The 48,849-nt window shown below is 54.3% G+C and carries 47 protein-coding genes and 1 other RNA gene; 22 read left to right on the forward strand and 26 right to left on the reverse strand.

Annotated elements, in window-relative coordinates; all coding sequences use genetic code 11:
* Nucleotides 1-71: 71 nt before the first annotated feature.
* Nucleotides 72-212, reverse strand: a complete 141-nt coding sequence (gene ykgO / locus RT120_RS19925) for a type B 50S ribosomal protein L36 (protein WP_312985371.1) — start codon at nucleotides 210-212, stop codon at nucleotides 72-74.
* Between the two features lie 2 nt (nucleotides 213-214).
* Entirely contained in the window at nucleotides 215-475 is a 261-nt protein-coding gene (locus tag RT120_RS19930; RefSeq protein ID WP_312985373.1) for a type B 50S ribosomal protein L31, read from the reverse strand.
* 257 nt (nucleotides 476-732) lie between these two features.
* On the opposite strand from RT120_RS19930, the gene RT120_RS19935 reads away from it, so the two are divergent.
* Nucleotides 733-2,283 carry an EAL domain-containing protein gene (locus RT120_RS19935; protein ID WP_312985375.1) on the forward strand — a complete coding sequence of 517 codons (1,551 nt, stop codon included), beginning with the start codon at nucleotides 733-735 and terminating at the stop codon, nucleotides 2,281-2,283.
* 52 nt (nucleotides 2,284-2,335) lie between these two features.
* On the opposite strand, the gene RT120_RS19940 is transcribed toward RT120_RS19935, so the two are convergent.
* The 4 genes from RT120_RS19940 to ffs form a co-directional block, all read right to left on the reverse strand.
* Nucleotides 2,336-2,689, reverse strand: coding sequence for a DUF1428 family protein (locus RT120_RS19940; protein WP_312985377.1), 354 nt, complete (start codon nucleotides 2,687-2,689; stop codon nucleotides 2,336-2,338).
* 210 nt (nucleotides 2,690-2,899) lie between these two features.
* Nucleotides 2,900-3,118, reverse strand: coding sequence for a hypothetical protein (locus RT120_RS19945; RefSeq protein WP_312985379.1), 219 nt, complete (start codon nucleotides 3,116-3,118; stop codon nucleotides 2,900-2,902).
* Nucleotides 3,115-3,366 carry a hypothetical protein gene (locus RT120_RS19950; RefSeq protein ID WP_312985381.1) on the reverse strand — a complete coding sequence of 84 codons (252 nt, stop codon included), beginning with the start codon at nucleotides 3,364-3,366 and terminating at the stop codon, nucleotides 3,115-3,117. The genes RT120_RS19945 and RT120_RS19950 overlap by 4 nt, the downstream gene beginning before the upstream one ends.
* A gap of 233 nt (nucleotides 3,367-3,599) precedes the next feature.
* Nucleotides 3,600-3,696, reverse strand: an RNA gene (gene ffs / locus RT120_RS19955) — signal recognition particle sRNA small type.
* 160 nt (nucleotides 3,697-3,856) lie between these two features.
* Between ffs and RT120_RS19960 the strand changes: the two genes are divergently transcribed.
* On the forward strand, nucleotides 3,857-4,177 hold the full coding sequence (locus RT120_RS19960; RefSeq protein WP_312985383.1) for an MGMT family protein: 321 nt from the start codon (nucleotides 3,857-3,859) through the stop codon (nucleotides 4,175-4,177).
* Nucleotides 4,178-4,208: 31 nt separating this feature from the next.
* Here RT120_RS19960 and RT120_RS19965 read toward each other — a convergent pair whose 3' ends face one another.
* Nucleotides 4,209-4,781 carry a YbaY family lipoprotein gene (locus tag RT120_RS19965; RefSeq protein ID WP_312985385.1) on the reverse strand — a complete coding sequence of 191 codons (573 nt, stop codon included), beginning with the start codon at nucleotides 4,779-4,781 and terminating at the stop codon, nucleotides 4,209-4,211.
* A 298-nt stretch (nucleotides 4,782-5,079) separates the two neighbouring features.
* Between RT120_RS19965 and tesB the strand changes: the two genes are divergently transcribed.
* A complete protein-coding gene (gene tesB / locus RT120_RS19970) occupies nucleotides 5,080-5,940 on the forward strand; it encodes an acyl-CoA thioesterase II (RefSeq protein ID WP_312985387.1) in 861 nt (286 codons plus the stop codon).
* A 61-nt stretch (nucleotides 5,941-6,001) separates the two neighbouring features.
* Here the strand turns inward: tesB and amtB are convergent, their stop codons facing one another.
* The 5 genes from amtB to RT120_RS19995 all read right to left on the reverse strand — a co-directional run bounded on the left by amtB (nucleotide 6,002) and on the right by RT120_RS19995 (nucleotide 11,973).
* Nucleotides 6,002-7,288, reverse strand: a complete 1,287-nt coding sequence (gene amtB / locus RT120_RS19975) for an ammonium transporter AmtB (protein ID WP_312985465.1) — start codon at nucleotides 7,286-7,288, stop codon at nucleotides 6,002-6,004.
* Nucleotides 7,289-7,316: 28 nt separating this feature from the next.
* Nucleotides 7,317-7,655: a P-II family nitrogen regulator gene (glnK, locus tag RT120_RS19980; RefSeq protein ID WP_312985389.1), complete on the reverse strand. Its 339-nt coding sequence runs from the start codon at nucleotides 7,653-7,655 to the stop codon at nucleotides 7,317-7,319.
* Nucleotides 7,656-7,908: 253 nt separating this feature from the next.
* Complete coding sequence (locus RT120_RS19985; RefSeq protein WP_312985391.1) at nucleotides 7,909-9,687, reverse strand: SmdB family multidrug efflux ABC transporter permease/ATP-binding protein; 1,779 nt, start codon at nucleotides 9,685-9,687, stop codon at nucleotides 7,909-7,911.
* Entirely contained in the window at nucleotides 9,680-11,449 is a 1,770-nt protein-coding gene (locus tag RT120_RS19990) for a SmdA family multidrug ABC transporter permease/ATP-binding protein (protein ID WP_312985393.1), read from the reverse strand. The genes RT120_RS19985 and RT120_RS19990 overlap by 8 nt, the downstream gene beginning before the upstream one ends.
* A 62-nt stretch (nucleotides 11,450-11,511) precedes the next feature.
* Nucleotides 11,512-11,973, reverse strand: coding sequence for an Lrp/AsnC family transcriptional regulator (locus RT120_RS19995; RefSeq protein WP_312985395.1), 462 nt, complete (start codon nucleotides 11,971-11,973; stop codon nucleotides 11,512-11,514).
* A 115-nt stretch (nucleotides 11,974-12,088) separates the two neighbouring features.
* Here RT120_RS19995 and RT120_RS20000 point away from each other — a divergent pair, with 115 nt between their 5' ends.
* Entirely contained in the window at nucleotides 12,089-13,135 is a 1,047-nt protein-coding gene (locus RT120_RS20000; protein WP_312985397.1) for a PLP-dependent cysteine synthase family protein, read from the forward strand.
* A 39-nt stretch (nucleotides 13,136-13,174) separates the two neighbouring features.
* On the opposite strand, the gene cof is transcribed toward RT120_RS20000, so the two are convergent.
* Entirely contained in the window at nucleotides 13,175-13,993 is an 819-nt protein-coding gene (gene cof, locus RT120_RS20005) for an HMP-PP phosphatase (protein ID WP_312985399.1), read from the reverse strand.
* Nucleotides 13,994-14,091: 98 nt separating this feature from the next.
* Between cof and RT120_RS20010 the strand changes: the two genes are divergently transcribed.
* Nucleotides 14,092-15,792, forward strand: coding sequence for an SgrR family transcriptional regulator (locus tag RT120_RS20010; RefSeq protein ID WP_312985401.1), 1,701 nt, complete (start codon nucleotides 14,092-14,094; stop codon nucleotides 15,790-15,792).
* A 70-nt stretch (nucleotides 15,793-15,862) separates the two neighbouring features.
* On the forward strand, nucleotides 15,863-16,558 hold the full coding sequence (gene queC, locus RT120_RS20015) for a 7-cyano-7-deazaguanine synthase QueC (RefSeq protein WP_312985403.1): 696 nt from the start codon (nucleotides 15,863-15,865) through the stop codon (nucleotides 16,556-16,558).
* A gap of 29 nt (nucleotides 16,559-16,587) precedes the next feature.
* On the opposite strand, the gene RT120_RS20020 is transcribed toward queC, so the two are convergent.
* From RT120_RS20020 to bolA, 9 genes are all read right to left on the reverse strand, one after another.
* The gene (locus RT120_RS20020; RefSeq protein ID WP_312985406.1) at nucleotides 16,588-16,992 is read right to left on the reverse strand and encodes a YbgC/FadM family acyl-CoA thioesterase; all 405 of its coding nucleotides are present in this window, start codon (nucleotides 16,990-16,992) and stop codon (nucleotides 16,588-16,590) included.
* Nucleotides 16,993-17,142: 150 nt separating this feature from the next.
* Nucleotides 17,143-17,514: a helix-hairpin-helix domain-containing protein gene (locus RT120_RS20025; RefSeq protein ID WP_312985408.1), complete on the reverse strand. Its 372-nt coding sequence runs from the start codon at nucleotides 17,512-17,514 to the stop codon at nucleotides 17,143-17,145.
* Nucleotides 17,515-17,660: 146 nt separating this feature from the next.
* Nucleotides 17,661-19,535, reverse strand: coding sequence for a peptidylprolyl isomerase (ppiD, locus tag RT120_RS20030; RefSeq protein ID WP_312985410.1), 1,875 nt, complete (start codon nucleotides 19,533-19,535; stop codon nucleotides 17,661-17,663).
* A 201-nt stretch (nucleotides 19,536-19,736) separates the two neighbouring features.
* Nucleotides 19,737-20,009, reverse strand: a complete 273-nt coding sequence (gene hupB, locus RT120_RS20035; RefSeq protein ID WP_312985413.1) for a nucleoid-associated protein HU-beta — start codon at nucleotides 20,007-20,009, stop codon at nucleotides 19,737-19,739.
* Between the two features lie 210 nt (nucleotides 20,010-20,219).
* Entirely contained in the window at nucleotides 20,220-22,574 is a 2,355-nt protein-coding gene (gene lon / locus RT120_RS20040; RefSeq protein WP_312985415.1) for an endopeptidase La, read from the reverse strand.
* 182 nt (nucleotides 22,575-22,756) lie between these two features.
* Nucleotides 22,757-24,031 carry an ATP-dependent protease ATP-binding subunit ClpX gene (clpX, locus tag RT120_RS20045; RefSeq protein ID WP_125294075.1) on the reverse strand — a complete coding sequence of 425 codons (1,275 nt, stop codon included), beginning with the start codon at nucleotides 24,029-24,031 and terminating at the stop codon, nucleotides 22,757-22,759.
* Between the two features lie 132 nt (nucleotides 24,032-24,163).
* Entirely contained in the window at nucleotides 24,164-24,787 is a 624-nt protein-coding gene (clpP, locus tag RT120_RS20050; protein ID WP_312985417.1) for an ATP-dependent Clp endopeptidase proteolytic subunit ClpP, read from the reverse strand.
* 315 nt (nucleotides 24,788-25,102) lie between these two features.
* The gene (gene tig, locus RT120_RS20055) at nucleotides 25,103-26,401 is read right to left on the reverse strand and encodes a trigger factor (protein WP_312985420.1); all 1,299 of its coding nucleotides are present in this window, start codon (nucleotides 26,399-26,401) and stop codon (nucleotides 25,103-25,105) included.
* Between the two features lie 347 nt (nucleotides 26,402-26,748).
* A complete protein-coding gene (bolA, locus tag RT120_RS20060) occupies nucleotides 26,749-27,066 on the reverse strand; it encodes a transcriptional regulator BolA (protein WP_312985423.1) in 318 nt (105 codons plus the stop codon).
* A 301-nt stretch (nucleotides 27,067-27,367) separates the two neighbouring features.
* Here bolA and RT120_RS20065 point away from each other — a divergent pair, with 301 nt between their 5' ends.
* The 8 genes from RT120_RS20065 to RT120_RS20100 all read left to right on the forward strand — a co-directional run bounded on the left by RT120_RS20065 (nucleotide 27,368) and on the right by RT120_RS20100 (nucleotide 36,250).
* Entirely contained in the window at nucleotides 27,368-27,946 is a 579-nt protein-coding gene (locus RT120_RS20065; protein WP_312985425.1) for a lipoprotein, read from the forward strand.
* Between the two features lie 42 nt (nucleotides 27,947-27,988).
* Nucleotides 27,989-29,464 carry a muropeptide MFS transporter AmpG gene (gene ampG, locus RT120_RS20070; protein ID WP_312985467.1) on the forward strand — a complete coding sequence of 492 codons (1,476 nt, stop codon included), beginning with the start codon at nucleotides 27,989-27,991 and terminating at the stop codon, nucleotides 29,462-29,464.
* Between the two features lie 491 nt (nucleotides 29,465-29,955).
* Nucleotides 29,956-30,894 carry a cytochrome o ubiquinol oxidase subunit II gene (gene cyoA, locus RT120_RS20075; RefSeq protein WP_312985427.1) on the forward strand — a complete coding sequence of 313 codons (939 nt, stop codon included), beginning with the start codon at nucleotides 29,956-29,958 and terminating at the stop codon, nucleotides 30,892-30,894.
* A gap of 19 nt (nucleotides 30,895-30,913) precedes the next feature.
* Nucleotides 30,914-32,905 (forward strand): cytochrome o ubiquinol oxidase subunit I, encoded by a 1,992-nt coding sequence (gene cyoB / locus RT120_RS20080; RefSeq protein WP_312985429.1) that lies wholly within the window; start codon nucleotides 30,914-30,916, stop codon nucleotides 32,903-32,905.
* The gene (locus RT120_RS20085; protein WP_312985431.1) at nucleotides 32,895-33,515 is read left to right on the forward strand and encodes a cytochrome o ubiquinol oxidase subunit III; all 621 of its coding nucleotides are present in this window, start codon (nucleotides 32,895-32,897) and stop codon (nucleotides 33,513-33,515) included. Before cyoB ends, RT120_RS20085 begins: the two co-directional genes overlap by 11 nt.
* Nucleotides 33,515-33,844 (forward strand): cytochrome o ubiquinol oxidase subunit IV, encoded by a 330-nt coding sequence (locus RT120_RS20090; protein ID WP_312985433.1) that lies wholly within the window; start codon nucleotides 33,515-33,517, stop codon nucleotides 33,842-33,844. The genes RT120_RS20085 and RT120_RS20090 overlap by 1 nt, the downstream gene beginning before the upstream one ends.
* Nucleotides 33,845-33,855: 11 nt before the next feature.
* Nucleotides 33,856-34,743, forward strand: coding sequence for a heme o synthase (cyoE, locus tag RT120_RS20095; RefSeq protein ID WP_125294065.1), 888 nt, complete (start codon nucleotides 33,856-33,858; stop codon nucleotides 34,741-34,743).
* Nucleotides 34,744-34,882: 139 nt separating this feature from the next.
* Complete coding sequence (locus RT120_RS20100; protein WP_312985437.1) at nucleotides 34,883-36,250, forward strand: MFS transporter; 1,368 nt, start codon at nucleotides 34,883-34,885, stop codon at nucleotides 36,248-36,250.
* A 25-nt stretch (nucleotides 36,251-36,275) separates the two neighbouring features.
* Here RT120_RS20100 and RT120_RS20105 read toward each other — a convergent pair whose 3' ends face one another.
* Entirely contained in the window at nucleotides 36,276-36,767 is a 492-nt protein-coding gene (locus RT120_RS20105) for a YajQ family cyclic di-GMP-binding protein (RefSeq protein WP_312985439.1), read from the reverse strand.
* A gap of 142 nt (nucleotides 36,768-36,909) precedes the next feature.
* Here RT120_RS20105 and panE point away from each other — a divergent pair, with 142 nt between their 5' ends.
* Together panE and yajL are read left to right on the forward strand one after the other, a co-directional pair.
* Nucleotides 36,910-37,824 (forward strand): 2-dehydropantoate 2-reductase, encoded by a 915-nt coding sequence (gene panE, locus RT120_RS20110; protein WP_312985441.1) that lies wholly within the window; start codon nucleotides 36,910-36,912, stop codon nucleotides 37,822-37,824.
* On the forward strand, nucleotides 37,784-38,374 hold the full coding sequence (yajL, locus tag RT120_RS20115) for a protein deglycase YajL (protein WP_312985444.1): 591 nt from the start codon (nucleotides 37,784-37,786) through the stop codon (nucleotides 38,372-38,374). Before panE ends, yajL begins: the two co-directional genes overlap by 41 nt.
* Nucleotides 38,375-38,386: 12 nt before the next feature.
* Here yajL and RT120_RS20120 read toward each other — a convergent pair whose 3' ends face one another.
* Genes RT120_RS20120 through RT120_RS20130 form a run of 3 tightly spaced genes read right to left on the reverse strand, consistent with a single transcriptional unit; the run spans nucleotide 38,387 to nucleotide 42,081 of the window.
* Nucleotides 38,387-39,187: a DmsC/YnfH family molybdoenzyme membrane anchor subunit gene (locus RT120_RS20120; RefSeq protein ID WP_312985446.1), complete on the reverse strand. Its 801-nt coding sequence runs from the start codon at nucleotides 39,185-39,187 to the stop codon at nucleotides 38,387-38,389.
* Nucleotides 39,188-39,196: 9 nt separating this feature from the next.
* A complete protein-coding gene (locus tag RT120_RS20125; RefSeq protein ID WP_312985448.1) occupies nucleotides 39,197-39,745 on the reverse strand; it encodes a 4Fe-4S dicluster domain-containing protein in 549 nt (182 codons plus the stop codon).
* Between the two features lie 2 nt (nucleotides 39,746-39,747).
* A complete protein-coding gene (locus RT120_RS20130) occupies nucleotides 39,748-42,081 on the reverse strand; it encodes a molybdopterin-dependent oxidoreductase (RefSeq protein WP_312985450.1) in 2,334 nt (777 codons plus the stop codon).
* A gap of 169 nt (nucleotides 42,082-42,250) precedes the next feature.
* Here RT120_RS20130 and RT120_RS20135 point away from each other — a divergent pair, with 169 nt between their 5' ends.
* The 6 genes from RT120_RS20135 to RT120_RS20160 all read left to right on the forward strand — a co-directional run.
* On the forward strand, nucleotides 42,251-42,943 hold the full coding sequence (locus tag RT120_RS20135) for an IclR family transcriptional regulator (protein WP_312985452.1): 693 nt from the start codon (nucleotides 42,251-42,253) through the stop codon (nucleotides 42,941-42,943).
* Nucleotides 42,944-43,053: 110 nt separating this feature from the next.
* Nucleotides 43,054-44,715: a Mur ligase gene (locus tag RT120_RS20140; RefSeq protein WP_312985454.1), complete on the forward strand. Its 1,662-nt coding sequence runs from the start codon at nucleotides 43,054-43,056 to the stop codon at nucleotides 44,713-44,715.
* Between the two features lie 7 nt (nucleotides 44,716-44,722).
* On the forward strand, nucleotides 44,723-45,424 hold the full coding sequence (gene lapG, locus RT120_RS20145) for a cysteine protease LapG (RefSeq protein ID WP_312985457.1): 702 nt from the start codon (nucleotides 44,723-44,725) through the stop codon (nucleotides 45,422-45,424).
* A 9-nt stretch (nucleotides 45,425-45,433) separates the two neighbouring features.
* Nucleotides 45,434-47,377 carry an EAL domain-containing protein gene (locus tag RT120_RS20150; protein ID WP_312985459.1) on the forward strand — a complete coding sequence of 648 codons (1,944 nt, stop codon included), beginning with the start codon at nucleotides 45,434-45,436 and terminating at the stop codon, nucleotides 47,375-47,377.
* A gap of 56 nt (nucleotides 47,378-47,433) precedes the next feature.
* Entirely contained in the window at nucleotides 47,434-47,775 is a 342-nt protein-coding gene (locus RT120_RS20155) for a tryptophan synthase subunit beta (RefSeq protein ID WP_312985461.1), read from the forward strand.
* Between the two features lie 320 nt (nucleotides 47,776-48,095).
* The coding region (locus RT120_RS20160) for a retention module-containing protein (RefSeq protein WP_312985463.1) at nucleotides 48,096-48,849 on the forward strand (754 nt) is incomplete at its 3' end.

Here is a 48,849-nt window from a genome sequence, read left to right on the forward strand (position 1 = left end):
TATCAGAATATGGTGCTGGTTTATTAGCGCTGAGTTTGTGGGGATCCCTCAGTGCAATGCAGGCTCCTGAGTTAGCGTTTCTTTTTTCGGCCCTGAACGGCTTTGAAACGCGGATTCGATTTACAAATCACATATAACCGGCCTTTGCGCTTCACGATCTGGCAATCGGGATGCCGTTGTTTCGCGCTTCTCAGTGAATTGACTACCTGCATGATCACTCCTTTTTATCTTTAAAAAACCGGCCAAAGCGTTGCTGAAAGCGGGCTGCGCTTCCTTCACTGGTAAAGGTTTTTTGTTTGCCGGTATAAAACGCGTGAGAGGCCGAGGAGACGTCGATGGTGACATACGGGTAAACCACGCCATCGCGCTCAATTTCACGATCGGTTTTAATGGTCGACCCCACCATAAAATATTCGTTGGCATTGGTATCGTGGAACACTACCGGGCGGTAGTGAGGATGAATATTCGCTTTCATAATCACCTTAATTGTTATGTTATAACATAATACAATCCTACGGCGTTATCCTTGTGGTTGCAAGCAATTCTCATCATCACGATTTGTCGCACAGTAAAGCGGGCCAGTTTAAGATTATGATTTAACGAGCCGGTTTCTGAATTTCCGGCAGCGTCAGGAATATCTGAGAAGGCACTCTCGCAAAAATGCCTGCCCCCGGTTAAGCTCGCCAGGCACATGAAATCAGCGTCTTTCGCAGCAACATGAAGGAATCCACGGTGGCAACAAAGCACATGGTCAGCCTGGTAATGGGCATTCTGGTTGTGGCGGTCTTGTTACCGATCCTGATGAGCATCTGGATTGCCCGCCATCAGGCTGAACAACGCTTCCATCAGGAGCTCTCTTCCTATACGCAACGTATTAATAAACTGGCGACCGTCGTGGTTGATGAAGCGAAAACGGCGCTCCAGGAGATTAACCACGTTGAAAGCCAGCGCTGCGACCTGCCCCATTTGCAGGCGATGCGCCGCGTGGCGTTTACGTACCGCTATATTCAGGAAGTGGTATTTCTGAAAGGTTTTCAGCCGCTCTGCTCCTCTCTGGAACAACAGAGCCGCACCTCGCCGTTTCCGGCCCCTGAAAAAACCAATGCAGAAGGATATAGCACCTGGTTTACGCCCAGTAACGATCTGGGCATCAATCATTACACCATCGCCATGCGCTATGGGGATCATATGGTGGTTATCGACCCGCGATCGTTTATCGATGTGATCCCTTTCGGCCCGTGGCCTATTGAGGCGGCGGTCATCGGTTTAACACGCAATCGCGTGATCGTCTCCAGCGCCCCCTTCCCTTCAGCCGTTTGGCAAACCATCCACGCGAAGGGATTAACCCAGTATGAAGATGCCAGTAACGCCTATTCCATTTATCGCAACACCCAGGCTAACTTCGCCGTAGTGGTTTGGGCTTCAAGCCATCCCGTGCAGGCGGCGAGCCGTCAGTTATTAATGCTGTGGTTGCCCGTAGGTATTCTGGTGAGTCTTTTTTTGGCCGTGCTGATGTTGCGCATCATGAAGAACCTGCAATCTCCCCGCTATCGGTTGCAGGAGGCGATCCATTCGCGGCAATTAACGGTGTGTTATCAGCCCATCGTGCGGTTGGACAACAGGAAGCTGGTTGGCGTGGAAGCGCTGGTTCGCTGGCCGCAGGCGGATGGCAGTGCTCTCACACCCGATATTTTCATCCCGCTAGCTGAACAAAATGGTCTCATAAGCGATATCACTCAGTTGGTTATCGAAAAAGTCTTTAGCGAACTGAGCGACAGATTGCGTCAACGGCCTGACTTTCATGTTTCGATCAACCTGGCCCCCGCCGATCTCACCAATGACCGGATCCTGTTGCTGCTGGCTGACTACTGCCAACGCGAGCAGGTTCGCCCGCAACAGATCGCCATAGAAATCACCGAACGCGGTTTCGCCGACCCAAAAATCACTGCGCCAGTTGTGAAACAGTTCCGCGCCGCCGGGCATCAGGTTTATATCGACGATTTTGGCACCGGCTACTCCAGCCTGAGCTATTTACAAAATCTGGACATTGATGTGCTGAAAATCGACAAAGCGTTTGTGGATTCGCTGGAGTACCACACCGTTGCGCCGCATATCATCAATATGGCGAAGCATCTGCACCTTGAACTGGTCGCTGAAGGGATTGAAACTGAAAAACAGGCCGAGTGGCTGAACGCGCACGGCGTACAGTACGGTCAGGGATGGTTATTCAGTAAGGCGCTTAGCGTGAAAGAGTTGTGGGCGTGGTGCCATAAAAACGGCTGAACGCAGGGTAACAAAGGCAGCACGGCAGTCCGCGCTGCCTGACTGCGGACGATTATTGATCCAGAATCGGCGAGAAGCCGCCGTAAATCATTCGTTTACCGTCAAAAGGCATTTCATTGCCAAATTCCTTCATTCGTGGATCTTCCATCATTTTTTTATTAGCGACATCGCGAGCGTCTTTTGACGGGTATTCAATCCAGCTAAAAACCACCTCTTCGTCATCCGTGGCTTTTACCGCCATCCGAAAATCCGTGAGCTGTCCGTCCGGGACGTCATCTGCCCAGCATTCAACGATGCGTAACGCGCCAAATTCTTTAAACAGCGGTGCCGCTTTTGCAGCCAACGCCTGATAAGCCGCTTTTTTATCGCGAGGGACTGCCACCACAAAACCATCAACATAGTTCATAACGCCTACCTCCACGTGACCAGACACATTGCCTGCGCTGAGAGTGCGTAGATAAGTGTAGCGGTTGGCCGCTTATCAGGGAGAAAAACAAAAAGACGAGCAGGCAGCTCGTCGTAACGTACCGTCCATGATACGGGAGGTGGAGAAACGCACCCACACGGCAAACCGATGTTCGCTTGCGGGGTTATTATTATGGGTATTCGTTAATCATTAAGCCTGGCGCGGGATTGGAAAACCCTTAACGGAAATAACAAAACAATCATCGTGTTTTTTTATTTTTGCACCTGCATCGCACCAGTCTGAGGCGATTTTAAAAAATTCATCACCCCCGATTTGCCAACCTAAACGCACATGTTTAACTAATCCCGAGCGTAAGAGTTCGCAGGCCTGAGAATAATTTTCTGCATTACAGATAGGTTCTTTGATCATTTTCTTTTCTTCAGCAGTTTGCGTAACGCTTTGATTTCTTTGTCTGTCAGCGCAGGCGTAACGTCTTCCTGGGTATGCTGACTGTCGATATCCTGCTCATCAACGTCAAGATTATCTTGTGCATCCAGCGCGTTAAGCAGCAGTTTTTCGGTGACGGAAGATAAGGTCTCGCTATTATCTTCAGCATAGTGACGAATACGTTCTTTTAATTCGCTATTAATTTTGACATTAAGAACTGCGGTGCTCATAGGAAATCCCTTACTCGAAAACTGAGTGACATCGTTTAATGATAAAGCGGCAGGGGGAAGCATCTTATTAGGTAGCAGAATAATGCAGAATTAATGTGACAAAAAAATGACGTATTTGTGACATTTAAATCACAAAATAAAAAAACGTGAAACGAAACGGATCGGGGCGTAATGAGGAACAAAGGTACCGGGGAGTCGCGGAGGAAAAATTCGGTAGCACAAATGGGTGGGGGCCCTGCCAGCTACATCCCGGCACACACGTCATCTGCTTTGGCTGCTTCCTTCCGGATCTGACCAGGTAAACAAAGTAGTGTTGCGGGAGAACCAACAGAGCCCCCATTGAGAGCGTTTTTCAACGCGCAGGGCATTATCATTGTTGTCCCGGTTAAATGCAAGCAAGCCGCAACCGGATGCCGGTTTCTTGCGCAATCACGCCTTTTCCAGGGGCCGAAGGTTGATTATGCTTAGGGCAAAGACCCGCGGAGCCAACATGGACAACCACGACAGTTTCCCACAACGCGTTTATCTTATCGTCGCTTCAATTCCCGAGGGGCACGTCACGACTTATGGCGATGTGGCGATGCTGGCTGGCTCGCCGCGTGCGGCCCGCCAGGTGGGCGGCGTATTAAAACGCTTACCGGAAGGCAGCCGTATTCCCTGGCATCGGGTGGTAAACCGCCACGGCGCGATTTCACTGACCGGACCGGATTTACAGCGTCAACGTCAGGCTTTGCTCAGCGAAGGCATTATGGTTTCGGGGGATGGGCATATTGATATGGCGCGCTACCGCTGGGATTATGACAGGCCATAAAAAACGCCTCTGAAGAGGCGTTATCGCAGGCTTAGTAGGTTGTCGGCGCGGGGACCGCGGACGATGGCGTTACCTGAGTCGGCGAGGTCGAGGGCACTGTCGTCGCCGCGCCGCCATGCTCAGACAGCGGGATCGCAGTTCCTTCAACCGGTACCAGCGTCAGATCGATTTTGGTCCCGCCCTGGTTAACAGCCGGTTTCACCGTATCGGTAACAAACATCAGTTTATCGTCCACGGTGATGGCGGCGCTCAGTAGAATACGCGCGTTTGGCTGGATTTGAGCCGGGTCAAACGGCAACACGAAGCTGAACGGCGGCTGTTTACCTTCAGTACGCACCGCTTTCTGAGCGATGACTTTGGACGGTGAATCGGCCACAGAGGCATCAGCCAGCGTAACGGTCAGCACCGAATGCGGCGGTAACGCCACTTTCTGGCGGATCCACACCGTACCGGAAACATTAGGTTGCTGAATTACAGGTTGAGCGTTAACAGCTGAGGCATTGGGGCTTGGCGCCGGGACGGCAATATCCGCGCTCTTTTGCTGTGCGCAACCTGCAAGAGCAACCGCAACCGCTAAACCACTTAACATGTGCACGAGTTTCATTAAAGTTCTCCTTATCTTCTATGCACCAGCGAAATGAAAGACCCGGTGGTCAGGCCTGACGCTCCACCAGAGTGAGTGGTTAAAACTCATCTAACGTGCTAAGCCTGGCACACTATGCCGGGAATCGCCTGAAAACGGGCCAGTATTCAGATAATTGAACCCCTCTGACCAGTTGCCAAACTGCGTTATACTCAGCGTTTAGGGTTGCGTATTCCGCATGTTATCAGCGTTTCAGGCCTGATACGGTACATCACCCATAAAGCATCACTGAATATTTATTCCCCGTTGAGGACCCTTTATGAGTCAGGCGCTTAGCAATTTACTGGCACTATTGAATCTGGAAAAAATTGAAGAAGGGCTGTTTCGCGGTCAGAGCGAAGATCTTGGGCTACGCCAGGTATTTGGCGGCCAGGTAGTCGGTCAGGCGTTATATGCGGCCAAAGAAACGGTGCCTTCCGAGCGGCTGGTTCACTCTTTTCACAGCTATTTTCTCCGCCCCGGCGACAGCCAAAAACCGATTATTTACGATGTCGAAGTGCTGCGTGACGGCAATAGCTTCAGCGCCCGCCGCGTTGCCGCCATTCAGAACGGCAAACCGATTTTTTATATGACGGCCTCGTTCCAGGCACCGGAAACGGGCTTTGAGCATCAAAAAACCATGCCCGCCGCACCGGGGCCGGAGAGTTTAAAATCGGAAACCGACATCGCCCGGGAGTTTGAAAACTTCCTGCCGCCCCAGGTACGGGAAAAATTCCTCTGCGACAAACCGCTGGAGATCCGACCGGTTGAGTTTCATAACCCACTAAAAGGCCATGTAGCGGAGCCGTCGCGTCTGGTATGGTTCCGGGCTAACGGCACCCTGCCCGCAGATTTGCGTGTGCATCAGTATCTACTGGGATACGCCTCTGATTTTAATTTCTTGCCGGTTGCACTCCAGCCGCATGGCGTCGGCTTCCTTGAGCCGGGTATGCAGGTGGCGACCATCGACCATTCCATGTGGTTCCATCGCCCTTTCGATCTTAACGACTGGTTGCTTTACAGCGTGGAAAGCACTTCGGCGTCCAGCGCGCGCGGCTTTGTGCGCGGCGAGTTTTACAATCAGGACGGCGTTCTTGTGGCCTCGACGGTGCAGGAAGGGGTAATGCGTAAGCGTAGCTAATCATGCCTAAAAAAATGGGCAGGTTCCTCACGGAGACCTGCCCATTTTTATTGTCTGAAAATTACGAGTTGTAGGCGTTCTCGCCGTGGCTGTTCACGTCCAGGCCTTCGCGTTCCTGATCTTCCGGTACGCGCAGGCCAACGGTCAGATCGGCCAGTTTATAGGCCACGAAGGCCACAACGCCGGACCATACCACCGTGACTGCGATGCTTTCGAGCTGCACCAGTACCTGGTGGCCCATGGTCACACCTTCTGCATAACCCACGCCGCCAAGAGAGGTTGAGGCAAAGATACCGGTCAGTATGCAACCTACGATGCCGCATACGCCGTGCACGCCGAACACATCGCAGGGGTCATCCACACGCAGCCAGCGTTTGAGCATGGTCACGCCCCACAGCCCTGCCAGACCCGCCGCGATACCGACGATTAACGCACCACCAACGCCGATGAAACCACAGGCTGGCGTAATGCCGACCAGTCCAGCAATCGCCCCTGAACACGCGCCCAGCAGCGAAGGTTTGCCGCGCACTGCCCACTCGCCAAACACCCAGGCCAGAATGGCCGCAGCGGTAGCCACCACGGTGTTTACAAACGCCAGGCCCGCGATTTCGTTGGCGGCGCTGGCGGAGCCCGCGTTAAAACCGAACCAGCCAAAGTACAGGATCGCCGTACCGGTAAATACCATCGGCAGGTTATGCGGTTTGAACGCTTCTTTGCCGAAGCCAACGCGTTTACCCACCAGATAGGCACCCACCAGGCCCGCCACTGCGGCGTTGATATGCACAACCGTACCGCCCGCGAAGTCCAGCGCGCCATGCGTACCCAGTAAACCACCGCCCCATACCATATGGGCTATCGGGACGTAAGAGAGCGTCAGCCACACCACCACGAAAATAACCACCGCGGAGAATCGGATACGTTCAGCAATAGCGCCGACGATCAGCCCCACGGTGATGCAGGCGAAAGAACCCTGGAACGCTACGTGAATGTACTGATAAAACGATCCCATCACGTCGGTGATAGCGATGCCTTTCAGCATGATCCAGTCGAAGTTGCCGAAGAAAGAGCCGCCGGTGCCGAACGCCAGGGAGTAGCCATAAACCACCCATAAGACGCAAACCAGCGCGAAAGAAACCGATACCTGTGTGAGCATCGACAATACGTTTTTAGAGCGGATCAGGCCGCCGTAAAACAACGCCAGACCCGGAATGGTCATAAAAAGTACCAGGGCGGTACAAATCATCATAAAGGCGTTATCGGCTTTATCGGCAACCGCCGGTGCGGCCATCGCCAGGCCAGGCAACAGCGCAAAAGCTGCAAGAGCCGATTTCATTGTGAATTTTTTCATCATTTTCAACCCTGTCAGGTTCGCCAGATTACAGTGCCGCTTCGTCGGCTTCGCCGGTACGAATACGAATGACGCGTTGCAGTTCTGCAACAAAGATTTTCCCGTCGCCGATTTTCCCCGTCCATGCAGACTTGCTGATCACCTCGATCACCTCTTCGAGCTGGTCATCCGCAATGGCGACATCAATTTTCACTTTCGGCAGAAAATTGACGCTGTATTCCGCGCCACGGTACAGCTCGGCATGCCCTTTCTGACGCCCAAAGCCTTTTACCTCAGTGACAGTAAGCCCCTGAATACCAATGGAAGAGAGCGCTTCACGCACGTCTTCAAGTTTGAATGGTTTGATTACCACGGTAACCAGTTTCATAAATCCCCTCCTGTCGAATTGGGTAACAGCCTGAGTGAGCACATATCCACTAAAGCAAGGGACGTGCCAGATTTATGAAAGCGAGGGAGAGCGGCATATAACGGGGGTTTTAACGGGAGGTAAGCAAAAATAAAAGTGTGACCGGGATTCAGAATGTTCTGTAATCAAAAAAAACGCACCATCCCAGTGCACGGTGCGTTACAGGTTTGCACCAGGGTCGTAAGCGAAAACCCAGGTGCGTTATTTTGGTGCGTCAGGCGCTTAACGTCTCTTCCTGCTCAGCGGCGGCCAGCTCTTCACCAGCCAGTTGCAGTTGATACATTTGCCAGTAACGCCCCTGTTCCGCCAGCAGTTGCTGATGGGTGCCGCGTTCCACCGCCAGGCCGCGATGCAGCACCAGAATGGTATCGGCATCCACAATGGTGGAGAGACGATGCGCGATAACCACCAGCGTGGTGTGCTCGCGGATGGCCGCCAATGCCTGCTGGATAGACTGCTCGGTCCCGGAGTCGATATTGGCCGTCGCTTCGTCAAGGATCAGGATTTGTGGCGTTTCGACGAGCACGCGCGCCAGCGCCAGTAGCTGCTTTTGCCCTACCGACAGGTTATTACCCTGTTCGCCAAGCCGGGTATATATGCCTTCGGGCATAGCGCGTGCCAGGTCAGCCAGTTGTACCGTTTCCAGCGCCTGCCATACCTGGGCTTCACTGATATCACGCCCCAGGGTGACGTTGGCGAAAAACGAGTCGGCCAGCACAACCGGATCCTGCTGAACCATGGCCACGCCTTTGCGTAATACGCTATGGCTGAGCGTAGACAGAGGACGGCCATCGAGGCGAATTTCTCCGCGCGTCAGCGGGTAATAGCCCATCAGCAGGTTCGCCAGGGTACTTTTACCGCTGCCAGTATGGCCGACCAGCGCGACAAAACTGCGCGGAGGGATATCCAGCGAGATGTCCTGCAACACCAGCCGGTCGCTGCGATAGGCAAACGAGACATCATCAATGGCAATGGCCCCGCTTTGCAGCGGACGCACATCGCTGCCGTAGGTCTGGCGCGGCCTGTCCATCAGTTCAAATACGCGCTCTCCCGCTACCACGGCCTGCTGAAGCATGGATTGCTGCGTGGTCAGTTCAATCAACGGTTCATTTAAGCGGCCCAGATAGCTAATAAACGCGTACAGCACCCCGACCTCGATCGTGCCCACCGAACTAAAGCCGAACAGCATCAGTAGCCCGCACAGCACCAGCGCTGAAAACAGACTCAGCAGCGGGCGCAACAGGAATCCATCAAGGCGCAGCGTTTGCATACGCGCCATATAGTGTGAACGGCTGGCTTCACCCATTCGCTCGCCGAAGCGCACCTGCTGGCGGAACTGTTGAATCACGCTCATGCCCATGATCACTTCGTTAAAGCCATCGTTGATATCCGCCAGGTAAGTACGCACCCGGCGCACAATCGGCGTGCTGAAGCGCTGGTAAATCACCATGACAATTAACACCGCCGGGAAGATCGCCATTGCGACCAGCGCCATACGCCAGTCGAGGCTAAACATCGCCACCAGCATCGCGCCAATCAGCGCTGCGCTGCGCAGCACCGTCGCGACCACGGTGACGTATAAATCACGGATCACTTCGGTATCGTTGGTCACTCGCGAAATAAGCTGCCCGACTGGCTGAACATCAAACTCGCTGAGCGGCTGGCGCAGCGCGGCATCCATAACATCGGAGCGAAGCTGCTGCACCACCCCGACGGCGGCCTGGTTGAACAATAACGATTGCCAGTAGTGCAGCCCTGCCGCCAGCAGTTGCAGCAGGATATAGGCAGCGGCAAGCCCGGCCACCAGCCCCAGCGGCAGACTGTTTTTCGCCACCATGTTGTCGATGAAATAGCTGATTAATGCCGGGCCGCTCACTTCCGCCGCAGCGGCAATCCACAGCATGACCACAGCCATTGAGAGCGGTTTACGCCACGGGCTGCCGTAGGCCAGCAGGCGTTTTAAGGTCGGCCACAGTTGAGCAGGCTTATCCATTCACGGCCTCCTCTTGTTCGGACTCATCGTCCAGCGCCGCTTCAATTTGCTGATAGCGATACATATCGCGATACCATCCAGGCTGCGCCGCCAGCGCATCGTGCTCACCGCGCTGGGCGATATGACCCTGTTGCAGCACCACAATTTCATCCGCCTCGGTGAGTGCCGACAGGCGGTGAGCGCTGATAATCACCGTTCGGCCCTCTCCCCAGTGATGCAGATTATGAAGGATTTGATGCTCGGTGCGTCCGTCGACCGCCGAGAGTGCGTCATCCAGGATCAGAATTTCGGCATTCAGCAGCAGCGCCCGGGCAATAGAGATTCGCTGTTTCTGCCCGCCGGACAGCATCACGCCCCGTTCGCCTACTTCGGTGTCATAGCCCTGGGGTAGACGCAGAATATCGTCATGCACGCAGGCGAGCTTCGCCACATACTCAATCTCCTGCTGAGTCGCGCCAGGATGGCCCAGAGCAATATTGCTTGCCACGCTGTCGGAGAATAAAAACGGCGTCTGGTTAACCACCGCCAGACGGCTGCGCCAGGAGTCGAGTTGCAGCGCGGTCAGGGGGAGATCGTGAAAACGGATTTCGCCCTGGCTAACATCAAAATGGCGTTGGATCAGCGACAGAACGGTGCTTTTCCCCGCGCCGGTCGGGCCGCAAATCCCCAGCATCTGGCCAGGCTTGAGCGTCAGGTTGATATGGTTAAGCGTTGGTTTTGACGCCTGCGGATAGCTGAATTCGCGGATCGCCACATTCAACACGCCCCGGCCTGCCGGTACTTCACTATCACCGTCATCCACCACGGGCGCTTCCGACAGCATGGCGCGAATACGGCTGTACGCCGCGCTTCCGCGCTCGACGATGTTGAACATCCAGGCCAGCGCCAGCATCGGCCAAATCATCAGGCCGAGATACATCATAAAGCTGGTGAGCTGCCCCAGGGTCAGCGAACCGTTGATCACCATCCAACTGCCGCCGCCGATGGCCAGCAGGTTCGCCATGCCAATCGCGATATAAATGGTCGGATCGAAGCGCGCGTCTACCCTTGCGACGCGTAAGTTTTTTTGCCCGGTGTCGCGGGCATCGTCGGCAAACAGCCCTGACTGGCGATCTTCAAGCCCGAAGGCTTTGATCATTCGGATACTGGTTAAGCTTTCCTGCGTGCGGTCATTGAGTGAAGAGAACGCCGCCTGCGCCGCTTTAAAGCGGCTATGGAGCTGGTCACCGTAACGCTTGATCACCAGCGCCATAACCGGCATCGGCAACAGCGCCATCAGCGTCAGTTGCCAACTGATTTGCGTACTCATCACGACCAGCACCACGCAACCCATTACCAGAGAATCCACCAGGGTCAACACCCCTTCCCCGGCGGCGAATACCACCCGGTCAACGTCGTTAGTGGCGCGCGCCATTAAGTCCCCGGTGCGGTGGCGCAGATAGAATTCCGGATGCTGGCGGCTCAACTGGCGATAAAAATCTTCGCGCAGCTCAACGGCCAGTTGATAGGATGCGCCAAACAGCAGTACGCGCCACACATAGCGCAGCAGATAGACAATCACCGCCACGGCCACCATCAGCCCCAGCCACTGAAATATCTGGCCGGCGGTGAAGTGGTTTTGGGTGACGCCATCCACAATTATGCCCACCACGCGCGGCGGGATCAGTTGCAGGATCGCGATGATAATCAGCAGGCACACCGCGCCGAGATAGCGTCGCCACTCCCGGGTGAAATACCAGCGTAATTGAGCAAATAATCGCACGTAATAATTTCCTGATTGGCTTGCTGTTCAGTCGATTGCAGGTGTTTGACGTGATGGTGGCGTTAACCGTCTAACGGCAAGGCAGTGGTATATTTTATCTGTTCCATGGCAAAACTGGAGGTGACATCCGATAAGCCGGGAACCCGGTTCACCAGGCGTTTGTAAAAATCATCGAAACGCTTCATATCCGCGACCTGAACGCGCATCAAATAATCGTATTCACCCGCCATCCGCCAGAAGCCGAGCACTTCGGGCATCTGTGAAACAACAGCGACAAACTGGCTATACCATTCGCTGCTGTGGTGCTGGGTTTTAATCAGCACAAACGCGGTAAGCCCCAAATTGAGCTTTTCCGGGTCGAGTAACGCCACCCGTCCCTGAATGATGCCGTCATCTTCCAGGCGCTTGAGGCGTTTCCAACAGGGCGTGGTTGTCAGATTAACGGCATCCGCCAGTGCCTGCAAAGAGAGCGTGCAGTCATTCTGCAACAGTGAAAGGAGTTTGCGGTCAATTTTATCTATCATTTGCGAGATACATAGAAAGAATTTCTCCTATTGCGCCAAACCAGGGGCAAAATAGCAACTCTTTTTCCCGGGCTTTGTTTTACGCTAGGCACAAATTGATAAATGGAAACACCTCATGACCAGTACCTGGGTAAACCACGCTATCAGCGAAATTAACGCCGACTATCAGCGTTCAGCCGACACACATTTAATTCGCCTTTCCCTGCCCGCGTTTCCGGGCATTCACCTCTATCTGAAAGACGAAAGCACCCACCCGACCGGCAGCCTGAAGCATCGTCTGGCGCGTTCGCTGTTTCTGTACGGATTGTGTAATGGCTGGATAAAAGAAGGCACGCCGATTATCGAGGCGTCCTCCGGTTCAACCGCGGTTTCGGAGGCGTACTTCGCCCGGCTACTGGGATTGCCATTTATCGCCGTCATGCCCGGCTGCACCGCGAAGCGTAAAGTGGAACAAATCGCCTTTTACGGCGGTCGCTGCCACTTTGTCGACAGCGCCTGTGAGATTTATGACGCCTCGGAGACGCTGGCGAAAGAGTTGAACGGCCATTATATGGATCAGTTTACCTATGCCGAGCGCGCCACCGACTGGCGCGGCAACAACAACATCGCCGACAGTATTTTCCGCCAGATGGCGAGCGAGCCTTATCCGGTACCCGATTACGTTGTGATGAGCGCCGGGACCGGCGGCACCTCCGCGACCATTGGCCGCTACCTGCGTTATCAGGGCCATGCCACGCAGCTAATGGTGGTTGATCCGCAAAACTCGGTGTTTTTTGATTACTGGCAGAGCCGCGACGCGACGCTGAAAAGCCACGTTGGCAGCAAAATTGAGGGGATTGGCCGCCCGCGCGTCGAGCCTTCTTTTATTCCGGCGGTGATTGACGAGATGCTGCGGGTTCCTGATGCGGCGAGCGTGGCGACTATCCACTGGCTGGAAACCATTCTGGGCCGCAAAGTCGGCGCATCCACGGGTACTAATGTCTGGGGCGCGCTTCGGCTGGCGGCCAGAATGCGCGATGAAGGGCGTAAAGGGTCAATTGTCACTCTTCTGTGCGACAGCGGTGAACGCTATCTGGAGACTTACTATAACCCGCAATGGGTCGAGCAGAATATTGGCGATTTAACGCCCTGGCAGGCAGAGATTAACCGTCTGATGGCATAAAAAAAGCCGGGGGATACCCGGCTTGCTGGAATGGCCTCGTCATTCGGGGGAATAAGTCAGGTTTGGAAAGTCCAGCCAATGAGTCAAATAGTGTGAAACAGCCTGGCTGTTGCAATGGCCGATAACCGGCAAATGCGGCAGCGCGGCTTTTAACTGCGCCATGGCGTTACCCATGATAAAGCCGTAACCCACGGCTTCGAGCATTTCGCGATCGTTCATGGCATCGCCAAACGCCATGCAATCCTGTAAACCGTAGCCGAGGTGCTGGCTTAACACCGCCAGCGCCGCGCCTTTGTTGCACCCCACCGGCAGGACTTCCAGACAGTGATGTGCTGAAAAACAGAGATGCGCTTTATCGCCCAGGGCTTCATTGAGCTGAATACGCAGACGGCATAAATCGTCATGCTCACCGCAAAAGCAAATTTTGGTGACCCGATGCGCCGGGATGCGTTTTACATCGCAAACCTGATAGCGAAAACCGGTAAACAGGTGGGCATTGAGTAACTCGGGTAAATCGTTTTGCGTAAACCAGCCGTCATCGTTAAACACGTGCATTGAGGATTCAGTATCCCAGTGGCTATGGATCACGATTTCCGCCACTTCCGGTGCGAGATCGGCGTGATGCAATAACTCCCCTTCATAGGTGTGAATTCGGGTGCCATTGCCGGTGATCAAAAACGCATCGAGGGAAAGATCGGTGAGCAGGTGGCGCATTTCCAGGGCATGACGCCCGGTGGCAAAAGCCAGGGTAATGTTGCGCTCACGCAGGCGATTCAGGGTATTCAGGGTTTGTTCGCCCAGCAAATGGTCCGGCATCAGCAGGGTGCCGTCCATATCAAATGCAGCCAGTCGCGCCATGGTTGTTCGCTCTCACAGAATCCAGTACAGCCTGAAGTATCGCCTGGCATATGCGGAACAAATAGTGAATACTTTCCAAAATTTGTTCCGGATTTACTATGCGACTCGTTAATCGACTGAATCAGTTTCAACGTCTTTGGCAGCCTTCGGCAGGTGAACCCCAGCAGGTGACCGTAGCGGAGCTGGCTGAACGCTGTTTTTGCAGTGAACGGCATATTCGCACCCTGTTGCGCCAGCTGGCATCGGCAGGATGGCTGCGCTGGCAGGCTCAGGCTGGGCGCGGAAAGCGCGGTGATTTAACCTTTCTGGTAACGCCTGAGCAGGTGCGCGCCGGGATGATGGAACAGGTGCTCAATCGCGGCCAGCATAAAAATGCGCTGGAACTGGCACAACTTGCCCCCGATCAGTTACGTCATTTACTGCAGCCTTTCCTGGGCGGCCAGTGGCAAAACGATACCCCAACGCTGCGTATTCCCTACTACCGCTCTCTGGAGCCGTTAACGCCTGGTTTTTTACCGGGCCGCGCCGAACAACATCTGGCGGGCCAAATCTATTCTGGCCTGACGCGTTTCGATGATGACGGTGAATTTCCGGTTGGTGACTTAGCGCACCACTGGCGCATTTCGCCGGACGGGTTGTGCTGGGATTTCTACCTGCGTTCCACGCTGCACTGGCACAGCGGCAAGCCGGTGGAAACACAGCAGTTGCAGCGTGCTTTTCAATCGTTGCTGGCAGATAGTGAAATCGCCCGGCTGTTCGCCAGCGTAGCGCAAATCGAGCGGGTTCATGCCCAGTGCCTGCGCATTACGCTACATCGCCCGGATTACTGGCTGGCACACCGCCTGGCGTTATATTGCAGCCGGCTGGCCCACCCCGATGAACCGGATATCGGCTGCGGGCCTTTTCGCCTTGTGCGTTTTGAAGCGGACCTGGTTCGGCTGGAAAGCCACGAATTCTGGCATCTCAGCCATCCTTTACTGAAAGCGGTAGAATTCTGGATCACGCCGCAGTTGTTCGATCAGGAGATGGGCAATAGCTGCCGCCACCCGGTGCAGATCGCCATTGGCCAGCAGGATGAGCTGGTACATTTGAGGCCAGTCAGCAACAGCATCAGCCTCGGGTTTTGCTATCTGGCGTTGCGCCAGGAAGGGCAATTATCGCTGGCGCAATCCCGTTACCTCATTGACCTTATCCATCACAGCGGCATGCTGGATACGCTGCCGCTGGATGAAGGGCTAATTACCCCCAGCAGCGAAATGCTGCCCGGCTGGCGGCTTCCCGAATGGCCTTCTGATGAAACGGCGCTGCCCGCTTCGCTAACCCTGGTGTATCACCTGCCGGTAGAACTACACGCCATGGCGGAACAACTTAAGCGTTATCTGGCGGAAAAAGGCTGCGAACTAACGGTGCATTTTCATCCGGCAAAGACCTGGCACGGCTGCCCGCTACTGGGTGAAGCCGATTTAATTATGGGCGACCGGTTAATTGGTGAATCTCCGGCCTTTACGCTGGAGCAATGGTTACGCTGCGATAAACTTTGGCCGCATGTGCTTACCGCGCGCCAGTTCGCCCATTTGCAGGGGACGCTTGACGCGGTGCAACATCAACCGGATGAAACCCAGCGCCGGGAAGGGATGCGCGAGGTTTATACCACGCTGATGGAGGATGCCGTTATCACACCGCTTTTCAATTATCGCTATCAGGTCAGCGCGCCGCCGGGCGTCAACGGCATTCACCTAAATACCCGGGGCTGGTTCGATTTTACCCGCGCCTGGCTACCGCCGCCGGGCACGTTGTGAAGAAGCTGGTGGTGCCAAGCCAACGGCGCTACCCTATGCGCCATCTTTACAAGCGAACAAAAGGTTGACGATGAAACGTGCCGTTGTGGTTTTTAGCGGTGGACAAGACTCCACCACCTGCCTGATTCAGGCGCTGCATCACTATGATGAGGTGCATTGCGTCACATTCGACTACGGACAACGCCACCGCGCTGAAATCGAGATCGCGCAGCAACTGGCCGTCAAACTGGGTGCCCGTGCGCATAAAACCCTCGACGTCGGCCTGCTCAATGAACTGGCGGTAAGCAGCCTGACCCGCGACAGCATTCCGGTGCCGGATTACGATCCTCAAGCCAGCGGCATCCCCAGCACTTTTGTGCCCGGTCGCAATATTTTGTTTCTGACCCTCACGGCAATTTATGCCTATCAGGTTCAGGCGGAAGCGATTATCACCGGCGTCTGCGAAACCGATTTTTCCGGCTATCCCGATTGCCGCGATGAATTCGTTAAAGCGCTTCACCAGGCGGTAAATTTAGGTATGGCGAGCAATATCCGTTTTGAAACGCCGCTGATGTGGCTGAATAAAGCCGAGACCTGGGCGCTGGCGGACCATTGGGGCAAGCTGGATCTGGTGCGCCACGAAACCCTGACCTGCTATAACGGCATTAAAGGTGACGGGTGCGGCGAGTGTGCGGCCTGTCATTTGCGCGCTAAGGGGCTGAACCAGTATTTTGCGGATAAGGTGGGCGTGATGGCCCAGATGAAACGTAAAACCGGTCTTAACTGATAATAAGGGCGGGACCCCGCCCTTTATGATTATGCTTTACCAACCATCGCCTCCAGGCGAGCCCGGAGTTCCCCGTCCAGCGGCAATGCCTTCTGGGTATTCAAATCGATACAGACAAAGGTGATTTGCGCGTCCGCCACCACCTGCCCTTCCGGCTCAAGGGTGATCACCTGGCTCAAAATGCCGCTTTTGCCATTTAACTGCTGCACCTGACTGGTGACGTTAAGTAAATCCCCCAGTACTGCCGGTCGCCGATAGTTGATGTTGATATTCACCACCACAAAAGCGATACGGTTAGCCGTCATCCACTGAAAGCCTTCCTCCTGTTCCAACCCGTCCCAGCGCGCTTCTTCAAGAAATTCGAGATAACGCGCATTATTAACGTGTTGATAGACATCCAGGTGGTAACCGCGAACTTTAATGTGTGTCTGCATAACGCAAGGGCCCTTGTTATCACCGCGTTCATTCCGATTCGGAAGCGAAAATACCGCGGTTCATTTTATGAGAGTAAGAGGTCACACTACTGGTATGACCTCCTTATCCTGGCAAAGATTTTCAACTCTGCAAGGTCCCTGCCCTGACGATTACAGTTTTATGCGCGCCAGGTTACGCTCCACCAGCGCATTTCCCATGCCGGGTACCTGTTTAAGATCCTCGACGCTTTTAAAAGGACCATTCTCATCCCGGTAATTAACGATGGCCTGCGCTTTTTTCATTCCTACGCCATTGAGCGCTGAGGCCAGTTCGTCCGCACTGGCATTGTTAATACTCACGGTACGTTCTTCACTTTCATCCGGTTTAGTGGCTTTCTCTTTGACCTGCGCTGACGCTGCGTTCTCCGTCTTTGCCGCCGTTGCTTCAGCCTTCGTCGTTGACTGCGCCGCCAGTGCTGGATAGCTGGTGATACCGCACGCGATAACCATTGCCAGACAGAATGCTTTAACACCTTGTTTCATGCTGTTTTCTCCTTGTTTGTTGACAGCCACGCCACCTTATCGGGCCGGGAGAAACACCACAAACCGCGAATATCAGAAATGGAAAAGGCCGCGAAAGCGGCCTTTGATGTTTGCAGAAAATTGCAATTTTGTGCGAGACGTCTCGATTATTGCTGCTGCTCGACGATATCGCCCATTTTGATTTTGGCTTCTTTGCGCAGATTGGTCATCAGCGCGTCGAAAGCAATTTGTGCATTGTTTTGGGTAATGCCCTGGGTCATCGCTTTCTTCTGCTCTTCCGGCAGGGTGCCGCTACGCACTTCGTCAAGGGACACCAGCACGACGTTGCCCTGCATATCGTTAGCGACGCCGTAAGATGGTTTATCCTTAGACGGCAACGGCAGCGCGAACGCAGCTTGCGAAATTGGATCCTGGCCGGTACGGCTTAAGGTTTTTTCCGCACCAAAGCTCAAACCCGCGGCTTTCAGCGCTTCGTCGCCTTTACCTGCTTTCAGTTCGTTAATCAGCTTATCGGCATCCAGTTTCGCCTGCTGTTCCGCTTTCTGATTCTTGATATCGGCAACCACCTGGTTACGTACGTCTGCCAGCGGTTTAACCGCTTCCGCTTTGTGCTCGGTAACACGCAGTACAAACGCACGATCGCCTTCCACGGTGATGATGTCGGAGTTACTGCCCGGCGTGCCGTTTTCGCCGACCAGTCCACCGTTGAAGATCGCGTCAGCAACCGGTTTGAAGTTCAGATCTTCCGGCAGGGAATCGCGGCTAAACCAGCCGGTTTCCACCGCTTTCACGCCGGCAACCTGCTCTGCGCCCGCCAGGGATTCGTTATCGTTACTTGCCGCGTCGCTCACTTTTTGTTGCAGAGCGAAGAACGCCGTGACGCCTTTTTCCTGTTTCACTTTTTCAGCAATAGCATCACGCACTTCTGCCAGCGGCTTCACCTGCGCCGGTTGAACATCAGTCAGACGCGCAATCAGGAAACCTACCGAAGATTTGATTACGCCAGAAGTCTGGCCTTTCTCTTTCAGCCCTGCGTTTTTCAGCTCTTCCGGCGTCGTCGCGTCTTCCAGCCAGCCCATATCACCGCCGTGACGGGCAGAAATAATGTCGGAGGACTTTTCTTTCGCGAGGGTAGCAAAATCAGAACCGGCATTCAGCGCATCCAGAACGGCTTTTGCTTCATCTTCCGTTTTGGTCTGAATGATGCTGTAGCGGTTACGCTGCGGTTGACCGTACTGATCCTGATGCTCGTCATACCAGGCCTGAATTTCCGCATCGCTGACGCTTTCATTCATGGCGGCGGCATCCAGCTTGATGTAACTGACGCGGAATTGTTCCGGGGCGATAAAACGGTTTTTATTCTGCTCGTAGAAGCCGGTGACTTCATCGTCAGTGACCGTTTGTTTGGCGGCCAGCGCGGCGACGTCAATCGTGGCTTCACGTACTACACGCTGCTGGGCAACCAGCGCTGCCAGCTCATCCGTCTCATTCGCCAGCATAAAATCGGTGCCGACGATGGCATTGATCAGCTGCTGGGTCATCAACTGGTTACGCAACGACTGGGCATACTGGTCCGGCGTCATGCCAATATTGTTGATAACCGCGGTATAGCGGGCGTTATCAAACTTCCCGTTGCTCTGGAAAGCGGGCTCTTTGAAGATCGCCTGTTTGATTTGTTCGTCGCTGATGCCAAGGCCCAGCTTTTTAGCGTATTGATCGAGCAACGCTTCATCAATCATGCGTGACAGCACCTGCTGGCGCATAGCTTTCATGTAGTTTTCATTGGCAGCCAGTTCTGAAAATTGCTCGCCAAGCTGCTGTTGCTGACGATTACGCTCGCTGGCAACGGCATTTTCAAACTGGGCGCGGCCAATTTCCTGGCCATTCACTTTCGCGGCGTAATTATTGTTACCGCCAATCAGGTAACCACTCACGCCGGTCAAAATGAACGACACGATAATGATACCGAAAATAATCTTGAGTACGACGCTGTTAGCAGCCGTACGTAAGTTGTCCATCATGGTGTAACAACGCTCCGCTGTAGGTGACAGTAAATGCCGCTGGCGCTCACCCAAAGGTGCCGCTTCGCGCAAAGGCGTATTGTGACAAGAAACCGGGGCGGTTGTCAGCCCACAGGACTAAAAAGTCCCCCCAGATAATAAAAAAGGCACATCTCGCGATGCGCCCTTTGCCCTTTACCATCGAAACCGTAGAGGGAAAAATCAGTTTACCGCGTCTTTCAGTGCCTTGCCTGCACGGAAACCCGGTACTTTTGCTGCCGCTATGGTGATCTCTTTGCCAGTTTGCGGGTTGCGGCCAGTACGGGCAGCGCGCTCGCGGACAGAGAAAGTACCAAAGCCAACTAACGCCACGTCATCCCCAGATTGCAGAGATTCGGTAACAGAGCCAATCAGAGCATCTAACGCACGTCCAGCCGCGGCTTTAGAAATATCAGCACCGGCGGCAATTTTGTCTATCAGTTGAGATTTATTCACGCTTCTCTTCCTCTCATTATTATTTATATCGCCCCTGAATCCTTCATGGGGCGACCGCGCAGCAGTTATATCAGGCCTGTCATGCCCTTACAACAGCATTAGTTGATGACACAATCAGTCAGCCATCTAAATTAGCGATACAAAAAAAAGCTGGCAAGCACCAAATGGCTTACCAGCTCTGATTTTATCTATGCAGTATGCGTTAGGTCACTATTTTGCCGTGACAACCTGCATTCCCGAGGGTTCATTCTGCAATGCCAGGGTCAATACCTCTTCGATACGTTTCACCGGATGGATATCCAGATCGGCGATAACGTTGTCTGGGATCTCTTCCAGGTCACGTTTATTTTCGTAAGGAATTAACACCGTTTTAATACCGCCACGGTGTGCGGCCAGCAACTTTTCCTTCAGACCGCCGATCGGCAGAACCTGTCCACGCAACGTGATTTCGCCGGTCATGGCGACATCGGCCCGCACCGGGTTGCCTGTCAGGCAGGAAACCAGCGCGGTGCACATCGCGATACCTGCGCTCGGGCCGTCTTTCGGGGTCGCCCCTTCCGGTACGTGAACGTGGATGTCGCGTTTTTCATAAAAATCAGCATTAATACCCAATTTTTCCGCGCGCGCACGCACCACGGTCAGCGCTGCCTGAATGGATTCCTGCATCACTTCACCCAGCGAGCCGGTATAGGTCAGTTTGCCTTTACCCGGTACGCAGGCGGTTTCGATGGTCAGCAGATCGCCGCCCACTTCGGTCCAGGCCAGGCCGGTCACCTGACCAACGCGGTTTTCGTTGTCCGCACGGCCATAGTCGAAGCGCTGAACGCCGAGGAAATCTTTCAGATTATCGCCGTTAATCTCGATGTGCTTCAGCGCTTTCTCAAGCAGTAACTGTTTAACCGCTTTACGGCACAGTTTCGAAATTTCACGCTCCAGCCCACGTACGCCAGCCTCACGGGTGTAGTAACGAATGATGCCGATAATCGCGCTGTCATCCACCGTGATTTCGCCTTTTTTCAGGGCGTTGCGTTCAATCTGCTTCGGCAACAGGTGACGTTTGGCGATGTTCAGTTTTTCATCTTCGGTATAACCCGACAGGCGAATCACTTCCATACGGTCCAGCAGCGGCGCAGGAATGTTCATGGAGTTCGAGGTCGCCACGAACATCACGTCGCTGAGATCGTAGTCCACTTCCAGATAGTGATCGTTAAACGCCACGTTCTGTTCCGGATCCAGCACCTCAAGCAGCGCTGATGCCGGATCGCCACGCATATCCGACGACATTTTGTCGATCTCATCCAGCAGGAACAGCGGGTTTCTGACGCCCACTTTTGCCATCTTCTGGATCAGTTTGCCCGGCATAGAACCGATGTAGGTACGGCGGTGACCGCGGATCTCCGCTTCATCGCGTACCCCGCCCAGCGCCATACGCACGTATTTACGACCGGTCGCGCGCGCAATGGACTGCCCCAGCGAGGTCTTACCCACCCCCGGCGGTCCCACCAGGCACAGGATCGGGCCTTTGATTTTGTTAACGCGGCTCTGCACCGCAAGGTATTCAAGGATGCGGTCTTTCACTCGGCCTAAGCCATAGTGATCGGTATCAAGGATTTCCTGGGCTTGGCGCAGGTCTTTTTTCACTTTGCTGCGCGCGTTCCACGGAACCTGCACCATCCACTCGATGTAGCTGCGCACCACGGTGGCTTCCGCCGACATCGGTGACATCATTTTCAGCTTCATTAACTCGGCGTCAGCTTTCTCTTTCGCCTCTTTCGGCATTTTGGCCGCGTCGATTTTGCGTTTTAACGCTTCGTTTTCATCTGGCGCATCGTCCATTTCGCCCAGTTCTTTCTGGATGGCTTTCATTTGCTCATTCAGATAGTACTCGCGCTGGCTCTTTTCCATCTGCTTTTTAACGCGGTTGCGAATGCGTTTCTCAACCTGTAGCAGATCGATTTCCGACTCCATCATCGCCATCAGATATTCGAGGCGTTCGTTGATGTCGGACATCTCCAGCACCGATTGTTTATCGGCCAGTTTCAGCGGCATATGCGCGCCGATGGTGTCAGCCAGACGTGCAGGATCGTCGATGCTGTTCAGCGACGTCAGCACTTCAGGCGGGATTTTTTTGTTGAGTTTGATGTAGCCTTCAAACTGGCTGATGGCCGTGCGGACCAGCACTTCCTGCTCGCGTTCGTCAATGGCCGGCGATTCCAGATATTCAGCCCGTGCAGAGAAGTGTTCGCCATCGTCAGAGAGCGCGGTAATGCGCGCGCGCTGTAAACCTTCAACCAGTACTTTTACCGTGCCGTCCGGCAGTTTCAGCATCTGTAAAATCGACGCTACGGTTCCCACGGTAAACAAATCATTCACACCCGGCTCATCCGTCGACGCTTCTTTCTGTGCAACCAGCATGACTTTTTTGTCATGATCCATTGCGGCTTCCAGGCAGCGGATAGATTTCTCCCGTCCCACGAACAAAGGGATAACCATGTGCGGATAAACCACCACGTCGCGCAACGGCAACACGGGGATTTCAATGCGTTCAGAACGCTCAGGATTCATAGAGCTCTCTCTTAGTTTAGTTTCCGCCAGGCGATGGGGCGCACGTGAAATTCACGGCATCACCAACAAGTAGAACAGTATATGGGGATGTTTCCCGGACATTCAATGTCAGGAATGCAGGAAAAATAAAAGGGGGACCAAATCCCCCTTAAATTTTATAACTGATTGTCAGGACAGGCGAATTATTCGCCTGATGCCTGCTGTGCTTCTGGCTTACCGTAAATTAACAGCGGTTCTGACTGGCCGCCGATCACCGACTCGTCAATCACCACTTTTTCGACGTCTTCCATGGACGGGAGATCGTACATGGTGTCGAGCAGCGCGCCTTCAACGATGGAACGCAGGCCACGCGCACCGGTTTTACGGGACATGGCTTTTTTCGCGATGGCTTCCAGCGCTTCATCACGGAATTCCAGCTCAACGCCTTCCAGATTAAACAGCGCCTGATACTGCTTGGTCAGGGCGTTTTTCGGCTCTTTGAGGATCTGGATCAGTGCTTCTTCGCTCAATTCGCTCAGGGTCGCCACAACCGGCAGACGGCCGATGAATTCAGGGATCAGACCGAATTTAATCAAATCTTCCGGTTCAACCTGAGTCAGCAGTTCGCCTTCCGTTGCTTTCTGGGATTTACCTTTCACCGTCGCGCCAAAACCAATGCCGGAGCCGGTTTCTACACGGTTGGCGATCACTTTATCCAGACCCGCGAATGCGCCGCCGCAGATAAACAGAATTTTTGAGGTATCGACCTGCAAGAATTCCTGCTGCGGATGCTTGCGCCCACCCTGTGGCGGAACGGCGGCAACGGTGCCTTCAATCAGTTTCAGCAACGCCTGCTGTACGCCTTCACCGGATACATCGCGGGTGATGGACGGGTTATCCGATTTGCGCGAAATCTTGTCGATTTCATCGATGTACACAATGCCGCGCTGGGCTTTCTGCACGTCGTAATCGCATTTCTGCAGCAGTTTCTGAATGATATTTTCAACGTCTTCACCCACATAACCCGCTTCGGTCAGGGTGGTAGCATCCGCCATAGTGAACGGAACGTCCAGCAGGCGCGCCAGCGTTTCGGCCAGCAGGGTTTTACCGCTACCGGTCGGGCCAATCAGCAAAATGTTACTTTTACCCAACTCGATGCCGTTAGAGCTATCGCCGTTACGCAGACGTTTGTAGTGGTTATATACCGCAACCGCCAGGACTTTTTTCGCCTGTTCCTGGCCGATAACATAATCGTCCAGATGGTTACGAATTTCATGTGGCGTCGGCAGCGCGCTACGTTCGCGGTGCGGCGCCACTTCTTTAATCTCTTCGCGAATAATGTCGTTGCATAAATCGACACACTCGTCGCAGATATACACTGACGGGCCAGCAATCAGTTTACGCACTTCGTGCTGGCTCTTGCCGCAAAAAGAGCAGTACAGCAGTTTGCCTGAGCCGTCTTTGCGCTTATCTGTCATGAGTCAAAACCTCTTTTCTGTTCTTTGTGCCGCACACGACGACGCAATGCCATTCTCAGGCGCAAACCGAAGTTTGCGCACAATGAGCCGCCTACTGACACCCTATAGTATAGCGGCCCATTGCCGCAGGTATCACTGACGGTGAGTTAAAATGGAGTCAACCAATCCATACTCTACAGCCTGTTCTGCTGAGAGGAAACGGTCGCGCTCGGTATCTCTTTCAATCTGCTCCAGCGGTTGACCCGTGTGCTGCGCCATAAGTTCATTCATACGCGCTTTTACTTTCAAAATTTCACGCGCATGGATTTCAATGTCCGTTGCCTGACCCTGGTAGCCGCCCAGCGGTTGGTGGATCATCACGCGTGAATTCGGCAGGCAGAAACGCTTGCCTTTCGCCCCGGCAGTCAACAGGAAGGCACCCATTGAGGCCGCCTGGCCCATACAAATGGTGCTGACGTCTGGTTTGATAAACTGCATGGTGTCATAGATTGACATCCCCGCAGTAATCACGCCACCCGGCGAGTTGATGTACAGGTAAATATCTTTTTCCGGGTTCTCTGCTTCCAGAAACAGCATCTGCGCCACAATCAGGTTAGCCATGTGATCTTCAACCTGGCCGGTCAAAAAGATAACGCGTTCCTTAAGCAGACGGGAAAAAATATCGTAAGAACGCTCACCACGTGAGGTTTGCTCCACAACCATTGGCACCAGGGCCATATGGGGTGCCATTACTTCTCGTTCGCCGCTGTATGACATTTCCGTCTCCTGGAAAAAATTAAGTAACCTGTTGCACTGATTTTACTTGAGACCGTGACGAATGACCACGCTAGCGGGTCTTGTCACCCTTCAGGACGGATTATCAGCCAGAGTCCCTACCCACAATAGATCAAATTTTCTGTTTGTTGATGCGGATATATCTTTGTTTATGGGGTTTATCACCCTCAGTTTCAAGCATAACAACCTTTTCATGTTACGCGAATATTGAAACTGCGGTTTATCCGTCCTTGCCTTAATTGCAGGCGAAAAAAAGCCCGTCGCAACAGGACGGGCTTTAACAACGCCGGGCGCGGTTTACGCCTGCTGGTTCATCAGCTCGTTAAAGGTGGTTGCTTGTTCGGTCACTTTGGCTTTCGCCAACACCGCTTCAACCGCCTGCTCTTCCAGAGCCACGTTACGCATGTTGTCCATCAGCTCTTTGTTTTTGCTGTAGAACTCGATAACTTCGCTCGGATCTTCGTAGGCAGAAGCCATTTCTTCGATCAGCGCTTTAACGCGATCTTCGTCGGCTTTCAGCTCGTTGGTACGAATCACTTCGCCCAGCAGCAGGCCAACCACGACGCGGCGTTTCGCCTGCTCTTCGAACAGTTCACGCGGCAGTTCCAGCGCTTGTTTCTCGTTGCCACCGAAACGCTGTGCAGCCTGGCGGCGCAGTACGTCGATTTCGCCGTCAATCAGCGCAGCAGGAACGTCGATGTCGTTCGCTTTCACCAGGCCGTCGATCGCCTGAGACTTAATGCGGTTACGCACAGCGCCTTTCAGCTCGCGGTCCATGTTTTTACGCACTTCGGTGCGCAGACCGGCTACGGAACCGTCTTCAACGCCAAAACGCTTGATGAATTCTTCGGTCAGTTCCGGCAGTTCACGCTGCTCAACTTTTTTCAGGTTGATAACGAATTTAGCCGCTTTACCTTTCAGGTTTTCAGCGTGGTACTCTTCCGGGAAAGTCACGTCGATGGTGAACTCGTCACCCGCTTTATGGCCTTTAACGCCTTCTTCAAAGCCCGGGATCATACGGCCCTGGCCCATTGCCAGTACGAAGTCAGAGGCTTTACCGCCTTCGAACTCTTCGCCGTCAACAGAACCGGTGAAATCGATGGTCACGCGATCTTCTTCGCCAGCGGCTTCAGTGGTTTCAGTCCAGGTCGCCTGCTGCTTGCGCAGGGTGTCCAGCATACCGTCTACGTCTTCGTCGGTCACTTCAACAACCGGCTTAACAACTTCGATGGATTCCAGATCTTTCAGTTCAACTTCCGGGTAAACTTCAAATTCAACCGCGTAGGTGAAGTCTTCACCCAGTTTGTATTCGCCCGGAACATAGTTCGGTGCGCCAGCCGGGTTGATTTTTTCTTTAATGATAGCGTCAACGAAATGACGGCTCATCAGATCGCCCAGCACATCCTGACGCACGGAAGCGCCATAACGCTGAGCAACAACGTTCATCGGTACTTTGCCCTTACGAAAACCGTCAATGCGGACTTTCTTCGCCACGTTGACCAGCTCGCTTTTCACAGCGTTTTCGATGCTGTCAGCAGCGATAGTAATCGTTACACGGCGCCCAAGGCCCTGGGTGGTTTCAACTGAAGCTTGCATCTTGTTACCTCAAAAAATCACAGTGCTCGGTCAACTCTGGAAGCCGTTGATTATTCGCTTCGCAGAACCAGGATGCTTTCTGAATCAGAATCACATTCCCTGTCGTCAGAATCATCCCGAAGACATTCCGAAAAATTAGACGCAGCATTATAGCGGCATCACTATGGTGAGTCGAGAAAAGCAACCACACGACTCTGTGGCTTTTTTCACAATTCCCGGCGGAGCTTCGCCTGAAACCTGCCGTTTCGCCTGGTTTTCAGGCAAAACAAAACGGCCCGCAGGCCGTTTCTTAGAAACTCTGTCTGGCGCAACATACTGGAAAAAGTCCTGCTGTTGCAAATCAATGTTCAGGCAATCGTTCCCGCACCTCGACAAGGCGGTGAAGCGAAAATGGTATCCTGCAGGCCTTCCCACTCTTTAGCGCTGTAAGTATGCAGGGCCAAAGCATGCACAGTGGTCGACAATTCCTCCGTCAACGTGCCGTAGATCAGGCGGTGGCGATTCAGAAAACGTTCCCCTACAAAACGATCGCTAACCAGAACGACTTTGAAATGACTTTCCGAGCCGGCCGGAACATTATGGCGATAGCTTTCATCCACAACTTCGAGGAATACGGGATCAAACGCTGCCCTGAGTTTTGTTTCTATTTGCTCACGTATCATCATGATTTCACTCCTCCGACAACGCTGCGATGCTATCCATCACTTTAAATGTTAGTCGCCTTTATTGGCTTCATAACAGATTACCAACAAATATTTAGCTTTTATCTCATTTTCTCATCGTAATGGGTGAATTAGCCTGCCACAAGCGTCATACGAAGGTTGTATCGCCAACAAAACCTGGTGAAAGGTCATAAAAAGCACAACGCGATGAATTTACATGCGTTGCCACTTCCCCTCGCCGATGGCGATGCTATGATGGCGAGAATTTTCTTCTATTTGCCTACATGTACGTTGAGACCCTGAAATGTTTAAAAAACTCTTCCTCCCGCTGATGGCTCTTTTTATGTTAGCTGGATGCGCTACACCGCCGACGACTATTGACGTCTCTCCGAATATCGCGCTGCCGCAGCAGGACCCGAGCCTGATGGGCGTGACCATCAGCATCAACGGCGCCGACCAGCGTCAGGACCAGGCGCTGTCAAAAGTGACCCGCGATAACCAGGTGGTTACCCTGACCGCCTCCCGCGATCTGCGTTTCCTGCTCCAGGAAGTGCTGGAGAAACAAATGACCGCGCGCGGTTATATGATTGGCCCAAGCGGCGCGGTGCAATTGCAGATCATTGTTAACCAGCTGTACGCGGACGTGTCTCAGGGCAACGTGCGTTACAACATCGCCACCAAAGCCGATATCTCTATCGTCGCGGTTGCCAATAACGGCAACAAGATGACCAAAAACTATCGCGCAAACTATAACGTTGAAGGCGCATTCCAGGCGACCAACAAAAACATCGCCAACGCCGTTAACTCCGTCCTGACCGATACTATCGCCGATATGGCGCAGGACACCAGCGTCCATGACTTTATCAAGCAGAACGCCCGCTAATTGACTGAGAGGCCCGGCTTGCCGGGCCTTTGTATTTTCCCGATGCCCAATCACTATTTACGAATTTTTCAGCAGCCTAAATCAGCCGTTTTGCTGATGCTGGGTTTTGCTTCCGGTCTGCCTCTTGCCTTAACCTCCGGTACGCTTCAGGCGTGGATGACGGTCGAAAATATCGATCTCAAAACCATTGGTTTCTTTTCCCTTGTCGGCCAGGCTTATGTGTTTAAATTCCTGTGGTCGCCGGCGATGGATCGCTATACCCCACCGCTGCTGGGCCGTCGTCGCGGCTGGCTGGTCATCACTCAAATCCTTTTACTGGTCGCCATCGCGGCGATGGGCTTTCTCGAACCGTCCACACAGCTGCGCTGGATGGCGGCGCTGGCGGTGATCATCGCATTTTGCTCCGCGTCGCAGGATATTGTGTTCGACGCCTGGAAAACTGACGTGCTATCGGCAGAAGAGCGCGGCACGGGCGCGGCGATCAGCGTGCTGGGCTATCGCCTGGCGATGCTGGTGTCCGGCGGGCTGGCGCTGTGGCTGGCCGACCGCTGGCTCGGCTGGCAAGCTACCTACTGGCTGATGGCCGCGTTACTGATCCCGTGCATTATCGCGACGCTGCTGGCCCCAGAACCCAGCGATGCGATCCCGGTTCCCAAAACGCTCCAGCAAGCGGTGGTTGAACCGCTGCACGACTTTTTTGGCCGCAATAATGCCTGGCTAATTTTATTGTTGATCGTGCTGTATAAGCTGGGCGACGCCTTCGCCATGAGCCTGACCACCACGTTTTTGATTCGTGGCGTCGGGTTTGATGCCGGTGAAGTCGGCGTGGTGAATAAATCGCTGGGGCTTTTCGCCACGATTATCGGCGCGCTATACGGCGGGGTTTTAATGCAGCGCCTGACGCTGTTTCGGGCGCTGCTGATCTTCGGCATTCTTCAGGGCGCATCCAACGCCGGTTACTGGCTGTTGTCGATTACCGACAAGCACATGGTCACTATGGCGAGCGCGGTGTTTTTCGAGAACCTGTGCGGTGGCATGGGAACGGCGGCGTTTGTCGCTCTGTTGATGACGCTGTGCAATAAGTCGTTTTCAGCTACCCAATTTGCGCTGCTGTCTGCCCTGTCGGCGGTGGGACGCGTTTATGTCGGCCCGGTTGCCGGTTGGTTTGTCGAAGCCCACGGTTGGCCAACTTTTTACTTGTTCTCGGTGTTCGCCGCTGTACCGGGCATTCTGCTGCTACTGGTTTGCCGCAGGACGCTGGAGTTCACCCAGCAAACCGAAACCTTTATGCCGCGCACCGTTTATGCCGGCGCGTACCGGCTGGCATTAAAGGTGTTGATGTTCAGTGGCGCTATCCTGCTGGCATGGCTTGGGGTTGTGATCGCCAATGCGTTAGATATCACCCGGTTGCCTGTTGAGACGGCACTGTTAGCGCTGGGGATCGCGCTGGCGCTGGGCGGGATTTTAGCAGGCGCAGCATTAGATTTTCTGGCGCTAAAAAAAACAGCGCAGCGTTAATTCTGCTTAAATAATGAACGTTATTTTCCGTTATTTTCCGTGGTAATCACGGGGAGTAATGAAAATAACGTTGGCTGATGGCAAATTCCCGCCAAAAAATTGTTTTTTTGTGCCCTTAACATTCTGGAATTTATAACCCAAAAAAAGCGCAATAATTTCCCTTTATCGATTCAGCCGTGGCAAGATTAATTTTGCGTGAATCAATTGTCCTATATTTGATATATTTTTGTTAAGTTTTTGTATATCATTTGAATTGGTTATACCAATTATCCGGCATAAAAAATTTAACAATCCTGATTTGTTATAACGGCCTGCAAGCCGCATTTTTGCTGTATATTTGAAATAAGTTGCAACATCTGTGATAGGTATGGCAGAACCCGGTAACACCGCGCTGACACAATGCCATTAATGTTTACAGTGTTGTAACCTTCCCGTAAAATGCCGGCACACTTTAACCGCCACCAGAATCCCCCCTGAATTGAGGTCGTTAAATGAGACTCAGGAAATACAATAAAAGTTTGGGATTGTTGTCATTAATCGCGGGTACTGTATTACTCAGTGGCTGTGATTCTGCGCTTCTCAACCCAAAAGGACAGATTGGACTCGAGCAACGTTCGTTGATACTGACCGCCCTCGGGCTGATGTTGATCGTCGTTATCCCCGCCATTTTGATGGCGATCGGCTTTGCCTGGAAATATCGGGCGACCAACAAGGATGCTAAATACAGCCCCAACTGGTCACACTCTAACAAGGTGGAAGCTGTAGTCTGGACCATCCCTATCCTTATCATTATCTTCCTCGCCGTACTGACCTGGAAAACCACGCACTCGCTTGAGCCCAGCAAACCGCTGGTGCACGACGCGAAGCCGGTGACCATTGAAGTGATCGCGATGGACTGGAAATGGTTCTTCATTTACCCGGAGCAAGGCATCGCAACGGTGAATGAAATCGCCTTCCCGGCCAATACCCCGGTGGAATTCAAAATCACCTCTAACTCGGTGATGAACTCCTTCTTTATTCCGCGTCTGGGCAGCCAGATTTACGCGATGGCGGGCATGCAGACCAAACTGCATCTTATTGCCAACGAAGCGGGTACCTACGACGGCATTTCCGCTAACTACAGTGGTGCAGGTTTCTCCGGCATGAAGTTCAAAGCTATCGCGACGCCGGACAACGAAACCTTCAACCAGTGGGTGGCTAAAGCGAAGCAATCGCCGACCGTGATGAACGATATGGCGACTTACGAGAAGCTGGCAGCCCCGAGCGAGTTCAACAAAGTCGAATACTTCTCCAGTGTTAAACCGAATCTGTTTGTCGATGTGATTAACAAATTCATGGGACACGGGAAAAGCCTGGACGTGACTCAGTCGGAAGGGGAGCACAACGCTCACGAAGGCATGGACATGAATCACGCGGAAACCTCTCACTAAGGGGCCGAGGAATAATACGATGTTCGGAAAACTTACACTGGATGCAATTCCGTACCATGAGCCAATTATCATGGTTACAGTGGCTGCGATTATCGTCGGAGGCGCGGCGTTACTGGCAGCTCTCACTTACTTCGGTAAGTGGTCATATTTATGGAATGAGTGGCTTACGTCAGTAGACCACAAACGCCTGGGTATCATGTATATCCTGGTGGCGATTGTCATGCTGGTCCGTGGTTTCGCGGACGCCATCATGATGCGTACCCAGCAGTTGCTGGTTTCTGCGGGCGAAACGGGCTTCCTGCCACCACATCACTACGATCAGATCTTTACCGCCCACGGCGTTATCATGATCTTCTTCGTGGCGATGCCGTTCGTTATTGGTCTGATGAACATTGTTGTTCCCTTGCAGATCGGCGCACGCGACGTGGCCTACCCGTTCCTGAACAACCTGAGCTTCTGGTTCACGGTGGTTGGGGTCATCCTGGTGAACGTTTCCCTGGGGGTCGGCGAATTCGCCCAGACCGGCTGGGTGGCGTATCCGCCGCTATCGGGCATTGAATACAGTCCCGGCGTAGGGGTCGACTACTGGATCTGGAGTCTCCAGCTATCCGGTATCGGTACGACGCTGACCGGTATTAACTTCTTCGTGACCATTCTGAAGATGCGTACCCCGGGCATGACGATGTTCAAAATGCCGGTCTTCACCTGGGCGGCACTGTGTACTAACGTACTGATTATCGTCTCGTTCCCGATTTTAACCGTCACCATTGCGTTGCTAACCCTGGATCGCTATCTGGGCACCCATTTCTTTACCAATGATATGGGCGGCAACATGATGATGTACGTGAACCTGATTTGGGCCTGGGGCCACCCGGAAGTGTACATCCTGGTGCTGCCAGTGTTCGGCGTGTTCTCTGAAGTCACCTCGACGTTCTCCAGAAAACGTCTGTTCGGTTACACTTCGCTGGTATGGGCGACCATCGCGATTACGGTTCTGTCGTTCATCGTTTGGCTGCACCACTTCTTCACCATGGGCAGCGGCGCGAACGTTAACGCCTTCTTTGGTATCACCACGATGATTATCGCCATCCCGACCGGGGTGAAGATCTTCAACTGGCTGTTCACCATGTATCAGGGCCGTATTCAGTTCCACTCAGCCATGCTGTGGACCATCGGTTTTATCATCACCTTCTCCATCGGTGGGATGACCGGGGTACTGCTGGCAGTACCGGGCGCGGACTTCGTTCTGCACAACAGCCTGTTCCTGATTGCGCACTTCCATAACGTCATCATCGGCGGCGTGGTGTTCGGTTGCTTTGCCGGTATGACCTACTGGTGGCCGAAAGCCTTTGGTTACACCATGAACGAAACCTGGGGCAAACGCGCTTTCTGGTTCTGGATCATCGGCTTCTTCGTGACCTTTATGCCGCTGTACGCTATGGGCTTCATGGGTATGACCCGTCGCGTCAGCCAGGATATCGACCCGATGTTTATGCCGCTGATGGTTGTGGCTGAAATCGGCGCGCTGCTGATTGCCTGCGGTATTCTGTGCATCGTGATTCAGATTTTCGTCAGCGTCCGCGATCGCAACAAAAACCGCGATCTGACCGGTGACCCGTGGGGCGCGCGTACCCTGGAGTGGGCAATTTCTTCTCCGCCGCCGTTCTATAACTTCGCGGTACTGCCGGAAGTTCACGAGCGCGACGCGTTCTGGGAAATGAAAGAGAAAGGTGAAGCCTACAAACAGCCTGCGCACTATGAAGAAATTCATATGCCGAAAAACAGCGCTGCGGGTATCTACATCGGTCTGTTCAGCACCATCTTCGGTTTCGCCATGATCTGGCATATCTGGTGGCTGGCCATTGTCGGCTTCGCCGGTATCGTGATCACCTGGATTGCGAAGAGCTTTGATGAAGACGTGGATTACTACGTACCCGTTGCCACTGTTGAAAAACTGGAAAACCAGCACTTCGACGAAATTACCAAAGCAGGGCTGAAAAATGTCAACTGAGACGATTAATGACGCGCTGGCCCATGGCAACCATGAACATGGGCACCACCACGATGCAGGAGCCAACAAGGTATTTGGCTTCTGGATCTACCTGATGAGCGACTGCATTCTCTTTGCATGTCTGTTTGCCACCTATGCCGTTCTGGTGAACGGCACTGCCGGGGGACCGACCGGTAAGGATATTTTCGAACTGCCGTTTGTGCTGGTTGAAACTTTCCTGCTGCTGTTCTCCTCCATCACGTATGGCATGGCGATGATCGCCATGAATAAAAACAACCAGGGCCAGGTGATGTCCTGGCTTGCCCTGACCTTCCTGTTTGGTGCGGGCTTCGTGGGGATGGAAATCTATGAATTCCACCACCTGATCGCGGAAGGCTTCGGGCCGGATCGCAGCGGCTTCCTGTCAGGCTTCTTTGCGCTGGTAGGCACCCACGGTCTGCACGTGACGTCTGGTCTGATCTGGATGGCAATCATGATGATTCATGTTTCCCGCCGCGGCCTGACCCATAACAACCGCGCCCGCCTGATGTGCCTGAGCATGTTCTGGCACTTCCTGGACGTGGTCTGGATTTGCGTATTCTCTGTAGTCTATCTGATGGGGGCGATGTAATGAGTCATTCTACCGATCACGCTGGCGCTCATCACGGCGGCGTCAAAACCTACCTTATCGGGTTCATCCTGTCAGTTATTCTGACCGTGATCCCGTTCTGGATGGTGATGAACGGCACCGCCTCACAGGGCACGCTTCTCGGTGTGGTTGTGGCAACAGCTGTGGTACAGATTCTGGTTCACCTGGTGTGCTTCCTGCACATGAACGCCTCCTCCGAGGAGCGCTGGAACCTGGTGGCCTTTGTCTTTACTTTGCTGATTATCGCAATCGTAGTGGTAGGTTCTATCTGGATCATGTGGAGCCTTAACGAGAACATGATGGTTCACTAAGAGCGGCACGTATGATTAAGCAATACCTGCAAGTCACGAAACCAGGAATTATTTTCGGCAATTTAATTTCTGTCATTGGGGGATTTTTGCTGGCCTCGAAGGGCAGTATTGATTATCCCCTGTTCATTTACACGCTGTCAGGCGTATCGCTGGTTGTGGCTTCGGGTTGTGTTTACAACAACGTCATTGACCGTGATATCGACCGCAAGATGGAAAGGACGAAAAACCGGGTGCTGGTTAAGGGCCTGATTTCGCCGAACGTAACGCTGGTTTACGCCACCTTGTTGGGTATTGCTGGCTTCATGCTGCTGTGGTTTGGCGCGAATCCGCTCGCCATGTGGCTGGCCGTAATGGGCTTTGTGGTTTATGTCGGCGTTTATAGCCTGTACATGAAGCGCAACTCCGTTTACGGCACGCTGATTGGTAGCCTTTCCGGCGCTGCGCCGCCGGTGATTGGCTACTGCGCGGTCACCAACGAGTTTGATACCGGCGCGGCTATCCTGCTGGCTATCTTTAGTCTCTGGCAGATGCCGCACTCGTATGCGATTGCCATCTTCCGTTTCAAAGATTACCAGGCAGCGAACATCCCGGTTCTGCCGGTAGTAAAAGGGATTTCGGTCGCGAAAAACCATATTACGCTGTACATCATCGCTTTCGCCGTGGCGACGCTGATGCTCTCGCTGGGCGGTTATGCCGGATATAAATATCTGGTGGTGGCTGCGGCGGTGAGCGTCTGGTGGCTGGGCATGGCGCTGAAGGGCTACAAAGTGGAAGACGACAGAGTGTGGGCGCGTAAGCTGTTCGTGTTCTCCATCGTCGCGATTACCTCCTTGAGTTTTATGATGTCCATCGACTTTATGGTGCCCGACTCGCATAATCTTTTGACTTACGTCTGGTAATTTCCAAAAAGGGTGCTACGGCACCCTTTTTTAATAACGCCTTCCTCGCTTAATCCCTGTAATATTCACTCACCAACCGGTAATTTACCCTTCCCCTCTCACGTATATACTTGGTGGCGGTTTTTCTTTTGAGGTGGTAATGAACGACAATAAAATGACCCCGCTTGAGCGACGCGCAACGTGGGGCCTGGGAACCGTTTTTTCGCTCAGAATGTTGGGCATGTTTATGGTGTTACCGGTTCTCACCACGTACGGCATGGCGCTTCAGGGTGCCAGCGAAGCCCTAATCGGCCTGGCGATTGGCATTTATGGCCTGGCGCAGGCGGTATTTCAAATCCCTTTCGGCCTGCTTTCCGACCGCATTGGCCGTAAACCGTTAATCATCGGCGGACTGGCGATTTTTGTGCTGGGCAGCGTGATTGCGGCGATGACCGACTCCATCTGGGGCGTGATTTTAGGCCGCGCGTTGCAGGGTTCCGGCGCGATTGCCGCTGCGGTGATGGCGCTGTTGTCAGATTTAACCCGCGAGCAAAACCGCACTAAAGCGATGGCGTTTATTGGTGTAAGTTTCGGCGTGACCTTTGCTATCGCTATGGTGATAGGCCCCATCGTCACCCATGCGCTGGGTCTGCACGCGCTGTTCTGGATGATCGCCATCCTCGCGACGCTGGGTATTTTGCTGACCCTGTGGGTGGTGCCCAACAGTGAGAACCATGTGCTTAACCGTGAATCGGGCATGGTGAAAGGCTGCTTCAGCAAAGTGCTGGCCAACAAAAAATTGCTCAAGCTGAATATCGGCATCATGTGCCTGCATATTCTGCTGATGTCGACCTTTGTCGCCCTCCCCCACCAGCTTGAAGCGGCAGGCTATCCGGCGGCGGACCACTGGAAAATCTATCTGGTCACCATGCTGATCGCGTTTGTGTCGGTGGTGCCATTCATTATTTACGCCGAAGTAAAACGCCGCATGAAGCGGGTATTTGTGTTCTGCATTATGGTGATCGCCATCGCCGAAGTGGTGCTGTGGGGCGCAGGCCCGCTGCTGTGGCAACAAATCCTCGGCATCCAACTGTTTTTTGTGGCGTTTAACTTAATGGAAGCGCTGCTGCCGTCGCTGATCAGCAAAGAATCCCCGGCGGGCTATAAAGGCACGGCGATGGGCGTTTACTCCACCAGCCAGTTTCTCGGCGTGGCGATTGGCGGCTCCCTCGGCGGCTGGCTGGCGCAGTATTTCGATACCCAAACGGTGTTTTTAGCGGGCGCACTGCTTGCCGCGCTGTGGCTGATGGTGGGCTTTACCATGGACGAACCGCCCTACGTCAGCAGTATTCGCGTTGAACTGCCGGAAGACGTGCAGGCCGATGAAGCTTTAAAAGCGCGGCTACTAGCCAAAACGGGCGTTAGCGAAGCGGTCGTCGTGCCGCAGGAGCACAGCGCTTACGTCAAAATCGACAGCAAAGTGACCAACCGGTTTGAGATCGAACAGGTGGTTAAAGGGCTGGCATAAAAAAGGCCGGTTACCCGGCCTTTTATCAATCACGAAAGTTTTTAAACTGGAACGGCTGGCCTAAATCGCCGCCGCGCACCAGCGCCATCACGGACTGTAAGTCGTCGCGCGATTTCCCGGTGATGCGAATCTCTTCGCCCTGGATCTGCGCCTGGACCTTCAGCTTGCTGTCTTTGATCAGCTTAACGATTTTCTTAGCGATGGTGGCTTCGATGCCCTGTTTCAGTTTGGCATCCACGCTCCAGTTTTTACCGCTGTGCACAAACTCTTCCGGCACCTCGATAGAACTGCCTTCAATGCCGCGCTTGAGCAGTTTGGCGCGCAGAATATCAATCAGCTGGTTGACCTGGAAATCGGATTCGCTCAGCACCTTGATGGTCTGGTTTTTATCGTTCAGTTCGAATTCCGCCGTCACGCCGCGAAAATCGAAACGTGACTCAACTTCGCGGCTCGCATTGTCCACTGCGTTGCGAACTTCCTGAAGATCGACTTCAGATACGATGTCAAAAGATGGCATGTTTTGTTCTCCCTCTCTTTGTGTGCGTTGCATAATACCCGCAACGTTACATAAAACAACTCGTATCAACCCCCCAGGACAGAAGCATAGCCGACGACGCTATACTACAACCACCTGGCTTACAGCCAGGTGAGGAGAAATCATGAAAATTACCGTACTGGGATGTGGTGCATTGGGGCAACTCTGGCTGATTGCGCTATTACGGCAGGGTCATGAGCTTCAGGGCTGGCTGCGCATTCCCCAGCCTTTTTGCAGTATAGACCTCCAGGATACTGACGGAACCATCTATAACGAGTCGATTATCGCCAACGATCCCGACTTCCTGGCGCAGAGCGATCTGCTGCTGGTGACGCTGAAAGCGTGGCAGGTATCAGACGCAGTGCTGCCGCTGGCGAAGATGCTCCCGGCTACCAGCCCCATTTTGCTGCTGCACAACGGCATGGGAACGCGTGAAGAGCTGGCCCGGGTTACCCAACCGCTATTAATGGGCGCCACTACCCACGCCGCCCGGCGCGACGGCAGCGTCATCACCCATGTTGCCAACGGCATTACTCATATCGGCCCGGCCAATCCGCAGGGCAACGATTACAGCGACCTGGCGGAGCAGTTGCACCAGGCGCTGCCGGACGTGGCGTGGCATGACGATATCAACGCCTCATGCTGGAAGAAGCTGGCGGTGAATTGCGTCATCAACCCGTTAACCGCACTGCTCGACTGCCCGAACGGCGAACTGCGCCATCACCCGGATGATATCGACGAAATCTGCCAGGAAGTGGCGCAAGTGATGGTACGCGAGGGCTACCACACCTCGCCGGAAAGCCTGCGCTATTTCGCCGATCAGGTGATCAGCAGCACGGCTGAAAATATTTCCTCGATGCTGCAGGACATCCGTATGCAGCGCCATACTGAAATTGATTACATCACGGGATACCTGCTGCGCCGCGCACGTTCGCACGGGCTTGCACTTCCCGTTAATAGCCGTCTTTATGAACGCGTTAAGCGAAAGGAGAGTGAATATGAGCGCATCGGCACTGATCTGCCTCGCCCCTGGCACTGAAGAGACCGAAGCGGTCACCACCATCGATTTACTGGTGCGCGGCGGTATTGCCGTGACGACCGCCAGCGTCGCCAGCGATGGCGATTTAAAGATTGTCTGCTCGCGCGGCGTGAAGCTGCTGGCAGACGCACCGCTGGTGGAAGTGGCCGACGGCGATTATGACGTGATTGTGCTGCCTGGCGGCCTGAAAGGCGCGGAGTGCTTTCGCGACAGCCCGCTGTTGGTAGAAACCGTGCGCCAGTTCCATCAGTCCGGGCGGCTGGTAGCGGCGATGTGCGCCTCGCCGGGCACGGTGCTGATCCCACACGATCTGTTCCCGCTCGGCAATATGACCGGTTTTCCAGGCCTTAAGCAGACCATCCCCGAAGAGAAATGGATGGAGAAACGCGCCTATTACGATGACCGCGTCAAACTGCTGACCAGCCAGGGACCGGGCACCTCGATGGATTTCGCCCTGAAGATTATCGACCTACTGGTGGGCAAAGAAAAAGCCGCCGACGTGGCGGCTCAGTTAGTGCTGGCGTCGGGTATCTATAACTACCGCGACTGAATACCGTGCGCCCTAAAACCAGGGCGCACCGCTCATCACATTGCTGTAAAACAGCATTCTGCCCGCGATCTCGCCGGTAAATACCAGGGCAATCGCCAGTACGCCAGCCCACGCGGCAAACTTACCGTTGCGCAGCATAGCGAACACCGCCACGCCGATGGCGAGGCTCGCCAGCAGTTGCCACCACAGCAGCAGGCTTGCCGCATCTGCGCCAGCGATGCGATAGCGCCACACCAGCGCGCAGGCCACTACCGCCACGCCGACAATCACGCCCGCCCGCAGCCGACGCGCCACTTCGCTGCCCCACAGGTTGGCGAAGACCGCAATCGAGACAAACCCCAACAGCAGCGCGCAGCCGATAAACGCCAGTTGGGTCGCCGGGCTATGCCACAGCGGATGCAGCACCATCTGGTAATACACCTGCGAGCTCACCAGGATCGCGGCAATCCCGGCCAGCACGGCAATTATCCCTACCAGCGTGACGGCCCTGGCGTTGACATTAATCCACACCATTAACAGCCATAGCGTCACCAGCACGTTGAGCAGGAAAAACGCCACCACTTCGCGGCTCAGCCAGGAGTGCCCCAGGCCGTATAGCGCGCGCGGCGCCCCCATCGGCGCGCCGAGGTGCGCGATGGATGCCAGCGAGCCGATGACCGTGACCAGCCAGACAAACAGCGCCACCCACTTTAACACCGGCGGCGCAAACACTGGCGCGGCGCGCTGTTGCCCAATGACCACGGCAAGCAGAGCCCCAATACCCCACTGGGTCAGTACCGTAAAGAACACCAGCGGCAGTTCGAAATGTTCCATAATTCCTCCTTACTCGTCCGCCGGAATAATCACCACGTTAGGGTGGCTGATGTTGTGGTCCGGCATGTAATAACGCTTCTCCACCAGCGCCCAGTCGGTCTGATGCTCGGCGCGCAATTGCTCGATCTCGCCAAAGCGCAGCACGCCAGCAGGACAGGATTCGACGCAGCGCGGCTTCATTCCCTGATCGATATACTCGGCGCACATGTTGCATTTGCTGGTTTTGCCCTCTGCCGGATCGTACACCGGTGCGTTGTACGGGCAGGCCATAATGCACATGCGGCAGCCGATGCAGCGGTCGTGATCCTGTACCACAATGCCGTCCGGGCGTTTGGTGTACGTCCCCGCCGGGCACACTTTCATGCACTGCGGATCGTCACAATGGTTGCAGGACATGGTGATAAATCCCTGGCTATTAGGATTGTCGCTGGTGAACTCGCGCACCCGCCGCCACAGCACGCCAGGCGGGTTATCGTGTTCCGACTTACACGCCATGCTACAGGTCTTGCAGCCGTAGCAATTTTTAATATCGATGAGAAATCCGTATTGCTTCGCCATGATTAGGCCTCCCTTTTCACATCGACCAGCGTGCTGTTACAGCAGTGCCCGTTACTGAGCAAATCCACCTGGTCGTTGGTTACATGGCTGCTGCTGCCGCCCTGCTGCTCCCACCAGCCGTTCTCCAGTGACACCACGCCTTTTTTGATATGCGTGGTCACGTCGGCAATGGCGCGGTGCTCGCCGCGATGGTTAAACACCGTTACCCATTCGCCATGCTGAATACCCCGGCGTCGCGCGTCTTCCGGGTGGATCATGACGTTCGGCTTATCGCGCTGAACTTCCAGTATCCAGGGGTTCATGCCGTGGCTGGAGTGCACGCTACGCGCCAGTTTGCGTTGCACGGCAAACAGCGGATATTTTTCCGCCAGCGCCGGCGAGCCTTTCACCGATTCGCTGACCTGCATCCAGGTCACCACCGGGGAGAATTTCTTCTGCTGCCACTCTTCGATAAACAGATTGGCTTTTTTAGTGGTGGTGCGGAACACGCCGTCTTTAAACGGGATCCAGTCTCCTTCGACCGGGCGCACCGGGCCTTTCGCCAGCATTTCACGGGTGATGCCGGAGCCTTTCAGGCAGGCGTCGATGTAGTGCTCAATCGGTTGGTTGAATACCTCGCCAAAGCCGAAGCGCTCCGCCAGACGGGCGAAGATCCAGTAGTCTGGTTTGGCTTCTCCGGGTGGCTCGACGGCTTTTTCCATGAGCTGCACGTAGTGGCTGCGTACCCCGGCCATCAGGCTGACGTCTTCAAAGATCGTCGTCACCGGCAGTACCAGATCGGCATACAGCGCCGATGAGGTCATCAGGTTATCGGCGACCACCACAAACGGCACTTTCTTAAAGGCTTCGCGCACCATGTTGGTGTTGGGCAGTTGCGTCATCGCCCCCATGGTCATGTTCCACCAGAATTTAATGGGGTTCGGTTTGCCCTGGACAATCCATTCGCCAATCTTCGACACCGGGATCGGCGGGATTTTTTTGGCGTTCGGCGCGGGCGGAATAATCGGCGAGAATTTCGCCATCTGGCGCGCGCCGCCGGCATCGCATACCCCTGCCCCGCGCTTGCCGATGTTGCCGGTGATCAGCGCCAGGTAGAACTGGCTGGCGGCGACGTAGGTGCCAAACTCGGTACGCTGAGCGCCGGACATGTTCTGCACAATCATCGATGGTGTGGTGCTGGCATAGTCGCGGGTCAGGCGAATAATGGTGTGCTCGGGGATCTCGGTCTCCGCGCTGACCTTCGCCACCGTCCAGGGCTTCGCCTGCTGGTAAATCTCGCTCATCACCGTGGTGAACGGGCTGTCCGGCGGCAGTTCCTCGCTGAACAGCGCCGGAACAATCCCTGCGGCGTCGTGGCGTACCAGGGTTTTGCTGAGGGTATCGAACACCAGGTAGCTGTCGACATCCTCCGGGGACTGGCGCATCAGCTTCTGGTCCTGGTCGACCAGATACACCGCGCCGGTATGAGCCCGTAAGAACGGCGCGTCGTAGCGCTGCTCTTCAACGATGATCTTGATCATCCCCAGCGCCAGCGCGATATCGGTGCCCGGCACAATCGGGATCCACTCATCCGCTTTGGCGGCGGTTTCGTTAAAACGCGGGTCAATCACCACAATACGCGCGCCGTTCTTCTGCGCCTGGGCGTAGTTTTTCCAGTAAGCGTGCATGGTGACTGCCGGGTTGTTGCCCCAACACAGGATAAAGCGACTATCGGGGATCGTGTCGCGGGTGTCGGCGTAGCGCAGCCCGAGCATTGGCGTCATTGATGCGGTGACCGCCGCGCAGCACAGCGAGCCTATCTGTTTGGTTGAGCCGCCGAGATAGTCGAAAAACGCTTTGCCCATGTCGTTCTTGATGGAGTCCATATTCCCGGCATGGGTGGTGATCAGCAGGCCTTCATTGCCCTGCTCGGCAATCACAGTGCGAATTTCCTTTTCGATGCGGTCCAGCGCTTCATCCCAACTAATGGGTTTGAATTTGCCCTCGCCTTTTTCGCCAGTGCGCAGCAGCGGCTGGGTCAGGCGTTGCGGGTGATAAACCCATTTGGTACGGCTGATGCCGCGCAGGCAGCATTTCACGTTGAAGTCTTTGCTTGCCTCGATCTTCACCAGTCGGTCTTGCCAGACATAGGCCGTCAGGTTGCAGTGCAAACACTCCATCGCGCAGGTAGAGCGGTAGGTTTTGTAGTCAGAAAGCTTCAGGGGGACGCGGCGCAGCGGTTCTGCCTGCGCGGTGCCTGAGGTAAAGAAACAAGGGCTGAGCGAGGCAAGCCCAACCACTCCCAGCCCTTTTAAAAGGGTTCTTCGTTTTAAACGGTATTGACTCAATGCTTCCATGATGGATCCTCCAGTGGTTCACCATTAGTGAATCACGGTACACCATTAGTGTACTTGAGGATTATCAACGAATACTCATTTTAGGGTAGGCGTACACTCTGTTTCATCGTATCGCCTGAATGGAAACGAAAGGTGATAAACTGCCATGCGAAAATTAAGAGGCCGTTATATGACAGAAAATGTACAGGGTGTGAACTCCGTTGATATCGCCGTCGCCATTCTTAATTACATCGCCAGCCAGCGAGGACGCGCCCGAGCCAGCGCCATCGCCAGCGGATGCGGTTTATCTAAGAGCCGCCTGCATAAATATCTGGTTTCGCTGTCACGTACCGGCATGCTTAACCAGGATGAAAACGGCCAATACTGCCTGGGCGAAACATTAATTAAGCTTGCCGATGCGGTGCCCGGTAATCAGGATGTCATCACGCTGGTGAACCCGGTGCTGTGCGATTTTCGCGATCGGATGAATTATTCTACTGGCGTCGCGGTCCCCACGCCGGAAGGCCTGGTGCTGCGCCACTATCACCGTAGTTTTAAAAATGTCGATATCGACTTTCTCGACAACACCCCGGTCCCGTTAGACGCCAGCGCCGCAGGGCTTATCTTTATGAGCTACGGCGTTTACCCCTCGCCCAGCCCGGAAGAGCGCGCGCAGATTGAACGGGTGCGCCAGCAGGGCTATGCGGTGCGCTACAAACCCACTCACGGCATTCCCGGCGCGCAGTCTATTGCCTGCCCGATACGCGATAGCCAGGGAAATCTGGTCGCCATTGGCGTCACCATGGGTTTTTTCGATAATGACGATGAGATTGGCCGGGTCGCCCAGGAATTAAAAAGCGCGTTAAGCCAGATTCGTTTATAGCGGCGATGTATTTGCAGAAACCCCGTTGTGTTATAACCTCCATCAATAATTAAAAAGAGGCCGCCACGTAGCGGCGCTTTCCCCTTTTTTCGGCGCGACAAGGAGTAACCGTGTCATTAAGTGATTTACTGGAACAGGCTCGTCCGGCGATTGAGTCTTACGCCAACGCGCTGCCTGCGCCGTTTCCCGCTTATGTCCTGTTTTTCAGCGCCTCTACGGGGAAAGAACGCGCGGACATTATTATCGCGCGCGGCGCAACCTTTGCTGATGCCTGGCTGGACGGTGCTACGGCTTTACAGCGTCTGCGCCAAAAAAACGATACCCAATTTATCTGGCTACGTATTGATGCCGTAAATAAAACTGACGCGTTGCGCTGGGGGGATTTAAAAGAAAAGCTCAGCAAAACCAAGCGTAATTATTTCCGCTTCGGCCTGAGTTTTGATGCTGAATTTACCCACGCCATTCTCGAACAGGAAATTAACGCCAATGCGTTGCTGTATCAGGGAACCGAAGGCGTCGCCACGCCTAACGCCGCCAATCTGGCACACTATTCCCGCTACCGTTACGGCGTAAAACTCGACTGGCCGCAACGCGATGAACAGATACTGTGGCGCTTTACTACCCAGGGCGTATTTTGCGAGGGCAATAACTGCTATTCGCTGACGCCTCAGGGCCGCCACTCCGGCTATCGCCAATTGCTGCGCTGGCAACAGTCGCTGGAGCCGATGATCCACAGCGCCACCGATTATCTGGCCCGCCAGGTGAAAAAATCGGGCCGCTACTATTACGGTTGGTTTCCCTGTTTCGACCGCGCGATCCCCACCTACAATACCCTGCGCCACGCCAGCTCGACTTACGCCCTGCTGGAAGGCTGGGAAATTACCCGCGACGCCGCGCACTTCGATGCCATCACACGGGCGCTTGAAGATCTCTCGGGCGAGCTAATAAAAACCCGGTCCCTGCCGGACGGCGGCGAGGCCGACTTTCTGGTGGATACCGGTGAAGAAATCAAACTCGGCGGCAATGCGGTGGCGATCCTGGCGATGGCGAAATACACCGAGCTGACCGGCGACAAGCGCTACGTTGAGCAAATGATCCGGCTGGCGAACGGCATCGCCTTTATGCAGCGCCCGGAAACCGGCGGGTTTGTTCACGTCCTGTATGCGGGGGATTTATCCCTTAAAGCTGAACAGCGGATTATCTATTACGACGGCGAAGCCGCGTTTGCCCTGATGCGGCTCTATGAACTGACTCAGAACCCGCAGTGGCTCAACATCGTCGAAAAGGCGGTGGATTATTTTATCGGGCAAAAGCACTGGCAGGCGCACGATCACTGGCTGAGCTACTGCATTAATGAACTCACGCGCTACCGCCCGCTGGAACGTTATTACCAGTTCGGGCTGGATAACGTGCGCGATCATCTCGATTTTGTGATTAACCGGGTAACCACCTACCCGACGCTGCTGGAACTGATGATGGCGGCCTCGCATATGATCGCCCGGCTCGCTGAATCAGAGCATCGCCACCTGCTGGAGGGTTTCGATCTCGACAAATTTAACCTGGCGCTGGAAACCCGCGCCCGCTACCTGGCGAACGGTTTTTTCTGGCCTGAACTGGCGATGTTCTTTAAAAACCCGGCGCGCATCGTCGGCAGCTTTTTTATCCGCCATCACAGCTACCGGGTGCGGATCGACGACGTCGAGCATTATCTTTCCGGCTATGTCGCGTATTACAAATACCGCCATAAGCCCATGACGTCAGTTAACGGTTAACCACGCGATGACCGCTATTTTCTCAGCGTTTCAGGCAGCTCGCTGGCGGCAAAACGGCTGGCCGTGCTGGCTGGCCCTTCTGCTGATACTGTCGCCGGGGCTGGAAGCCGACTGGAATTTTGTCGCGATAGATAACAGCACCAAACGGCTGTACGGCGTCGCCACGCCGCAGGCGCAGCGGCGCATCGACGACTGGGCAGCACTGCTGAAAAACCAGCCGGAAGGCGACGTGCGGGAAAAGCTCAGCCGGGTAAATCAATTTTTTAATAAACGTCTGGAATTTAAGGACGATATTGTGGTGTGGCGTCAGCAGGATTACTGGGCGACGCCGATTGAATTTTTGCGTAAAGGAGCCGGCGATTGCGAAGATTACGCCATCGCCAAATATCTCACTCTGCGCGAAATGGGGGTCCCGGCGAGCCAACTGCGGATCACCTACGTTAAAGCGTTGCAATTAAATCAGGCGCACATGGTACTGACCTGGTATCCAACCCCGAATGCCATTCCGTTGGTGCTTGATAATTTAAAAGACGCGATTTTACCCGCCACCCAGCGCCCCGATCTGCTGCCCGTTTATTCCTTCAATGGTGAAGGAATGTGGCTACCGCAGGCCGGCAGCAATAAACGCGTGGGTGACAGCAAGCGTCTTTCCCGTTGGCAAGATCTTCTGACCCGAATGCGTGCAGAAGGATTTGTGATTAATGAATAGGAAGTAGCCATGTCCCTGTATAAACAGCTACTGATCGGCATTTGTGTGTTTACGCTGGTGATTTTTTGCGGGAATTTTTTTGTCTCGCTGGAAAGCTCGCGTGAACAATACCGAAACCAGTTAAGCGCCCATGCCCAGGATGCCGCCACCGCGCTTGGCGTCTCGTTAACGGCGAATATCGACGACCCCACCATGGTGGAACTGATGGTGAGTTCGATTTTCGACAGCGGCTATTTTTCCCGGATCCGTGTCATCGATATTAAAACCGGTAAGGTGATTCAGGCGCGCAGCGACGCCCCGCAAAGCGCCGATGTGCCGGGCTGGTTCGCCGACCTGGCACGTATCAACCCCGGCCAGGGCGACGCCATCGTCTCACGCGGCTGGGAGCAGGTTGCGCGCGTGGAAGTGGTCAGCCATCCGATGTTCGCGCTGACCCGATTGTGGGACAACATGATCGGCAGCCTGATCTGGCTGATGAGCTGTAGCGTCCTTGGCCTGCTGGGCGCGATGCTGCTACTGCGCCGCCAGTTGCGCCCGCTGAACTATATTGTCGAGCAAGCTACCGCCATCAGCCGTCGCGAGTTTCTTAATCTCCCTGCCCTGCCGAAAACGCCGGAGTTCCGCCGGGTCATTGAAACCATCAATATGATGGTCACTCAGCTAAAAGCGCTGTTTAACGAACAGGCCCAGCGCACCGAAGCCCTGCGCCAGGAAGCCTATCACGACAGCCTGACCGGCCTGAGCAACCGCCGCGCTTTTGATATCCATCTGCAATCGCGCCTGAGCGATGAAGAAAACGCTTCCGGGCATTTGATCCTGATTCGCTTGCAGGATCTGATGGGCCTCAACCAGCGTATGGGCGGCGCTAAAACCGACGAGCTGTTAAAGGCGGTGGCTAAAATTTTACTTAACGTCCAGCAGCGATTTTTCCACGGCGACGGGCTGCTGGCCCGGGTACGCGGCGGCGAATTCGCGCTCGTTGCACCGTCTATTCTCCCTCAGGAGATGGAAACGCTGATGGGCACCCTGGCGTCGCAGTTTAAAACGCTGCACGAGACCGGCCTGAGCGACGTGACCCCGGTAGCGCATTTCGCCCAGGCGGATTTTTACTCTGGCGACACGCCGCAGACCGTCCTGATCCGCGCCGATAATTTGCTGGCGATGGCGGAAACCGAGATGAGCTATTTCGCCAGCCAGTCCCGGGCGCTGGCGGTGATCAGCGGCGACGATCATCACACCTGGTACAATCGTCTGGCAGCGGTATTGCAGTCGGAATCGTTCGCGCTGTACTCGCAGCCGGTGTACCAGTGCAATTCTCAGCAGGTCGTCCTGCATCATAAGATCCTGGCGCGCATCAAAGCGGAAAATGGCGACATCATTCCGGCGGGACGCTTTATGCCGTGGATCCACCGCCTCGGCCTCGGCAAACGCATGGACCAGGTGATGCTGAAACAGACGCTGCGGGAAATGGCGACGTCGCAGGACAACGTGGCCCTGAGCATCAGCGGAGAAAGCGTGGCCGATGACGCCAGCCTTGATACGCTGCTGGCCCCGTTAAAAAGCGTGCCGCAGTTGGCTTCGCGCCTGACGCTGGAACTGGATGAAAATGAACTGCCCGATCCAGAGCGCGTCAGCGCGATCATGACCCGGCTGAAAGAGGCGGGCTGTAATCTGGGGATCCAGCATTTTGGCGGCCGCTTCCACCTAATCGGCAACCTGCCGCAATGGGGGCTGGCGTGGATCAAAGTCGACGGTAGTTACATCCGCAACCTGAATAAAGAAGAAGATAAGAAATTATTCATCCAGGCTATATATTGGGCCACGCGGCAAATCAACCTGCCGCTGATTGCCGAGCGCGTCGAAACCATGGGCGAGTTGGCGGAACTGGAAAAAATCGGGCTTTACGGTGCGATGGGACGTTTCTTCGGCGATGCGAGCACGCTACGCCAGTAACCCACCACGATAACGGGCAGCGAACGTTGCCCGACACAGTCGAGAAAGGAGCGAATATGCACTACATCGAACGGGATGCCACAGGACGGATCATCCGGGTGGCGGCAGCGCCTTTCGCCGGGATGACGGAAGAGCAACAGCACACCACGCCGGAAATCGGCGAATGGCTTAAAAAACAGGACACGCGCACCGCGACGTTGCTGCAACTCCAGCGCAGCGACCTGGAAATGGTTCGCGTGCTGGAAGACTTAATTGAAGTGTTAATGAGCAAAGGCGTTATTAGTATTACCGACCTGCCTCACGCCGCGCAGACAAAATTAATGAGCCGCGCCCAGGCGCGTCGTCAATTAAGCGGTCTGGAAGGTTTAATTAATGATGATGACGAACAGTTAATTTAACTTAGGTATTTGTAGGAAATTTGTTAATTAATTTTTATTATTCATCACACGGCTACTAATTATGGTGGGTGGTTAAAATATATTCACATCGGGCCCTTATTCACCGGGCCTTCCAGAGCCTGTTCCCTTTCCTAAATCATTTATCCCTTGAATATATCGCCCAAAAAGCGGTTTAATATCCCGGTTAAAACAGCGTAATTTCATCTTTTATCATTATTGTCATTTTCATTAGAAATGCTTACTGATGTCCCTTCAGAGCAATCATGTGCACAGCATAAAGGGACCCTCTAACAAAAATAAAAATAGCGAAGGAAGTTCATATGAGTGGAGTAGTTGGCCTGGTTAAGGCAGTCATAGGACAAGTTTTTGTTGTTTCCCCCGATGGAAGCCAGCGCCTGTTAATTGAAGGCGATAGAATATTTGAAGGCGAGCAAGTTCTAACCGGCGCAGCAGGCGCGGTAACGCTGTCTCTCGCTGATGGTAAAACCCTCGATCTTGGCCGCGATACCGTATGGGATGCACATGGCATCACCCTTCCTGCGGCCAGTGAACAATCCGACGTCGCCGCGCTGCAACAAGCGATTGCCGACGGTATGGACCCAACACAAACTCTCGACCCGACCGCAGCAGGCCCGCAAGCTGGCGCGAGCGGCGGCGGCACGCCAGGCGCTGGCGGCGCGCATACGCATGTTGTGCTTGATCTTACAGGCGAAATTGTTGATCCCAACGCGGGTTATCCCACTATCGGCCTCGACTTTCCCGACGACACCCCAGTAGAAGAACTCACGTTGTTGGATGTTGATGATGGGGATGCGGATGCGGATTCCGACGCCGATGCGGATGCCGATTCCGATGCCGACGCAGATGCGGATGCCGATTCCGACGCCGACGCGGATGCCGACGCGGATGCGGATTCAGACGCTGATGCTGATGCTGACGCCGACTCGGATGCGGATTCAGACGCTGATGCCGATGCCGATGCCGATGCCGATGCCGATGCCGATGCCGATGCCGATGCCGATGCTGATGCCGATGCAGATGCTGACGCCGACTCGGATGCGGATTCAGACGCTG

Origin of the sequence: Atlantibacter sp. (genome assembly GCF_032062175.1) — a bacterium.
GTDB lineage: Bacteria > Pseudomonadota > Gammaproteobacteria > Enterobacterales > Enterobacteriaceae > Atlantibacter.

Bases quoted from the DNA above. Each gene is read 5' to 3' on its own strand.
- ykgO (WP_312985371.1), bottom strand. From the start codon at position 212: ATGCAGGTAGTCAATTCACTGAGAAGCGCGAAACAACGGCATCCCGAT.
- RT120_RS19930 (WP_312985373.1), bottom strand. From the start codon at position 475: ATGAAAGCGAATATTCATCCTCACTACCGCCCGGTAGTGTTCCACGAT.
- RT120_RS19940 (WP_312985377.1), bottom strand. From the start codon at position 2,689: ATGAACTATGTTGATGGTTTTGTGGTGGCAGTCCCTCGCGATAAAAAA.
- RT120_RS19945 (WP_312985379.1), bottom strand. From the start codon at position 3,118: ATGATCAAAGAACCTATCTGTAATGCAGAAAATTATTCTCAGGCCTGC.
- RT120_RS19950 (WP_312985381.1), bottom strand. From the start codon at position 3,366: ATGAGCACCGCAGTTCTTAATGTCAAAATTAATAGCGAATTAAAAGAA.
- RT120_RS19960 (WP_312985383.1), top strand. From the start codon at position 3,857: ATGGACAACCACGACAGTTTCCCACAACGCGTTTATCTTATCGTCGCT.
- RT120_RS19965 (WP_312985385.1), bottom strand. From the start codon at position 4,781: ATGAAACTCGTGCACATGTTAAGTGGTTTAGCGGTTGCGGTTGCTCTT.
- tesB (WP_312985387.1), top strand. From the start codon at position 5,080: ATGAGTCAGGCGCTTAGCAATTTACTGGCACTATTGAATCTGGAAAAA.
- amtB (WP_312985465.1), bottom strand. From the start codon at position 7,288: ATGAAAAAATTCACAATGAAATCGGCTCTTGCAGCTTTTGCGCTGTTG.
- glnK (WP_312985389.1), bottom strand. From the start codon at position 7,655: ATGAAACTGGTTACCGTGGTAATCAAACCATTCAAACTTGAAGACGTG.
- RT120_RS19985 (WP_312985391.1), bottom strand. From the start codon at position 9,687: ATGGATAAGCCTGCTCAACTGTGGCCGACCTTAAAACGCCTGCTGGCC.
- RT120_RS19995 (WP_312985395.1), bottom strand. From the start codon at position 11,973: ATGATAGATAAAATTGACCGCAAACTCCTTTCACTGTTGCAGAATGAC.
- RT120_RS20000 (WP_312985397.1), top strand. From the start codon at position 12,089: ATGACCAGTACCTGGGTAAACCACGCTATCAGCGAAATTAACGCCGAC.
- cof (WP_312985399.1), bottom strand. From the start codon at position 13,993: ATGGCGCGACTGGCTGCATTTGATATGGACGGCACCCTGCTGATGCCG.
- RT120_RS20010 (WP_312985401.1), top strand. From the start codon at position 14,092: ATGCGACTCGTTAATCGACTGAATCAGTTTCAACGTCTTTGGCAGCCT.
- queC (WP_312985403.1), top strand. From the start codon at position 15,863: ATGAAACGTGCCGTTGTGGTTTTTAGCGGTGGACAAGACTCCACCACC.
- RT120_RS20020 (WP_312985406.1), bottom strand. From the start codon at position 16,992: ATGCAGACACACATTAAAGTTCGCGGTTACCACCTGGATGTCTATCAA.
- RT120_RS20025 (WP_312985408.1), bottom strand. From the start codon at position 17,514: ATGAAACAAGGTGTTAAAGCATTCTGTCTGGCAATGGTTATCGCGTGC.
- ppiD (WP_312985410.1), bottom strand. From the start codon at position 19,535: ATGATGGACAACTTACGTACGGCTGCTAACAGCGTCGTACTCAAGATT.
- lon (WP_312985415.1), bottom strand. From the start codon at position 22,574: ATGAATCCTGAGCGTTCTGAACGCATTGAAATCCCCGTGTTGCCGTTG.
- clpX (WP_125294075.1), bottom strand. From the start codon at position 24,031: ATGACAGATAAGCGCAAAGACGGCTCAGGCAAACTGCTGTACTGCTCT.
- clpP (WP_312985417.1), bottom strand. From the start codon at position 24,787: ATGTCATACAGCGGCGAACGAGAAGTAATGGCACCCCATATGGCCCTG.
- tig (WP_312985420.1), bottom strand. From the start codon at position 26,401: ATGCAAGCTTCAGTTGAAACCACCCAGGGCCTTGGGCGCCGTGTAACG.
- bolA (WP_312985423.1), bottom strand. From the start codon at position 27,066: ATGATGATACGTGAGCAAATAGAAACAAAACTCAGGGCAGCGTTTGAT.
- RT120_RS20065 (WP_312985425.1), top strand. From the start codon at position 27,368: ATGTTTAAAAAACTCTTCCTCCCGCTGATGGCTCTTTTTATGTTAGCT.
- ampG (WP_312985467.1), top strand. From the start codon at position 27,989: ATGCCCAATCACTATTTACGAATTTTTCAGCAGCCTAAATCAGCCGTT.
- cyoA (WP_312985427.1), top strand. From the start codon at position 29,956: ATGAGACTCAGGAAATACAATAAAAGTTTGGGATTGTTGTCATTAATC.
- cyoB (WP_312985429.1), top strand. From the start codon at position 30,914: ATGTTCGGAAAACTTACACTGGATGCAATTCCGTACCATGAGCCAATT.
- RT120_RS20085 (WP_312985431.1), top strand. From the start codon at position 32,895: ATGTCAACTGAGACGATTAATGACGCGCTGGCCCATGGCAACCATGAA.
- RT120_RS20090 (WP_312985433.1), top strand. From the start codon at position 33,515: ATGAGTCATTCTACCGATCACGCTGGCGCTCATCACGGCGGCGTCAAA.
- cyoE (WP_125294065.1), top strand. From the start codon at position 33,856: ATGATTAAGCAATACCTGCAAGTCACGAAACCAGGAATTATTTTCGGC.
- RT120_RS20100 (WP_312985437.1), top strand. From the start codon at position 34,883: ATGAACGACAATAAAATGACCCCGCTTGAGCGACGCGCAACGTGGGGC.
- RT120_RS20105 (WP_312985439.1), bottom strand. From the start codon at position 36,767: ATGCCATCTTTTGACATCGTATCTGAAGTCGATCTTCAGGAAGTTCGC.
- panE (WP_312985441.1), top strand. From the start codon at position 36,910: ATGAAAATTACCGTACTGGGATGTGGTGCATTGGGGCAACTCTGGCTG.
- yajL (WP_312985444.1), top strand. From the start codon at position 37,784: ATGAGCGCATCGGCACTGATCTGCCTCGCCCCTGGCACTGAAGAGACC.
- RT120_RS20120 (WP_312985446.1), bottom strand. From the start codon at position 39,187: ATGGAACATTTCGAACTGCCGCTGGTGTTCTTTACGGTACTGACCCAG.
- RT120_RS20125 (WP_312985448.1), bottom strand. From the start codon at position 39,745: ATGGCGAAGCAATACGGATTTCTCATCGATATTAAAAATTGCTACGGC.
- RT120_RS20130 (WP_312985450.1), bottom strand. From the start codon at position 42,081: ATGGAAGCATTGAGTCAATACCGTTTAAAACGAAGAACCCTTTTAAAA.
- RT120_RS20135 (WP_312985452.1), top strand. From the start codon at position 42,251: ATGACAGAAAATGTACAGGGTGTGAACTCCGTTGATATCGCCGTCGCC.
- lapG (WP_312985457.1), top strand. From the start codon at position 44,723: ATGACCGCTATTTTCTCAGCGTTTCAGGCAGCTCGCTGGCGGCAAAAC.
- RT120_RS20150 (WP_312985459.1), top strand. From the start codon at position 45,434: ATGTCCCTGTATAAACAGCTACTGATCGGCATTTGTGTGTTTACGCTG.
- RT120_RS20155 (WP_312985461.1), top strand. From the start codon at position 47,434: ATGCACTACATCGAACGGGATGCCACAGGACGGATCATCCGGGTGGCG.